Raw genomic sequence first — 57671 nt, 5'->3', positions numbered from 1 at the left:
TCCTGATGCTTTGGTAAATATTTTTGTACAGGACGGATCAGGAAAAACCATTTCAGAAACTCTTCCTCTGAAAAAAGGAGTTCTGGAATATATGGCTGACATTCCTAAAGATAAAAGTGTTTCTGATCTGAACCTTCAGTTTCAGATGGTGGCCTTCAATGATGTGAATACAGAATCAGTCACTTTGAAAATAAAAGATACCGAGAGCCCTTTAAAAATAGAAACCGTTACTTTCAGAGATAAGCTGGAGCCTAATGCAAAAGAGAAATGGACGGTAAAGGTAACCGGAAATGACAAAGAGAAGATCAATGCCGAAGTACTGGCGAATATGTATGATATGTCTCTGGATCAGTTTGCTGTGAACAACTATAAATGGAACAGGCTCTATGCTCCATACAGAAGAATTGCATCCTATGCTGTCAGAAACTACCTGGAGGAAAAAACCTATCAGAAGAAAATGAGATATTTCAATGAGAATTATATCATGCCTCCTGACTTTAACTGGTTTGATGGAGTGGATAATTTTATAGCTTTACAAGGATATGCAGCAGGAGCAGCAGCGGAAAGTGTGATGAATGCAGCATATTCACCGCCGCCACCACCATCTTCGACAGGAAGGAAAGCTAGTGTGGCCATGAAGAGTGCTGCTGTTGAAGATCGAATTGTAGCTATTCAGAATGTTGTTCCTGCTCCTGTAAATGCACCTAAAGTAGATGCATTCCCACAAGAACAGCAAAACCAGGAAAGTCTGGAAAAAGTGGCCGTTCGTATGAACCTGAATGAGACTGCTTTCTTCTATCCGGATCTGAAAACCGATGCCGAAGGGAATGTCAACTTTGAATTCACTTCTCCGGAAGCCCTCACCAAATGGAAACTGATGTTCCTGGCCCACACCAGAGATGCCAGGGCTGCTACCCTTCAAAAAGAGGTGGTAACCCAGAAAGAATTCTCTGTAACGCCAAACTATCCTAGATTTTTAAGAGAAGGTGACGAACTGAACCTGCAATCCAAATTATCAAACCTTACCGATAAGAAGTTAAGCGGTTCAGCAGAATTACAAATTCTGGATGCTTTCACCAATGAAAATATCTCTTCAGAATTTGGAGTGAATTCAGGTGTACAAAACTTCAGTTTAAATGAAAATGGAAACGGGGAACTTACATGGAAACTGAAAGTTCCGGATAATGTGTCATCCATCATTCTGAAAGTGGTTGCAAAAGCAGGGGCATATTCTGACGGTGAGCAACAGGCTGTAGCGGTACTGCCAAACAGAATGCTGGTAACGGATGCCGTTCCGGTATTTGTGAAGGAAGGAGAGACCAAAACATTTGTTCTGGATAACCTTAAAAATAATACTTCTGCAACGGCTTCTAACGTTTCCAATACCCTGGAACTGACAACTAATCCGATCTGGGAAATTATGTTTGCACTTCCAAGCCTGAAAAACGATCAGAATAATTCTGCCGATGTAATCTTCAATAAATGGTTTGCCGATGTGCTGGCTTCTGAAATCTTTAAAGCCAATCCGAAGATGAAAACTGTTTTTGAAGAATATCAGAACAAAGGATTATTGAATTCAAACCTTGAGAAAAATCAGGAGCTGAAACAGCTGCTACTGGAAGAAACCCCTTGGGTGCTTGAAAGCAAAAATGAAGGCGAGCAGATGCAGAAACTGGCACTATTGTTTGATGCCAATACGATGAGAAATTCTATCAGCCAGGATTGGGATGATTTCAGAAAACTGCAGAATCCGGACGGAGGTTTCTCATGGTATGCAGGCTATCCGAGCTCTTACGGAACATCATTATATATCCTTAAAAACTTAGGAAAGATCAATACCTGGTTAAAAGATAATGTGAAAGATTATCAGAGTGCAGACCAAAAAGAACTGGTTACAAAACTGATTCAGTATCTGGATAACGAAATCAACAAATATGCTGATGTGAAAAGCAAAAACATCTGGACCAACTGGACGCTTGATTATCTGGATACCCGCAACTACTGGGAAAAACAATATCCTTTGAAAGGAAAAGGTGCTGCGCTGAAAGTTTTGGTAAAACAAAAGGCAAAAACAGCTAAAATCACAGACTTTACTTTCTTCGGATTGCACCGTGCAGCACTGCTGATGAATGATTACGGATTGAAAGACGTTTCCGGTAAACTGATGACCTATCTTAAAGAAACTTCTACAGATACCCAAACACAGGGAGTATACTGGAAGCAGAATTTAAATGACTGGGGATGGTTTGGTTCCAAAGTGGTGAATCACGCAGGAGCATTGGAAGCATTCAATACACTGAGACCTGCCGATCAGAAGTTTATAGAAGACATGAAGATCTGGCTGGTTACCCAGAAAGAAGTGAATGCATGGGGAAGCTCAAGAGGAACAGCCGAAGTGATCTTTACCATTCTGAATTCAGGGAAGTCCTGGACAGGAGCTGAAAGCGACAAAGCAACAATTGTATGGGGCGGAAAAGAACTGGCTCATCAGACTCAGGCTACAGGTTACGTAAAATCTGCCGTGAAAACAGAAACTATAGACAAAAACCTGGCAACAGTTACTGTTACCAAACCAGGTCCGGGAATTGTTCAGGGTGGTTTATTCTGGCAGTATTATGAGGATCTGGATAAGATAAAATCTTCTGAAAATTATATTTCCGTAACCAAAGAACTTTACAAAAAAGTAAAAACAGTAAACGGGGAAGAACTTCAGAAAATTTCATCAGAAACTCCGTTGAAAGTAGGAGATAAGGTCACTGTAAGAATGATCCTGAATACAGACAGAGCGATGGAATTTATCCATATTAAAGATATGCGTGCTGCAGGGTTTGAACCTACAGACGCCCTGTCAGGTTATCAGTGGAAAAATAATTTAGGGTATTATCAGTCGACAAAAGATGCCTCTACCAATTTCTATATTCAGTATATGCCGAAAGGAAAATATGTTTTTGAATACGATGTGGTAGCTAATGCATCAGGAAAATTCTCCAACGGAATTACGACGATGCAAAATTATTATGCACCACAGATGAATGCTCACACCAAAGGAACTAATGTGACCATTTCAGAATAATGTATAAGAACTGCAGTAATTTTACTGCAGTTTTTTTTAGATTTCAAATAAAAATAGAATTAAATCGATAAATCAAACAATTGTTTAATTTTGGAATGGTTTTTGGAATTTGGGTAGTATAAATTAAAAAAATTATTAAAAGATGAAATTTTCTAAAACTTTAATCGCAGGATTGATATTGATGGCAGGAGTAAACGCTTTCGCACAAAAGAAAGCTGAAAAGTTTGAAAAACTGCAGATTGAAATGTTCCCAAAAGCTAAAGAAGGATATAAGCAGGTATATATTCAGCTTCCCGTTGCAAAAAATGAAGCCGACCTTAAAGTAGAGGTTTTCGTTGGAACTGAAAAAATGTTAGACTGCAACAAGTACTTCCTGATGGGAGAAATGAAAAGCCAGGATCTTCAGGGATGGGGATATAACTATTATGAAGTAGAATCCAAAGGAGAAACAGGAGGTACACTGATGGCTTGCCCGGGACAGAAACTGACGAAAAAGTTTGTAACCCTGAAGCCGGAAATCGTAAACTACAACAGTAAGTTGCCATTGGTGTTTTATGTACCGAAAGATATTGAAGTACGTTACAGAGTACTACGCCCTGACAACACGATGAAAAAAGCAGTTCAAAGATAGAATCAGCTTATTATAACTCTATAACGAAGGCTCCCCACATCACTGTGGGGAGCCTTTTTTTGATTTTAATAATCACTAAAAATAATTCGTTAATACTGCGGATTTTTCAATGAAAAATAAGTCTACAGTTTTTCATTCGGCAGGAATTTTTAGCATAACAGACTTTAGTCGTTCCTATTGAATACAGATAACGAACTCATTCTAATTAAAGCTTTATTAATCTTATTGTTTCCATTGCCATTGCTGAACGAAGTGCCCTTGCGAACTTCAAGATGGGGTATGATTAAACTTTGCAAACGTTGCGTTTAAATTTTGGCTAAAGCCGTTCGAATGATTATTTTTAGCATAACGGACTAAAGTCCGTTCCTATTGAATGCGGATAACGAACTCATTCTAATTAAGACTTTGTTAATCTAATTATTTTCATTGCCATTGTTGAACGAAGTGCCCTTGCGAACTAAAAGATGGAGTATGATTAAACTTTGCGAAGGTTGCGTTTAAATTTTGGCTAAAGCCTTTCGAATGATTATTTTTAGCATAACGGACTAAAGTTCGCTCTTATTGAATACGGATAACAAACTCATTCTAATTGAGACTTTATTAATCTGATTGTTTTCATTGCCCTTGCTGAACGAAGTGCCCTTGCGAACTAAAAGATGGAGTATGATTAAACTTTGCGAACGTTGCGTTATTAAAAATTAGAAACATTTTATTTTTGAAATATTCAGACAGATTAAGACATCCAATGGTTAATAATATCAACTTTCCATCCCTCAGCAGTTCTTTTGATAAGATAGGTCAGGCCTGTCGTAGTGCCTTCAATCATAAAAATATAGGTGTCTTTCTTATCATCACAACGGAAAATTTTGCTGTAATACGTTTTGAAGCGGTTCATATAGTTAAACTTACTGTATTCCGCATATTCTTTTGAGGTCAAAAAAATAATTTTTTCATCAATGGGCTCCATGCCTTTCAGATTTTCATCATCAGTCACGATGATCCTGTAATCCAATGAATAGACAAAATCCTTTTTTCTTTCGGGAAGTTCTTCCCTCTGCTTCTTCAGGTCCTCTTTAAATGTTGCCAGTGGGATGAAAAATTCTTCATGGAAGGGATTCTGATGAACAGTAATGTTATAGTTGCCATACATAATACCCTGGAGGAGTTTTGTGAAATCATTTTCAGGTGTTTTATATTTGGGGTTGTTATCTTCCGCATCACTGATGCCGTCACCGTCTGTATCCTTTGAATAAGGATTGGTAAAAAGCTTTCTGTTTTCTTCAATATCATTGATGCCGTCTCCGTCAGAATCTTTTAAAATTTCAGAAAGGTCAAAAGTCAGTAAAGCATTGTCTTTTACAATGGCATATTCAGGGGAAGCTCCATAAACATGATGTTGGGTCATCCGGGTGATATCTGCTTCAATCTGAAGATGATTTTCATCCTTCCACAACGGATATCCGGAATTGCTTTTTAAAAAATAATGCTGATTGGCAACAAGTCCGGTAAAATAATTTTTCCACGTTTTCCCGTTGTCTTTCGAAATCCTCAGATAATAGTCATTGGATAAAAATGAATCTGTGGTATAGAGTATAGCGACTGTTCCGTTAAGCTGGCCGGTTTTTACAATAAGCGGAATAGGAATATCACTTACTTTTTTATCAAATTCCTCTTGTCTGATGGCATATATTGCATCAAAATTATCATAAGGCAGATCTTTCGTTCTTTGCTTCACCGGATCAATGATGTTTTTTGAATGAGCATTTTGTTTGATATACTTTACCGATATATATTGAAAGGGTGGAGTGAGGGCCTCTTGTTCCGTGACAGGTCTGAAAGGGAAATGGGAACTGGAAAGGCTGTCCTTCAGTTTTTCGAACTGAATGCACTTGCAGCCTAGTGTTTGCTGAGAAAAAATCAGGCAAAAAGGAAACTGTAAAAGTAGAGTTATCAGTTTTTTCAAAGTTTTTTAGTTTTTAATTAAGATTTAAACGGATCGGGCAAAACTTTATTTTAAAGAGCGTTATATTTAAACAGATTTTAAACTTGTTTTAAATTCACTGTTTTGTGGGATTATGATTAAGGATTTAAACATTTTTTGCATTATATTTGTTATAAACATAAACCATGAAAAACAATTTATTGATTTTTACGTTTAGTTTTTTGGCTTTCCCTGCTTTGGGATGGGCACAGTCTGCTCCCGATTTTAAGGAACTTTTAGACAGTGCCATGGTTCGGGATTCGAACCTCAAAATGCAGATGACCCAAAATAAACTTACCGATCTCGACGAGCATAAGCTGAAAGATATTTTCCTTCCTACTTTGGAACTGAGCGGAAAAGCCGGGTATCTTAACGGTACTGCAAGACTTACCTCACCGGAAATTAATCTCGCTCCTTTTATTAATATCCCTGAAGGCGCATTCAACAACAATTTCAATGTATCAGGATTCTCAGGCGTAGCTAAAGCTGATGCCAAAATGCTTCTGTATTCCGGAGGTAAGGTAAAATACATGAAGAAAGCTGTTGAAGAAAAAAAGAAATCTGAAGATATCCTGCTGGAGAAGACAAAGGATGAGGTGGTAGCTGCCATTTCCAAAGCTTATGATCAGCTGGCATTGATTCACCAGTCCAGAAAAGTACTGGATGAAAGTACAAAAAGGCTTGATATCAATAAAAAAACAGCAGATAAAGCATTAGGTTACGGACTGATCACTCCTTATGATCATAAGAAAATTGAACTTGCCCAGGCCACTTTAAATGCGAAGGTTATAGAATATGAAGGGAAGAAAGAACTGCTTCTTACCCAGCTGTATATTTTAACAGGAATTGACAGGGAACGTCTCAGAATGATTGATCCTGTACTGTCACCGGTAGAATTGCTTTCTCCTGAAAAAGGAATAGAGCAGAGAGCGGAAATCCGGGCTCTTGAGCATGGGATTGCAGCAGCAGATTACAAAATAAAAGCTGAAAAAACATGGATGATTCCAAAAGTGCAGTTAATGGCCTCAGCATACTACATCGGGCTTTACGGTAACCATATCAAAAGTTCTGAAAACATTATTCCGGCTGTACCGATACTGGGCTATGAAGGTAAAAAACTGGACTGGAGACCTAATAATATCAATGTATTCCCTCTGATTACAGCTGGAGTAGGGTTCAAGTGGGAGATTTTTGATGGTAAAGAAGGAAAACATGCAGAAGAAACTGCCAAAGTTGGGAAAGAAATGCTGCAGAACCAGAAAGAAGATGCTTTAAAAAAACTGACACTGAACCAGGCCAACAACCAGACCAACTATAATATTGCCTCTGCACAGATCACCCTGAAAGCTAAAGAAAAGGAACTGGCAAAGAATGCACTGGTACAGGCTGAAAAAGAGTTCAGGTACGGGATGAGCAAGTCTTCACAGCTTATTGATGCCGAAAATGATCTGGAAGCCGCTGAACTGGAATATCAGAATGCAGTTTTTAACCAGAGAAGAGCGGGAATAGAACTGATGAGATCTACCCAGGAGCTGGATATCACCAAACTTTATTTAATCCCTTAAAAATTAAAATGATGCATAAAAATATATCTGTACTCTTTGCTGCTCTGTTGATGCTGGGGAGCTGTGACAAAAAAGATGAAAAGATCAAGGAACCTGAAGGAAAAACTAAAAAAGACGTGATCTCTTTTGCCCCGAAGGTTACCGGAAGAATCTTAAAAATATATGTCTCTGAAGGGCAAACTGTAAAAAAAGGAGATACCCTGGCACAGCTTGATGTCCCGGAAGTTTCTGCCAAAATTGCCCAGGCCCAGGGGGCTGTGAATGCAGCTACAGCTCAGGAGCAGATGGCAAAGAACGGAGCTACCGCAGATCAGATGAGACAGCTGCAGGCCAAATATAAAGGCCTTAAAGAACAGTACGAATTCGCTCAGAAATCTTACAGAAGAGCCAATAATATGTTCCGTGACAGTCTAATGTCTCCACAGGCTCACGATGAGGTCTATGCAAAGCTTCAGGGCGCAAAAGCGCAATATGATGCTGTAGTGGCGGAACTGGACGATGTGCAGAGAGGAACCCGCTTCGAAAAAGTAGAGATGGCGGCCGGGCAGGCTTCCCAGGCGAAAGGGGCGTTGCAGGAGGCCAACGTGGCCTATTCGGAAAGATACATCATCGCTACCAACGATATGGAAATAGAAACCATCAGCCTGAATACCGGAGAATTGGCGACAGCCGGTTTTGCTTTATTCAATGGCTATATCCCGGAAAGCACTTATTTCAGATTTACGATCCCTGAAAGTGCCATTTCCAAATACAAAAAAGGGCAGGAAGTTAATATGCAGGTGGTTTACAATAAAGAAAACCTGACAGGGAATATTGTGTACATCAAGCAGCTTACCAAGTATGCGGATATTACCACTGCTTACCCTGATTATCAGTTGCAGGATGCGATCTATGAGATCAAAGTAAAGCCTAAAGATATGAACAGGGCCAAAGGTATTCTGGTCAATGCAAATGTTATTCTGAAATAATATAAATGGAAGTAATGGGTCTTCAGAAGTGAAGTTTTCATAGCCATTTAAAAATATAAAAATATACAGATGAAAGAATTTTTCCGTCTTTTAAAACGTGAGTTCAAACTTTTTATCGGCAATTCTACCTTACGGACAGTGTTCTTTTTGGCACCGGTCTTTTATGCAACCTTGCTGGGGTTTGTCTACAAAAGCGGAAAAGTTGAAAATACACCGGTACTGGTTATCGACAGGGATAATACCCCTTTGTCTAATCAGCTGACGGAAATGCTGGATGATAATAAAAGCATCAGAATCATCAGGTACCTGCAGGAGCCTCTGAGCATCAAAGATGAGGTGATCAGGCATGAAGCGGCAGCTGTAGTGATCATCCCTTCAAGATTTGAGGGCGATATGCTGCAGAAGAAATATCCCGAACTGAATGTTTATATCAATACCGGAAATGTTTTAACGGCAAATTTTGCCTCCAAGGCACTTCAGCTTACGATAGGTACTTTCTCCGCCGGAGCATCCATCAAAGCCCTTCAGAAAGCAGGGATGCCTGCAGCAAAGGCAGCAACCCAATATGAGCCTTTCAAAGCCAATTATATTACCCTTTTCAATACCACCGGAAACTACCTTATCTTTATGTGGCCTGCCATGCTGGCAGTTGTTCTGCAGCAGGTGATCCTGCTGGCAATGGCTGTAAGTTTTGCCGCCGAATTTGAAAGAGGATCTTTTGTAAAAGAATATGCTAAAATGAAGAAATGGGCATTCCCTACAATGCTGATCAAGGTTATTCCGATCTGGGTATTTTCTATTCTTATCGTAAGTATATATTATTTCATGCATATGATCTTCAGGGTTCCGATGCCGGAAGGAATATTCAATTTTATTCTCCTTACTTCGGTTTTTGTAGGATCCGCATCATTCCTTGGGGTATTTATCAGTATTTTGATTCCGGATGCTCTGAAAGCGACTCAGATCCTTATGGTTATTGCTTCTCCGGCATTCATTATCAGTGGTTTTACTTGGCCATTGAACGCAATGCCTGCTTTTGTTCAGTTCATTGCCAATATTATTCCGCTAACCCCGTTTTTACAGGCCTTTAAAATCTTATTGATCCAGAAAGGTTCTGTAGAACTTACTTTCCCTTACCTTAAACACCTGAGTATTCTTGTTGTGGTATATGCCATTCTGGGCTGGATTGCTCTAAAGATCAAACTTTGGCTGATCTTCAAAAAAGCAGCTCCACAGGCAATAGCAGCGGAAGGAACTAAATCAGTAAAAATGGAAGTAGGGTCATAAAGGCTGCAGTCTTTGTTTAAGGTTGTATACAACCACCCCGGTCAAAATTCAATAACGATTGAAGCAGAATATTGCCAGGTACAGAACAACTTTTACAACTGTAAATACCCTATTTTTTTCCACTGGAACTCCGAAACCTTCAGCGACAACTCGTATCTCGACTCCCTCTGTCAAATCACCGTAATTTTTATTCTACTGTTACAATCAAACAAAAAAACTGATATATTTGTCTGTAGTAAATTAGAAAAAATATGGAAAATGTATTTGATGCCAAAGATGCTCAAAACTATATTGATAGAATCAACAGACTTGTAGAAGATACCCACGGATTATGGGGAAAAATGACAGTGGATCAGATGTTGGCACATTGCTGTATTACTTATGAAATGGTATATGAGCCGGAAAAACATAAAAAACCGGGATCTATTGCCAAATTCATTTTAAAAACTTTCGTAAAACCTAAAGTAGTGGGTGAAAAAGCTTACCCCAGAGATTCACCTACGGCGCCTCAGTTTTTGGTAACCGGCAGAAAAAACTTCCATGAAGAAAAAACAAGACTGATTGGTTTTATCCAAAAAACTCAGCAATTGGGAGCAGAAGCTTTTGATGGCAAAGAGTCATTCTCTTTCGGGAAACTGAATGCTCAGGAGTGGAACAATATGTTTGCCAAGCACCTCAATCATCACCTGTCACAATTTGGAGTTTAGAACAATCATCATATGAAAAAAAATTTATTACTTTTTCTTTTTGCTGCCCATTTTGTATGGGGACAGATGCCGGATATTTCAGCTACCTGGCTCAATAGCAGCAAACCTTATATAGGTACAATCGGAAATAAAGGTCAGGAACTTAAGCTGAAAATCAATATTGCCGAGCAGAATAAAAAGAATGACCAGGAGTATTTTGTTTCGGGATATTCTCTTGTAGATACCAACTATGCAAAATTTGAAGGGAAGATTACCATTTCAAAATATAAAGATGCCAAGAAGCAGGGAACCGTATTTGGTGAATATGAGCTGGCTGAGGAGAATAAAGGCAAACATTCCGGGCTTTTCAAAGGTAAGTTTGTTTACAACTTCAAATGGAACAGAAAAACCGAAAAGGTGGAAGAGGAAAATATAGAGCTCACCGGCGACTGGAAAAGCTATGACGGAACACTGGAATTCAAAACCCATCTGAAAAACCGGTAATCATGTTGAGACGAATAGCAGCCGTACTCATAGGGCTGATTACAGGCTCTGTCTGCATCACAGGCATTGAAAAAATAGGACATTCTCTGTATCCGCCTCCGGTGGGTGCAAAAGACGGAGATATGGAAGCTTTGAAAGCTTATGTATCCGAAGCCCCTTTTATGGCTCTGTTTTTTATTATTCTGGCCTATGCAGTAGCGGCACTGGTGTCCGGATTTACAGCCTCAAAAATTTCCAATGACCGGAAGCCTACTGCAGCTTTGACGTGCGGTATTCTTTTTTTACTGATAACTATTTATATGATGGCTTCTTTACCTACTCCCATCTGGTTCTGGATTTTAGGAACTCTGGTTTGGGGATTGGTTTTTGTAGGACATCAGCTTGCTTTAAAAACTAAAAAAATATGAAATTAGGAGCATTCTCAATCAGTCTGAGTGTAAAAGATCTTCAGAAATCCAAAGATTTTTACGAAAAACTGGGCTTTACAACAATGGGAGGGGCTACAGAACAGAATTACCTGATCATGAAAAACGGATCTACACTTATAGGACTGTTTCAGGCAATGTTTGATGGTAATATGCTTACCTTCAATCCGGGATGGGATGAGAATGCACAGAATCTTGAATCCTTCGATGACGTGCGGACCATTCAGAAACATCTGAAGGAAAACGGAGTGGAAATTGACAGGGAAGCTGATGAAACGACTTCCGGACCTGAGTATATCTACCTGAAAGACCCGGACGGAAATATGATCCTGATCGATCAGCACAGATCATAAACGGTGTAGAATATTATTAAAAAAACTTAACTATAAAAAACAATCATGGCAACAGTAAACGTTTATTTGACATTTAAGGGAAACTGCAGAGAAGCATTCGATTTCTATAAATCAGTTTTCGGAGGAGAATATCCTTATATCGGAACTTTTGGAGAAATGCCTCCAATGGAAGGAAAAGAAATGCCTGAGGAAGATAAAAATAAAATCATGCACGTTACCCTTCCGATCTCTAAAGAAACCGTATTGATGGGAAGTGATACAGGAGGTGAATGGTCTTCAGGTTTCAAAGCAGGAAACAATTTCTCTATTTCGATCAATGCAGAATCTAAAGAGGAAGCGGGAAAATTATTTGACGGGCTTTCTGCAGGCGGGCAGGTTACAATGCCACTGGCAGATACCTTCTGGGGAGCTTATTTCGGAATGTTTACCGATAAGTTCGGGATCAACTGGATGGTCAACTATGATGATCCGGCGAAAATGCAGCAGCATCCATAAGATTATTGTGATTTAAAAATGTATTGATAAAGCCCGGCAGATTTCTTTGCCGGGCTTATTGTATAAATTGAAGGAATGAAACAGCAGATAGAATTATTGCTTCTTAATGATTTTGTAGCTTTGGGATTCTGTACTCATGAGATAGATTCCATCGGGCAGGCCGGTAATATCCATTTTATTCTCACCTTTTACAGTTTCGGCTGATTTCACAAGCTTTCCGGATGGGTCGTATAAACTAACCTTACTGCTTTTCTCCATATTCAGATGAAAAATTCCTGAAGTGGGATTGGGGTACACATTGGCTTTTTGTTGTGAAAGGACTTCGCCGGTTCCCAATGTTGAAAATTTAGTCCATGTAAAAGCATCCAGGCACATATATAAATAGGCTCCGGTTGACTGCAGCTGGATCTCATCAATCACAGTATTGCTGTAGTTCTGATTATTCAGGTTGGCCAGATCAATCAGCGTAAATCCGTTATTGATACCTGTTGTTCCTATTGTAGCATTGAATGTTGTATTGAACCCCGATGTCTTGGTGGTGGTAAACTTGGTGACTCCGCCGAGTTTTCCTGTAATGATCAGCGTTCCGGATGAGGTAGATTGATTTAAGGAGGTATTGCTTAAAAAGACCCAGAATTTTGATACGGTAAAGGCAGAACTGCTTTTGATACCGAAAGAAGGTGAATTGATATTGGTGGTCCCGGTATTGTCGATATAGACATCATCATTGGCTGTTCCGTTCCATCCGGTATTGGCATAATTGGACTGAATTCTGAAAGTTCCGGCATATGAAACAATATTGAAAACATATCCATTGCTGATAAAGGAAGTGCTGCCTCCCGGTGACGTTTCAAAAGTGACTGTGGTTGTCTGTGCCTGCACCGGTGTACTGTTGCTTAGGAAAATAAAGATTATAAAAAAGATAATTGCTTTCATGATATTGATTTTTATAGTTAGTGTTTTTGATAATTAAAGAATATATCTGAACTTCAGGAGTGTTCTTCGCCTGTTCGGTATCATATTAAATAATACTCCAAAGTAACGGGGAAATAATGGGTGAAAACAGCGTACAAAATTCCGAATTGTAAAACACGTAGAAATACGTATTTCTAACTTTCCATATTGCTTTATTTTTGAAGAGAAAAGAGGGAAATGGAAGTAAATGAAAATAAAATAAACTTATTGAGCAAAATAATTGGTTTTTTCATAACTTGGAGAAATACTCTTACCGGATTTAGACTTACTATTATATAACATTTAAAAACAAGTAAACTATGGAATTACCTAAACATGCAGTACCATTGGAAGATGCCCAAAGATGGATTCAGAACTGGCAGACAAGAACAGACATTACAGGCACTGAGATCAAAGCACATATGATTCCGCCAAAAGATGTGTCTGATATCTTCACCAAAGATCCGAACGTGATCAATCTTCGTGGTTACAATGCAATCAATGATGATAAAGAATTTAAATTTCTTTTGGTGGGCGTAGATATTCTTGGCGATGATATGGTAGATTATGAGAAAGGATATTATATCTATGATATGACAACACCCTGCCCAAGCGTATGTTCAAGGGTACAATGGCTGGATCTGTAATCTAAACTGAAGATCATTGGATCATTGGATTGAAATATTGTCATTAATAGGAAAAGGCATTCTGCTGATTAATCTGGCAGTATATTGTATAGGCTTTTCCGGATCTGGAAGAGCTTATACATTTTTTATAGGTTATCTGGCCTGGATACTGATATGCGAGATCGTATTTTATGTATTGAATTATCAGAAGATCAATAATCTGTTTTTTTCCCATTATTATCTGATTGGTCAGTTTTTGTTGCTGGGACTTTTTTTTCATGAGATTTTAACTGAGAAGTATCAAAAAAAAACGGCACGGTTCCTTTTAATAGGTATTCCTTCGGTACTGGTTGTTCAGTATATCATATATCCGGAGAAATATCATGTATTCAACTTATTTGAAATATTTGTCACTTCCTATTCAATTATTATTCTGGCATTGTTTCATTTGTATAATACGCTGGATGCCCAAAAGAAATACAACTACATATGCCTGGGACTCTTACTGTATCTCATAAGCAGTACCGTGATATTCCTGTCCGGAAATCTGTATACGGTGATGAACCGGCAGCTGCACAAAGAAATCTGGGTATTGAATGTGGTCATGTTTATCGTTTACCAGATTTTTATTTTCGCTGAGTATTTCTTTTCCCGAAGAAAAAATGTGTAATTACTGTTATGATCTTATAAAATGAATGAAAATACAATTATCTCCACCATAGTCTATACTTTTTTAGCATTTACATTACTGGCGGTTACCCTGGTCATCTTTTATTATTTTTCCAATAAAAAAATAACGAAAAACCTCCTTCAGAAAAAAGAACTGGAGATCAGATATGAGAAAGACCTTACCCATGCTATCATAAGTTCCCAGGAGAAAGAACGGTTGCGGATTGCCCAGGATCTGCACGATGACATCAGCTCAAAGCTGAGTGTCGTATCCCTGAATATTCACCTGCTGGATACCGATAGCTTAACACGGGAAGAATATACTGAGCTGAAAAATAAAATTATCAACCTGGTTAACACCACAGCAGAAAGTGCCAGACAGATTTCTCACGATCTGCTTCCACCGGTCCTGGAAAAATTTGGTCTGCATGCGGCAATAGATGCACTGTGCTCAGAAATTAATATGTCTAAAACCGTACAGGTTTCTTATTCCAACAGCCTGTATTTTGCCAAAGCGGAAGATGAGAAAAATTTGCATATCTTTAGGATACTTCAGGAACTGATCAATAATTCCGTAAAACACGGGGAAAGTACCCGTATTCAAATTGAATTTAAAGGAAAAGAAGGAAAAAATACATGTATTTATAAAGATAACGGAAAAGGATTTGATCCTGAAAAAAATGCTCTTAAAGAAGGATTGGGACTGCGGAATATAAGAAGCAGGGTAGAGCTGATCAACGGAACACTAAGGATAGAAAGCGAAAACAGGAAAGGAATTACTGTAGAATTCACATTTTAAATCTGATTAAAGATGGAAAAAGATAGCATTCGCCTGATGATCGTAGATGATGAAGCCCTATTTCGTCAGGGAATTTCATTATTGGTCCAAAGAGAGACAGATATCGTGCTGGTCCGTGATTTCAGCAACGGAAAAGAACTGCTCGATACCCTTACCACCCTTGAAGAGCTGCCGCATATCATCCTAATGGATCTCAATATGCCGGAAATAAATGGGGTAGAAGCCACCAAACAGGTTCACATCAGATATCCCCAGATCAAAATTATAGCCCTTACCAGCTACAATACGAAAGCCTTTATCGTTAATATGATTCAGTCGGGAGCGTGTTCTTTTCTCAAAAAGAATTCCAGCCCTTCAGAATTACTCAATGCCATCCGGGAAGTACATCAGAAAGGATTCTTTTATAATCCCGAAGTGATGGAAGCCCTGCATGAGAATCTTACGGAACCTAAAAAGAAAGTCTCCAGTATTTTCGATGCCAACCACATTTCAAAAAGAGAAAAAGAAGTGCTGGAACTCATCTGTAAACAGTACAGTACCCCTGAAATTGCAGACCGCCTTTTTATAAGTTCCAGAACGGTAGAAGGGCATCGCAACAGCCTTCTTCTGAAAACCGGAGCTAAAAATACAGCCGGTTTAGTGGTATACGCCATAGAAAGCAAAATTGTAGATACAAATTATCTGAAAGACCGCTTCAACTAAATTTTATTGATATTTTCTGATTAAATTAGTCTTTGTTTTTGAAATAAACAGAGAAGATACGGCTTGCCTGTGAAAAGCTGTATCTGAAGACAAAGCGTATACAATCAACCGACTGAAAATACACTGAAAAGATGAAATTTACAATTGAAAATATCAAAGCGGAACATCAGAAAGTAAAAACCGGAGCAGATTTCCCACAATACATCCGGGCGATAAAAGACCTTGGAGTTTCCCATTATACAGCCAGTGTTGCTGACGGAAATACAGAATACTACTGTACAGATGAAAGCTCTGTACAGACAGGAAGTAAATATGATACCCTTACCATTTCCCAAACATTTACATCTGGAAAATTTTAAAACAAGACTAAAGCTGCACCAGCAGGGCAGTACAGATTATATGACATTCTGTAATGATTGTGCCGTAAACGGAATTGAAGGCTGGAAGATGGATCTGAATGCCATGACCTGTGCTTATTTTGACAAAAACGGAAAAGAAATTCTCGTTGAACAGATACCTGCATGATATGTAATGGGGTTGGGAATTCTCTGATTCACTTCCAATGCTCCATACAGGCCATATTGAATATTTGTTTGCTATTATTGATTTAAAGTATTAATTTTGTTTAAAACGATAGACAATAGTAATTACAAACATGAGAAAGATTTTTACGAAGCTGGCTGTTACGGTATTAGGATTTGGGTCCATATTGGCGTTTGCACAAAAAAATGATCTGGGAGCCTGGTATATGTACTTTGGAAATAATAAGATCAGTAAGAAGCTAAACTGGCATAATGAAATCCAGTACCGGAACTTTGATGCGATCGGAGATCTGGAACAGCTTTTAATCCGTACGGGGATAGGATATGACCTGACCGAAAACAATAATAACGTTTTATTGGGATATGGTTTCATTCTGAGCCAGCCTTATGTAAACGGAGAAAAAAAAGAGAATATTGAGCACAGAATTTTCCAGCAGTTTATTACCAAACAGAAGTTCGGCCGTTTTAATCTTCAGCATCGTTACCGCCTGGAAGAACGTTTCCTGGAAGATGATTTCAGAATGAGATTCCGTTATATGCTGGGAGTGAATATTCCGATCACTCAGAAAGAAATGCTGCCCAAAACACTCTATGCATCCGTTTATAACGAAATCTTTTTACATTTTAACAGTCCGGTTTTCGACAGAAACAGGGTATACGGAGCTTTAGGCTATGTCATCAACAAGAATATGAGGATAGAAGCCGGATATATGAACCAGCTTCAGGAAAACAAAAACCGGGGACAGATTCAGATCGGGTTTTATAACAATATCCCGTTTACCAAAAACTAATGAAAATGATGCTGAATGCTGATGAAAAAAATATCTGAAAAATAAATGATCATTAACTAATAAAAATAAACACATATGCATTCAGGAAAAAGATTCGGAGCACTTGAATTTGCCACATGGACAAGACGAAGCATTTATGCCCTGACCGTTTTGTCTGCTATTCCTACAGTTTTATACTTCTTAGGATGGACGTTCTTATCCGTTCCGTGGCAGCCCATTGCCATTATGGGAACCGCAGTAGCCTTTATCGTAGGATTTAAAAATAATGCAAGCTACAGCAGATTATGGGAGGCAAGACAAATCTATGGAGCCATCATTAATGACAGCCGGAGTTTCGGTTATATCCTGAGGGATGCCCTGGTTTCAAAAGATCCGGCTAAAGTAAAAGAAATGTTTCTGCGTCATTATGCATGGCTTACCGCTCTTAGATTTCAGCTCAGGGAACCGAGAGCATGGGAAAATATGGGAACTTCCCAGTTTGATGAATATGCAAAAAAATATGACATTCCGGAAAGGCTTTCCAAACTGGATGAAGAACTGAAGCAGTACCTTCCGGCAAGTGAACTTCAGTATATTTTGAGCAAAAAGAACCGGGCAACACAGCTGATGGCCAGCCAGAGTAAAGAATTGTCTGAAGCCTATGAAAAAGGAGAAATCAATGATTTCCAGTGGACGCAGATCAATCAGCAGCTGGTAAAATTTACAGACAGCCAGGGAAAAGCGGAAAGAATTAAAAATTTTCCTTATCCGAGAAACTTTTCGTCGATCACTACTTATCTTTTGCTTTTATTCATTGTTTTTGTCCCTTTTGGATTGTTAAAAGAATTTGCTAAGCTGGGAGACGGTACCATGGTAGAAGGCTGGACGTTATGGTTCAATATTCCCTTTTCTCTGTTGGTGACATGGTGCTTTCATACGCTGGACAGTGTAGGTGAAGCTTCAGTAAATCCGTTTGAAGGGAGTCCCAATGATGTTCCCATCACCCAGATCAGCCGTACCATCGAAATCGATATGAGGGATATGCTGGATGAATCTGATCTTCCTCCGGCGATCGGCCCGAAGAATAATATTGTGCTGTAATGAACTGAGAGGCGAAAAACTTTATGAACCTCAGAGCTGATAAGGTTTTAAAAGATCTTTCAATCTCAATAATAAAAAAATAATACTTAAAAAAACTTAATCAAAATGATTCACAGCTATGTTATAATATCCATTGTAGTATTACTGTCTGTAATGATATTAGTAATGATCGGGCAGAAGCTGAAGGTAGCTTATCCGATCTTTCTTGTGATTGCCGGATTGCTCATCAGCTTTATTCCGGGAATGCCACGGGTGGAAATAGAGCCTGATCTGGTATTTCTTATCTTCCTGCCGCCTATTTTGTTTGAAGCGGCATGGTTTACGTCCTGGCAGGATTTTCATAAATGGAGAAAACAGATTTTTTCTATGGCTTTCGGGCTGGTATTTCTCACCTCAATAGTGGTTGCCTATCTTTCATCTTCCATTATTCCGGGTCTTACTCTGGCGATGGGATTCCTGTTGGGAGGTGTCAATTCCCCGCCTGATGCGGTAGCAGCCACTTCGGTATTGAAGCATATGAAAATTCCTAAAAAGATTACCAATATTTTGGAAGGAGAGAGCCTTATTAACGACGCATCCAGTTTGATTGTCTTTAAATTTGCTCTGGCAGCGGTGATTTCCGGACAGTTTATCTGGAGAGATGCTGTTCAGGACTTCTTCACTATGGCGATTGGAGGAATTGCTGTAGGAGTAGCTGTAGGTTTCCTGTTTGGAGCACTACTGAAAATCATTCCTACAAACTCCAATATCGATACCATTATTACACTTATTGTTCCTTACATCATGTATGTGGGAGCAGAGCATTTCCATTTTTCAGGAGTATTGGCGGTAGTATCGGGCGGATTGCTGATGTCTTATAATTCACACTGTTATCTGAGCCATACATCGAGGATTCAGTCGGGAAATGTCTGGAGCGTATTAATATTCCTGATGAATACCATTATCTTTATCCTTATCGGGCTGGAACTTCCTATCGTTGTTGAAGGGATGCAGGAATACACCATTTCTGACGGGATATTTTATAGTGTAGTGATTGGAGGAGCCATCATTGCGACAAGAATTTTGTACAGCTATGCCCTGATGTATTTCCCAAGGGTTTGCTCCAAAGAACTGAGGTTAAAAGTTCCCAAACCGGATTGGCGGGAACCGTTCATCATCAGTTTTGCTGCGATGAGAGGTGTTGTATCCCTGGCGGCAGCTTTGTCTATACCTGCATTTCTTCCCAATGGAGAAGCATTTCCACACAGAAATATCATTTTATTTGTAACTTTCGTTATTATACTGATCACGTTGGTAGGGCAGGGATTACTGCTGAGTCCAATTCTTAAACTGTTAAAAATACAGGATGCTGGAAGTGAACTGCCGGAAGAAAAACAGGAAGTAATCCTGATGCGTAAGTTGAAAGAGACAGCTTTACACAAACTTGAAAATGATTTTTCTGAGCTGGCTGTAAGCAACAGTCTGGTACGTCATCAGAAACATAAGCTGGAAAATGAAATGATGCTGATGGCAGATAAGGCCCAATGTATGGCTTCTACAGGAGATTATGTGACAGCGATCAATGAAAATAAAGATGTATTGCGTCAGATCATCCAGGCCCAGAGAAACGAGCTGCACAGAATGAAACGGGAGAAAATATTTGATGACCATGTGATGCGGACCATTGAAATGCAGCTGGATTTTGATGAGGCAAAAATCACCGGATTCTCCCACGGATAATAAGAAATTTGACATAAAGTAAAAGTCAGCGACAAAAGTCATAAAAGAATTTAGGCTAAGTTTAAGATTAAAGCTAACTTGCATTCAGCAGGATTTAAACTTGAATAACGAAAATGCTTAAAAACTTTTGTGGCTTTTTTGCTTATAAAAATAATCCGGTATCCTGGTAAAATTGTAACAATATGAATACACCAATCACCGTTCAATACAAAATAAATGCTCCGGTTGAAAAGATCTGGAAGGCATTGACTGATAAAACTGAAATGAAACTCTGGTATTTCGATATTCCGGATTTTGAACCTGAAGTCGGAAAACAGTTTAATTTCTATGAGCCTGGCGGAGAAAATAAATTCCACCATCAGTGCGTGATCATAGAAATTGTTCCTCTTCAGAAATTGAAACATACCTGGTCTTATCCTGACTTTTCAGATCAGAAAACAATGGTAACATGGGAACTTTTACCGCAGGATGATGCTACAGTAGTAAAATTTACCCATGAAGGAATCGAAAACTTCAGTGGTCTCGGTGACAGTTTCTCCAGAGAAAGTTTTACCGGAGGCTGGAATGCCATTATTGGGCAAAGTTTAAAGGAATACTCAGAAAAAAACAGCTTATGATCAAATTACAGCCTTTTACCCTTGATGATGCTGAGGTACTGATCTCAAAAATAACAGATGAAAGAATGCTGCTGCAGTTTGCCGGTCCCATGTATCAGTTTCCTCTTACCGCTGACCAGCTGGAAGAAGATTTACATGATCCAAACAGAACATTGTTCAGAATAGTGGAGCAGACTGATCATACTGTAATAGGACACGCTCAGATCTTTTTGAAAGAAGAGACATTTCTGCTGGGAAGAATTCTGATCTGGGATGAAAACAACAGGGGAAAAGGATATGGAAAAAAAGTAATGAAAGAACTCCTGAAATACGGCTTCAGTCATTTTGACAGAAAAACAGCGGAGCTGAATGTATACGACTGGAATACCGGAGCTATTGAATGCTATAAAAAAGCAGGTTTTGCCATTGATCCGGACATAAGGAAAGAAGCGGTGATTGATCAGGAAACATGGGTTTCCCTTAATATGAAAATCGATAAAAAAACTTTTGAACTACAGGAATCATGATACAGTTTACAGGACTCCGGCCGATTCTCTGGACTGAGAATCTTGATGATACGATAGGCTTTTATATGCGTGTCCTCGGTTTTACCCTGATGGGCAGAAACGATGACTGGCAGTGGGCTTCCCTCCGCAAAGATGAGATCTATATCATGCTTTCCCAGCCAAACGAACACGAAAAAACTGCCGGTATTGGCTTTAGCGGATCATTTTATTTTAATGTCAATAAAGTGGATGAACTTTGGGAAGACCTTAAAACAAAGGCCAGAATCTGTTATGAAATTGAAACTTTTGAATGGGGAATGAGGGAGTTTGGAATCTATGATAACAACGGTTATATCCTTCAATTTGGTGAACCAACCGATAATATTGGCAATACGGAATAAAATTTGCTATTTTTGGGGAAATATTTAGAAAGTCAATGAAAAAAAATATAATAGCGGGTTTCGCAGCGATTTTATTACTGGCATCTTGTAACAAGAATAAAGAAATTCTTGATACATTAAATACGTATAATACGTCAATGGAAGCAAAAGGATACCACTTCGGTGATAAGCTGGAGCTTCCGAAAGAAGTGACGGAAAATGCAGAAAGCGTAACCATTAGCTTCGGAGATAAAGAAACAAAAGATTTAACGGTTGATCCCAAGTTTTTTACATTAGGGGATAATGCCGTTACTTTTAATATCAAAACAAAAGGTGGAGAAGTATTGAATCAGGATGCTACCATCAATGTATTTGCAAAAAATCCTGAAAAAAATATTGCTTACCAGATCGTGGCAGAATATCCTCATGATCCTAAAAACTTTGTACAGGGGTTCCAGATCGAAGGAAATACCATTTATGAAAGTGATGGCCAGAACGGTTCTTCCCAGATCCTGAAATATACCCTGGGAACTACAACACCGTTAGCTTCTACCAAACAGGCCCCGGAAGATTTCTCAGAAGGAAGTACAATTATTGGGGATAAAGTATACCAGCTGACATGGCAGAGCAAAAAAGGATATATCTATGATAAAAATTCTTTAAAGCTCATTTCTGAATTTGCTTACCCTAATGTTTTGGGGGAAGGATGGGGATTGACGTATGACGGAAAGAACCTGATCGCTTCTGATGGAAGTAAACTTTTGTATTTCCTTGATCCTAACGAGCCTTCAAAAGTGATCAAATACATTGCCGTTGCAGGAAGTACACAGGCTTATGATCAGTTGAACGAGCTGGAGTATCACAATGGCTTTATCTATGCCAATGTATGGCAGAAACCAATCATTTTAAAGATAAATCCTGCTAACGGAGAAGTCGTAGGAACATTTGATTTCACAGAAATTGCCAGACAAAATACCAAAGGAAGTGATGATGTACTGAACGGAATTGCCTTCAAAGGAGAAAATATGCTGGTAACCGGTAAAAACTGGCCGAAGATCTATGAAGTTCAGATCAAATAAAGTAAAAAAATGACTTACAGATAAATGATAGCGTTCCTTAGGAGCGCTATTTTTATAAGGATATAAATGGTACCTTTTTGGGAAATGAGTGTATTTCTAAAAAATACTGTTGGCTGAGGAGCGTCTGGTAGGTTCTGTACTGATTGATAGTATAGATAATTGCATTAACTTTGACGGTCTTTTGGATGAAATTATTTTTCAGTATATTGACCACATTAAAAAAGCAGAGTGAAGTTTTTAAACATAATATTTCTTTTCCTTTTCTGTACCGCCTTCGGACAGAATATGCTCCCTTTGGATACCTTGAAGCTCAAAGAGGCTAAAGATATGCTTGCCGATGATTACGGGAATCTGTATATCTATAAAAATAAAGATTTCAGTCTCACCAAATACGACTCTCTGGGAAAACAGATCGGGAAAATGATGCTTACGGTTCCCTTTAAAGTACAGACCGTACAAAATCCACTGAATGTTCCTTTGTTTTCAGAAAATGCACAGGAAATGAAATTTGTAGACCAGAATATGAATGAAATCCAGCGGATTGATTTTAAACAGAAATTCGGTTTTATCAGAATGGCTTATGCTGAAGACCTGCAGCAGCTGTGGCTGTTGGATGACAGTACAAAACGCCTGATCCAGTACAATTTCAGGAATGATACTACCATCAACTCTTATCCGTTTGATATCAGTTTTGAAGATCTTATGGATTTGCTTGTGTATGAAGGTAAAGTCTATATTCTCACGAGAAAGCATATCAGAATCTACAGTCTGAAGTTTGAAAAGCTGTTTGAAGCCCCCATTGATAACGGGAAAAGATTCAGAAGAGAAAATGACAATATCCTGGTGGTTACCAATAATACCATTTCCCAATATGTTCCCGAAAAAGGATTAGTGACCATTTTTGATGATCAGGATGCGCAAATTGTGGATAAAAACATCCTCTCTTATTTTGAAATCAAGGGGAACAAACTCTATCTTTACAGCCTTGAAAAAGTAAAAAAAGCCAGATAGCAAAAACAACTGGAAACTCAGCCTGAATCTGCAAAACCATCTTCGGAAAAACCTGAAGAAAAGACAAGTGGAGAAGAGGCAGGAGAAAAATCTTCAGACAATACTTTAGAAAAATTGATCGGAGATGTTTCAGCAGTGGAAGCTGCCGGTATAGAAAAGCTTATCAACTAATCAGTAAATACAAGGAAAAAGAATATGCACATTGCAGTTACAGGAAACATTGGAGCCGGAAAAACAACTTTGACTACCATGCTTTCCAAGCATTACGGATGGGATGCACAATTTGAGGATGTAGATCATAATCCTTATCTCGAGGATTTTTATTCTGATATGAGCAAATGGAGTTTTGCACTGCAGGTGTACTTCCTGGGAAGCAGATTCCGCCAGGTGAAAGAGATCAGGGAAAGCGGGAAAAATATTATTCAGGACCGTACTATTTATGAAGATGCACACATTTTTGCCGAAAACCTGAATGATATGAATCTTCTTTCTGACAGGGATTTCAATAACTATTCATCACTTTTTGACCTGATGAAGTCTTTTGTTTCCGCTCCGGATCTGTTGATTTATTTAAAATCTGACGTTCCCAATCTGGTAAAGAAAATCTACAAAAGAGGACGTGAGTATGAAGCTTCCATCAGTATTGAATACCTTTCAAAGCTGAATCAGAAATATGAAAAATGGATTTCCAATTATACAGAAGGGAAGCTTTTGGTGATTGAAGTTGATGATCTTGACTTTGTAGAAAAGCCTGAAGATTTCGGATTGATCCTTGAGAAGATTGAAGCAGAACTGCACGGACTGTTTTAACAAATATTTATCAGAATATTAAGACAGCCTCCACCCAATTCTTATTAAATTTGTGTAGACGAGTTTAATTTTTTTTAAAACGATTAAAGATGTTAGTAAAAGTTTTACATAACGGAAACTGTTCAAAATCAAACGCCGTTCTTGAATATCTGGATGAAAACGGTGTTCCTTTTGAGATTATCAATATCATAGAAGATCCGTTGAGTATTCTTGAGATCAAAACAGTTTTGAAGAAACTTAACCAGAGTGTCTTCCATATCATCCGTAAAACGGATAAGCTGTATATTGATAACTATGCAGATAAGAATTATACTGAAGAAGAATGGATTAAAATTCTGGCTGAAAATCCTTCCCTGATTCAAAGGCCTATTCTGGTAAAAGGATCAGTGGCAATGTTGGGAAGACCCATTGAAAACGTAAAATTCTTTATTGAGAAATAGTATTTAAATATAAATAAAAGAGCCTGTTTTAATTGATAAAACAGGCTCTTTTATTTTACAATCCATAAGGATTAACTCGTATTAAGGTTACTTTTTCCGATTGCCTTTAGATCCAACGATAGCGTTGTATAATGCTTCCAGTTCTTTTGGAGGACGGCCGGCATCAAAAGTCGCAGAAGTGTAGCTTGTGCCTCCGGAAGTGATTATAAAAGTAGAGGATAAAGCCTGATCTGAAAATCTGCCGGTAGTAGGAGACTGGAGATCTGATATCTTGGAAAGATCAAGAGCTTCTGCCTGTCTGGCGATATTATTCCATTCGGAAGGAAGCATTGCAGATTTTGTGGAATCTCCATTATAAACTGCTATTTTTGATATAGGTGTTAAAATGGAATTTCGGTTAATACCTCTTGTTATTTCTGTTAGTTGAATTTTTTCGATTTTATTTTGTTGGTTTGTTTTAGTTAAATTTTTTTCATTATTTTCTGTTTTGTTTTGATGAAAACAACTGATGTTTAATGTTATCAGAATTGCATTGATTATTATAAAAAGAATCCTCATTGTATTATTTTTACTTTATTTTAAATTTTGATGAATTGTATTCTTGTATGATGGGTTAATTTTTTATATTTGCTAAATTATAAAAAATATGGTAATGACAAAATCTATTATTTTAAAATCCTCTTTAGCCGCATTGTTTTTTATGGGCGTGGGAGTTTCAAACGCACAGGTCAGAGACGGTGCAAAACCTACAAAAAAAGTATGGGAAAACAGAAAGCTGGATCCTAATGGAGTAGAAAAGTGCGGAACTGTTGAATATGAAGCAAACTTACAGAAGAAGTTTCCAGAAAGGCTGTCTGATGAACAGTTTGAAAAATGGCTTGCTCCTTTGATTGAAAAAGCTCAGGCCAACAAATCTCAGAATGGAACAGTAATTACAATTCCGGTAGTAGTACACGTTATTCACAGTGGTCAGAATGTAGGTGTTGCACCTAATATTTCAGACACTCAGGTAATGTCTCAGCTTACCGTAATGACCAATGACTTCAGAAAAAAAATTAATACTCCGGGCTATAATACCAATGCCGTAGGTGCTGATACTGAAATAGAATTCGTACTTGCAAAAGTAGATCCTAACGGAAATCCTACCAACGGAATTGACAGAGTAAACCTTTGCAGGGATTATTGGGGAAGAGGTGATGAAAGCCAGGGATATACAGATTATATTAACGGAACTGTAAAGCCTAAGACGATCTGGGATCCTACCAAATATATGAATATGTGGAGTGTGGACTTTGCAGATAACGGTCTGTTAGGGTATGCTCAGTTCCCTTCTGCTTCAGGTCTTCCGGGACTTGGCGCAAATGGAGGTCTGGCTACTACAGATGGGGTAGTTGCAGGATATGCTACTTTTGGAAGTATGGATTATAATGATGGTACGTTCCTGATGCAGCCTGGTTATGACAGGGGAAGAACAATGACCCACGAGGTAGGCCACTTTCTTGGGTTAAGACATATTTGGGGAGATGCAGCATGTGGAAATGACTATTGTGCAGATACACCTACGGCACATACTGCAAATTATACATGTAATGCTTCTATAGTAAGCTGTAACGATCCGAACGTTTTTGAAATGGTTCAGAACTATATGGACTATACCAATGATACTTGTATGAACATTTATACCAATGATCAGAAAACAAGAATCAGAACAGTAATGGATAATTCTCCGAGAAGATTGGAGCTTAAAGCATCTACTGCTGATCAGCCTATTCCTTTGTTCCCTAATGATGCTGAAATAAAATACGATGGCGGATGTTCATTAGGTATTCTTAACTGTGGAGCAGGCGTATTGCGTCTTCTTATTACAAACAGAGGAACCAGTAATTTAACTTCAGCTGTTGTTTCATATTCAATCAACGGCGGAGCTGCTCAGACGTATAGCTGGTCAGGTAATCTGACTCAGGATAAATCTGATGTTATCAACATCCCTGTAGATGGATCTGTAGCATCTTCACCTGTTACTTTCTCCATTACATCTGTAAACGGAGGAGCAGACCAGAGAAGTACCAATAATACGACAAGCGGTAACTATGTAAAACCTGTAGCACCTGCATACTTTGGAACAACTACGGTTACCTTTAAGTTAAAGAGAGACAGATTTGGACAGGAAACAAGATGGAATCTTAAAAACAGTGCAGGTCAGATCGTAAAAGAGGGAAGATATAGTAATTCTCAACCAGGGCAGGCTGATCCGGCTCTTATCACTCAGACATGGAACTTGCCTCAAGATTGCTATGTATTCACAATATCTGATGATTATGGAGATGGTTTAACGGCAGTGAGTCAAGGATCTGCGCAAGGATATGTAGATTTGCTTACAAGTTCAGGACAGACTATATTCCATTTGGATGGTGAATTCTCTTATGAAACGAAAGCATTCACTACAAGAGAATCTTTATCAACTTCAGAAGTGAATAAGAAAAATACCTTCGGAGTGTATCCTAACCCGGTTAACGATATTCTTAATATTACAGGACTTTCAGGAGAAACTCAGTTTGAAATTCATAATGCTGTAGGACAGCTTGTTAAGAACGGTAAAACCGGCAATAATCAGATTCATGTATCTGAACTTGCAAAAGGTGTTTATGTAATTACCCTTAACAATGCTAAAGTTTCAGAAAGCATTAAGTTTGTTAAGAAATAATACAACAACAACTATCAGATTGATAAAACCACCTCTTAACAGGGGTGGTTTGTTGTTTATTAAAGGAATGTAATAATTAAAGGATAAATAAAGATTGGAAGCAGTAGGAACAGAAGAATACCTTTATGAATGGCAGTAAGGCTAATAAAAACCGGATCATGGTAATATGATCCGGTTTCTGCTTTTACAATAGAATAACGCCTTCTATCTTGGCTACTTCTTTATAGATATTCACCACCTGATTGGCATCCAGTACAAATGCATTGATGTTGCAGGCTGTGTATTTTCCATTTTTGCTTTCGCGGTTTCCCAGTGTAAATTTAATACCGTCAAAAACTTTGTAAATTTCAGTAAGTTTTGCCTGGTCTGTGGGAATGATAAATTTAAATAAATAATCTTCCGGAAAATCATGATGATCCTCCAGTTTTTCCTTCAGAGATTTGTAAAAATCCTCAGGACTTGCGTGTTGATTTCCTTGTAATATATCCATCTGCAATTGTTAATATAATATAAATATAGCGAAAATTTTCCTATTTTCCAAACGGCCCCAGCAGGGATTTGGAGTTCTGATGTTCATAATCTTCGATAATATTGAATAGGCCGTTGACGAGCTGTTCTGAAGCAAGTTGGCTCAATCCGCCGGAGTTGACTGTGTTTTTATTTCCTCCCAGAAGATTTCCGAGGAAGTTATTTCCGGCTAATGCGGTATTGATTGTTTTCACAATTCCATATTCATTGAGCTTTTCATCCACTTTAGGGGAAATGGCTGCAATAAGCTGTTGGGAGGTTTTTTCTTTCAGGATCTGTGTTGCAGTTGTTCCCTGGATGATCCTTGTTACATCCTGTGCATTAAGGCTGTTGACAGCACCCTGTAAAATAGGTTTTGAAATATTGACAGTGTACACTGCTGCCTGTGCAATATAATCCCTTTCTTTGGCAACCAGAGAGGGTGAAATTTTTTCCAGCATAGAATTGATGTCTCTGAGCTCTTTCGGAAGGGCTTTGTCAACCATATTATTCTGCAGGAAGGCTTCTTTGTTTCCATAGATACCTGCTCCTTTATCAATGCCGTTAAGAAGCATTCTTTTGATAATAGAAAGCCCCATATCGCTTGTGGCAATGCTTGTGCAGGACTGTACGGTAGTAGTGATGGCTGCACCGGTTCCAATGATCAGGGCCGTTGCAATGATATATTTTTTCATTGATATTTTTTATTACATTTTTCTTAAAGCTTTTTGTCAAAAACCGCACCAAAGGTAAATACTATTCTCTATTTAACAAAATATTAAATCCATACCCGTTATTGGGTGGTTTTTTAAAGAAAAAATGCTGTTTTCCTATTAATGATATGATTGTTTATTTGTGGTTATTTTGTGTATAAATTCATAAATAATAATTGTTTTTTATTTTATGTTTATTAAATGTTAATTGTTTTTAAATTTTTAAGATATTTTAACATGATTCAATATTTTTCCTATTTTTGACTAATGTCTTTTTTTGAGATTTTAAGATAACTCCAATAAAGATATGCGGAAATTTGATTGATTGAATAAAATTGAAACTATATGAAACAAAGTAATTTAAAGTATTCATGTCTCATTGCTGTTCTGTACTTCGGGATGAACGTCAATGCGCAGACAGCCCCAAAAGATACTGCTGCAAAAGAGCAGAAGATCGAGGAGGTAGTTCTGATAGGATATGGATCTCAGAAGAAAGAGAACGTGACCGGAAGTATCGGGATTGTTTCTGCTAAAGATTTGGCCAATAAGCCCAATGCAAATCCTATCAGTTCTATACAGGGAAGATTGTCTGGTGTTCAGGTTCTGAACTCAGGTGCACCGGGTGCTTCGCCTAGAGTAGATATCAGGGGAATCAGCTCTTTGACGGGTAAAACCGTTTTTATTGTTGACGGAATGATTACAGATGATATTTCTTTCTTAAGCCCTCAGGATATAGAATCAATGAGTGTTCTGAAAGACCCTTCGAGTTTGGCAATCTACGGGGCAAGAGCATCCAATGGTGCTGTAATCATTAAAACCAAAACAGGAAGAGGTAAAAAACCGGTTTTTAATTTTAATTCATACTTAGGAATTAAGACAGTGACCAATATCCCTAAGATGGTCAATACAGATCAGTATATACAGCTGTATAACGAGAAACTGATCAATGATAAAGCAAAAGATCCTGTATTCTTAGATAGAGCATCCTATCCTACAGATACGGATTGGTTTAAAGAGATTTTCAGAACAGCTATCATTAATTCTAATGATATTTCAGCTTCAGGAACTCTTGGTAAACTGAATTATTATTTAAGTGCAGGAAATCTTCAGGATGAAGGAAATCTTGCGGCAGGTCAGGGAATTAATTCCGGCAGTGGATTTAACAGATTTACCACGAAAGTGAATTTGAGTTATAAAATTACCGATAATCTTACGATCGGGAATAATTTCACTTTTTCAAAAATGCGTACAGACCATGTGCATAATACTTTACTTGATGCTTATTCGTCACCGCCTTTGTATGCACCCATTAATCCCGCTACAGGAGATTACCAATATTTTACATTGGCTAAAATTCCTAATTCAAGAGCAAAAATGGATTTGTTCAGATCTCAGACCAGAGAAGAAAGGCTGTTGAACAATATCTGGGGAGAATATAAATTCCTCAATGATTTTACATTGCGAATTAGCTATAGCACTGACAATATTAATTCGAATAAGTATGAATATACGCCAACATTTGGCTATGTCCCTGTTGCTGATCAAAAACCCAATAAGTTAATCACAAGAGATTCCAGGACCAGAAATTATATCTGGGATAATACCTTAAGCTGGAAAAAAGAATTGGGAAAACATAATATAGAATTGCTGGCAGGCTTTTCCAGAACGAGAAATTCATATTCTCAGGCCTATGCAGAAGCATTGAATGTGAATTATAACGGTAGTAATGCTTCTCTGGACATTTCTAATGGAACGGATATTTATCGAACCAGTTTTGAAGAAGGAGATAGAAATGTAATTCCGTATCAGGATAGGATTGAATCCTTTTTTGGAAGGGTTAATTATGATTATGATGGGAAATATTTAGTAAATGCTTCTGTTCGTAGGGACGGAACTTCTAAATATTCTTCGAATGACAGAACTCGTGTATTTCCGGCTGTAAGTGCAGGATGGGTAATTTCCAGAGAAAACTTTATGAGTGAACAGAATGTTTTCAATCTTTTAAAATTAAGAGCAAGCTGGGGTAAGTTGGGAAATCCTGATGTACAAAGAGCATTTACACTGAATACGACTATTCTTCCCGAAGGAGCTTATTATGGAAATGCGGGATATCCTTCACAAACAATCAACAAGGTTATAGATCCAAATATTGGCTGGGAGACAACAACGGGTAAAGACTTCGGAATAGAAATGGCAATGTTCAGTAATAAACTGAAAATCGATGCTACTTATTTTGATAAAGATACTAAAGATGTAGTATACGGTATCGTTCAGGGAACAGTTTCCGGTGCTGCAAACTGGAATAATTATATTACCAATGCCTATTCCTTTAATAATAAAGGATTAGAGTTTTCTGTCAGCTATGATACTAAGATCAATGATCATGTGAAAATTGGAGTATATGGAAATATGACCACTTTGAAGAATGAGATTACTTCTGTTGCTAACAATTCCTATTTGAATGCAGGAGCTAGTCTGTATGGTAACTCAATCATAAGATTACAGGCGGGTGAAGCTGTAGGTTCATATTATGGTTATCAGGTAGAAGGTATTTTCCAGAATCAGGCGGAAGTAGATGCGTGGGCTACTCAGAATGGAGCCCAAGCCGGAGGGTTTAAATTTGCAGATTTGGATGGAAACGGTGTGATTGACGTCAGAGATAAAAAATTCCTGGGGAGTCCTATTCCTAAGGGATCTTATGGATTTGGTGTTAATTTGAATGTGTATGATTTTGATTTTGCTATTGATTTTCAAGGTGTTTTCGGGAATAAAATTTATAATTTTAACAGAGAGCAGCGTTACGGAAATGAAAGTTGGGATCTTGATTTCTATAACAACAGATGGCATGGTGCAGGAACATCTAATGCTTATCCGATGGCAACCAATAACCAAGCTATCATTTTACCAAACAGTTTTTACGTAGAAGACGGAAGTTATATAAGAATCAGAAATATTCAGGTTGGTTATAATTTACCTCAAACATTTGCAAAATCATTGTCTATTACCAAATTAAGATTATATGTAAGTGCTCAGAACCCTTGGACAAGCTTCAAATATAATGGGTTCTCACCTGAAATCTTGAATACTGATAGAGTACAAATGGGAGTTGATAACAATATTTATCCAATTTCAGCCATTTATACTGTTGGTCTTAATTTAACATTTTAATAAGAAAGAGTTATGAAAAAGATATTTTTATCAATCGCATTATTTTCATTGGCAGTAAGTTGCAATGATTATTTAGATATAAAGCAGGAAGGTTATACAGATGCTTCAACATTTTTCAAAACCCAAGAGGATGCTATGCAGGCAACGAATGCTATCTATACTTTTCTGAGGAGTTGGGAAAATTCTGCTTTCCCATACCAGTTTGTATTTGGAGTACCTGCAGATGATGTTGTCAAAGGATCTAATCCCGGTGATGCTTCCTTTATCAATGTATATGATAATTTTACTTATACCGTTAGTGATGAGGGTATAAGAGGGTATTGGATCGGACAATGGCAGGCGATAAACAGTTGTAATCAGGTAATTACGAATGTTCCGAAGATTGATATGGATGCTAATTTAAAAATAAGGTTGGTGGCAGAAGCAAAAATGCTGAGAGCGTATCTTTACTTTAATTTAGTGAGAATATATGGTGGTGTACCTATTTTTGACGGACTTCAGACTAATTATAAAGTTCCAAGAAATACTGCAGCGGAAGTGTATGATTTTATTATTTCCGACCTTACCACTGCTGCAGGAATTCTTCCTCAGACTTATCCCGCTTCAGATTTGGGGAGAGTAACGAAGGGAGCAGCATTGGGATTACTTTCAAAAGTATACCTTTATAAAAAAGATTGGCAGAAAGCATATGAAACGTCCAATCAGGTAATGAGTATGGGGTATGACTTAGATCCTGATTTCAATCATTTATTCAGACCGGCAGGAGAATTTGGAAGAGAATCTGTATTTGAAGTAAATTGTGACTGTATACCTCCATTCAAAGGAAGCCAGTATGCTGAAGTACAGGGAGTAAGAGATCAGTTTGGCTGGGGCTTCTTTACCCCTTCTAATGCTCTTGAAAATGCATTTGAGGCTGGTGATATCAGAAAAGAACTTACCATTCTTAGAAACGGAGAGACGACTCCGGAAGGAGATTTAATTGCAATGGGTGATGCTCAGTCAGTAACTACTTATAACCAAAAAGTATACGTGCCAAAAGCTTTGAACAAAAGTGCTTGCGGTTATGGGTCTATTCAGAATATCAGAATTTTAAGATTTGCTGAAATCCTTCTGATTAATGCAGAAGCCGCCAATGAATTAGGAAATACTTCTGCAGCTATTGCCAATCTTAATAGGGTGAGATCAAGAGCTCAGTTAGGAGGTACTACAGCATCAACACAGGCTGCATTGAGAACTGCAATCTGGCATGAACGTAGAGTAGAGCTTGCTATGGAAGGTGACCGTTTCGTAGACTTGGTAAGAACCGGACAAGCTGCTACAGTATTGGCTCCTTATGGATTCAAAGCCGGAAAAAACGAACTGTTCCCAATTCCGTTTGATGCAATGACTGAAAGTGCGGGTGCATTTACACAAAACCCCGGATATTAAAACATAAAATAAACTTTAGAGGAGAATGAAAGTTCTCCTCTTCTTTTAGTAGAATTACGTAAAAAAGAAATCATGAAAAGGATCGTATTATCAATGGCTGTTACCTCTTTGTTTTTTGTATATTCATGCAAAAACGCCAATATTCAGAAACAGGAAACCCAGGCCGGTAAAGGGGTGAAATCTGATATTACAGACGAACAGCTGATGGACAGAGTGCAGAAAGATGCTCTGAAATATTTCTGGGACTATGCAGAACCGAAGTCAATGCTGGGAAGAGAGCGGTATCATGAAGATAATATTTATCCTGATAAAGATAAACACGTGATCACTACCGGCGGTTCAGGATTTGGACTCGCAACAATTCTGGTTGGTGTGGAAAGAGGATTTGTCCCAAGGAAGGAAGCTGTAAAAAGACTTTCCCATATGATGGATTTCCTTGCAAAAGCCGACCGACATAAAGGAGCATGGTCTCATTGGATCAATGGAGAGACAGGTAAGACTGTTCCTTTCGGTAAAAAAGATAATGGAGGAGATCTCGTGGAAACCGCATTCCTTACTTCAGGAATACTGATGGTTCGTGAATATTTTAAAAACGGAAATGAAGAAGAAAAAGCACTGGCTGCAAAATGTGATGAGCTATGGAAAGGAATTCAGTGGAACTGGTATACCAAAGGAGGTGAAAAAGTCCTTTACTGGCATTGGTCACCGGAATATCAGTGGGAAATGAACTTTCCTCTCGAAGGTTATAATGAATGTCTGATCACTTATATTTTAGCAGCATCTTCACCTACTTATTCTATTGATGCTGAAACCTACTATAAAGGATGGACCAGAAACGGAACCTACCTTACAGACAAAACAAAATACGGATTACCTCTGTATGTAAAACATAATTATGCCGAAGAATACGGCGGCCCATTGTTCTGGGCACAATATTCATATATCGGGCTGGATCCTACAGGACTATCCGATAAGCTGGTGAAAAACTATTTCGATGTAAATAAAAACCAGACACTTATCGATTACCAATATTGTGTAGAAAATCCGAAGCAATGGAAAGGCTATGGGCCGAACTATTGGGGATTAACAGCCGGTTATACAAGAAATGAAAATGGAAGCACAGGATATACAGCCCATATGCCGGGTAATGATAATGGAGTAATAACACCCACAGCAGCATTGAGCAGTTTTCCATATACTCCAAAAGAATCCATGAATTTCCTGAGGTTTATTTATACTCAAAAACCTGAATTCATAGGATCTGCCGGGCCTTATGATGCAACATCCATTCATTACGGCAATTGGTTTACACCAAGATACCTGGCTATTGACCAGGGAACAATAGCTCCAATGATTGAAAACTACAGAACAGGATTCCTGTGGAAACTGTTTATGAATGCTCCCGAAATTCAGCAGGGATTAAAAAAACTGAGTTTCCAGTCCTCAAAATATGGAATAAAATAATTTTAAATAAGCCTCTTTGGATTTCAGATGTTAATAAAGAGTTCAGCCGATCATTTAAATACAATAATCTGCTCAATCTGAAAGATATGTTAGAGAAAAAACAATATGCAGCAGCTATATACATTCAATAGAAACGGGCTTTAGCCCGTTTAAAATAAATAAAACCAAATCCAGGGCTTTAGCCAAAACCTATAGAATTATGAAATTAAAACATATTCCCCTTTTATTATTACCGTTTTCATTGCAGTTGAATGCCCAGGAAATAAAAGGCGAGCTTAACAAAGAAATTAAAAGAACGGAAAAAATCTCCTATATCCTGGATTATCCCCAGAATACAAAAGGAAACGTTCCGTTGATTGTCTTTCTTCACGGTTCCGGAGAAAGAGGAAATAACCTTGAACTGGTAAAAGCACACAGTCCGTTCACCTATAAAAATCTGATCAAAGAACCGGTAGCTATTCTTGCACCCCAGTGTCCGGAAGGAATGTGGTGGGATACCGTTACAGTGTATAATTTAATAAAAGAAATTCAGAAAAAATATAAGATTGATCCTTCAAGAATCTATCTGACAGGGCTTTCTATGGGCGGATGGGGTACTTTGAAACTGGCGATGGAGCATCCCGAAATGTTTGCGGCAGTAGTTTCAGTCTGCGCTCCTACGGATCAGGTAATGACCGCAAATATTGATAGATTTAAAGATTTGAATATGAAAATATTCCACGGAGGTATGGATGATATTGTACTGCCGGAAAATGCTTTCAAATTTTATCAGAAACTTCATCCTGTAAATCCATCAGCAGAACTGGTCATATTCCCGAATGATAATCATAACTCATGGGATTCTGCCTATTCAAATCCACAGCTGTATGAATGGATGCTGTCTAAAAAGAAAGAAAAAAATAAATAATGATTGACCTTGACGAGATATTTATAGAAAGCTTTAGCGGAAATAAAAAGAATATCCGTGAGGTTCATCGTTTTCAGAATGGAGACCTGGTAACTTCTGCCTTTTTTGAAAATTTAAAAAAAATCAGAGATCTGAACTTTAAAGATCCTGAAAGATTTGAAACAATATATGAGCATCATGAACATTATTATTTGCAACAGACTTATGATCGTTCCAAAAATATTACAGGATGTAGCATTTCCATTAAAAACCCATTTGAAGGACCGGATCAATTTGAAACTTATGCTTTGATATCTAAAGAATGGCTGGAAAAGAATATCGAAGAAGAAAACGCCCTGACAAAGTTTATCATTTTGAAAGCAGATAACGACGAAATCAGTTATACATTCAAGGGAGAAAGGCTTACAGAAGTGATTTTTGATATCAAAGGATATGAAGACTCTTATCATATCACTACGGTTTACAGTGAAGATCAAAAAACATGTCACGTCTGGAAAAAATATATCAATGCTGAGTATCCTACAGTCATGAAAACTTATGAATTTACGGATAATATGGTTATTGAAAGAGAAGGTGACCGGATTAAATATATCGTCTCTGATGAAACAGATCGGGTGATAAGAATTGGTGATTTCCTATATAATGAAGAAAAACTGCATTTGTTTAAACATTATATGCAAACCGAAGATCAAGACACATTCAGTAAAATAATGAAACATATTCATCTTGAAATTTTCAATTATGATGAATTTGACAACCTTACATTACATGAGACATCATTTTACCGTCCGGATTTTTCTAAAGACCGCCTTACCCCTCAACTTGAAGAAATTGAATATTTTGACCAATACAATATTCATTACGGAAGTGTGTACTGCAAAACAAAAGACGATTATGATGATTACTCGGGGGGAGAAAACAGATTGGAATACCTTGAAGGAAGGGTGAATGAGTATAATAAAAAAGATGAGCTTATTGCCATACACTATATCGAAAATGAAAAGAAAACCCATGCAGAATTTTTTTCACCCACCAATTTTTCTACCGAAAAATATGATGAATACGGAAATACTATAGAATGGTATACGGAGAATAAAGTCACGAATACTATTGAAAGCATCAAGCAGGAGATCATTTATCAGTGAAAGCTGCTTACCGGTCACAATGAAATTGAAGAAGACTAACTTGTAACTAAGCAAAAAAATATAAAACAATAATAATAAGAAGATCGATTTATGAAAAAGTTAATTGTACTTGCAACCTTAGCACTTTCACCTGTGTTTTCCGCTCAGGAAATGGTGGATAAGCCGGTTCAGGCCTATCAGACCGCTCAGTATCAGGCTAAAAAGAAAGCCTTTGTAGACAATCTTTTATCTAAAATGACTTTGGATGAGAAGATTGGCCAGCTGAACCTGCCGACTTCAGGAGATTTTACCACAGGCCAGGCCCAGAGTTCAGATATCGGAAAAAAAGTGGAACAGGGACTCGTAGGAGGACTGTTCAATATAAAAGGAGCAGATAAAATAAAGGCCGTTCAGAAAGTGGCTATTGAAAAAAGCCGTCTTAAGATCCCTTTGATCTTTGGTATGGATGTGATTCATGGCTATGAAACCACCTTCCCGATTCCTTTAGGACTTGCCGCGTCATGGGATATGAACCTTGTACAGCAGTCTGCGAGGGTAGCAGCAAGAGAAGCCGCATCTGACGGTATCAACTGGACATTTTCGCCAATGGTGGATATTTCCCGTGAACCGAGATGGGGAAGAGTTTCTGAAGGTTCCGGAGAAGACCCTTACCTGGGAAGCGAAATCTCCAAGAACATGGTATACGGCTACCAGGGCAAAGATCTGGCAAACGGTACCAATATACTGGCTTGTGTAAAGCACTTTGCACTGTATGGAGCCGGAGAGGCTGGCCGTGATTATAATACAGTTGATATGAGCCATGTGAGAATGTTCAACGAATATTTTCCACCCTATAAAGCCGCTGTAGATGCAGGGGTAGCTTCTGTAATGGCTTCTTTCAATGAAGTAGATGGAGTTCCGGCAACAGGTAGCAGATGGCTGCAGACTGAAGTACTGAGGAACCAATGGAAATTCAAAGGTTTTGTAGTGACTGATTATACCGGGATCAACGAAATGGTGGAACATGGAATGGGGGATCTGCAGCAGGTTTCTGCCTTGGCGTTGAAAGCCGGAGTGGATATGGATATGGTAGGAGAGGGATTTTTAACAACCCTTAAAAAATCTCTTTCTGAAGGTAAGGTGACCCAGGCTGAAATTGATGCAGCAGCGAAAAGAATTCTTGAAGCAAAATATGATCTGGGATTATTTGACAATCCTTACAAGCATGGAGACGCAAAGCTGGCTGCAAAAGAAGTTTACAACATGGAAAACCGTAACATTGCGAGAAATGTTGCAGCCCAGTCTATGGTTTTACTGAAAAATGAAAATCAGGTACTCCCTTTGAAAAAGTCAGGAACAGTCGCTGTGATAGGCCCATTGGTCAACAACTCTTTGAATATGGCCGGAACCTGGAGTGTCGCTACCAAACATGCAGTCTCAGTCAATTTAATGCAGGGGTTACAGGCAAACTACGGTAAAGAAGTGAAATTCCTTTCTGCTAAAGGGGCAAACATTGATTACGATGCCAGGCTGGAAGATATCTATGCTGCTCACGGAAAGAAAACAGACCGTGATAACCGCTCAAAAGAACAACTATTAAAAGAAGCGGTTGATGTAGCCAATAAAGCAGATGTAATTGTTCTGGCTATCGGGGAATCTGCAGAGATGAGCGGAGAATCCTCTTCCAGAACAGAAATTACAATTCCTCAGTCTCAGGTAGACTTATTAAACGAGCTGAAGAAAACCGGAAAACCTATTGCGATGGTCCTTTTCACGGGACGTCCATTGGCTCTTACCAATGTAAAAGATACTCCGGATGCAATTTTGAATGCCTGGTTTGCAGGATCTGAAGCAGGAAATGCAATTGCTGATGTACTGTTCGGAAAAGTAAACCCTTCAGGAAAACTGCCGATGACCTTCCCGAGAAGCCTGGGGCAGGTTCCTATCTATTATAATGCTAAAAATACAGGCCGTCCGCTGAGCCAGGATAAAGTAGATAAATGTACCTACGAAAGATTCCGTTCCAATTATATGGATGAATGTAATACGCCGTTATATTCTTTCGGGTACGGATTAAGCTATACGAAATTTAATTATTCTGATATTACGGTTTCCAATGCCAATCCGAAAGGAAATCAAACCGTTCAGGCATCTGTTACCGTAACCAACAGCGGAAACTATGATGGCGCCGAGGTGGTTCAGCTATACATCAGAGATATGGTGGGAAGTATTACAAGACCGGTAAAAGAGCTGAAAGGTTTCCAGAAGGTATTTTTGAAAAAAGGAGAATCAAGAAAAGTAACCTTTGATATTACCCCTGAAAATCTGAAATTCTATAACGGAGATCTGAAATATGATTGGGAAGCGGGAGAATTCGATATCATGATTGGTACGAACTCTCAGGATGTAAAACATTCAAAAATCAACTGGACAAAATAACTCCGGGATAAACTTTTAATATATTTTAAAAACAAAAGCCTTGTCAGATGATCATGACAAGGCTTTGTTATATGAATACGTTTTTTATCTCTTAATGATCTTCTCAGTAAACGTCTGACGGTCTGTCCTGATCTGAATAATATACGTTCCTTTAATCAGATTCTTTAGATCTATAGATTGTTCTCCTTTCCTGAAAACGCCTGATTGTATCTTCTGGCCCGAAACTGAAAAAACAGAATACTCCAGCAGGTCTTCCGGACTCTCTATAAATACTTTATCATCTGCCGGGTTGGGGAATAATGTAAAACGGTTGCTCTGCAATGGATTTTCCCGGGTCGAAAGCAGGGAACAGTCAGAAGTAACTAATACTGTATTATTAAGCGTCTGTTTTACCTTGATACCGTAAGGTGAATTTACATCATCCACGCAGAAACCTCTTAATTGAGGCATGAACTGATAGTCCATGTTCGTAAGCCACGTCATATTATGATTATTACCATTTTTCATGTTAATGTACTGTACCTGCTGATTAGACATAAAATCCGCATAGGTAAGATTATGATTATTGCTTAGGTCTATAGCGGTAAAGAGATTATTGGCACTGTGAAAGTTTTTCAGTTTCACCAGAGGAGCGAGGTTTAAACTGGTAATATAGTTATTGCTGAAACTTAAAGTATGTAAATTGGCATTATTCGTAAAATCTAAATGCGTTAATGAAGAATCGTTGGCATTCAGCTCTTCTAAAAGTGTGAGATTGGACAGATCTATGCCACCTGAAAAATCGCAGTGATCTATGGCCAGATATTTTAATAAAGGATTGTTGCTGAGGTTCAGGGAAGTTATTGCGGTGGCCCCGATATTCAGCATACTTAATACCGGATTCATGCTTACATCTATGGAAGGAAGGTTTTTGTTTCCACCTAAAGTCAGTATTTTAAGCATTGGATTTTGGGTAACATTCAAAGAAGTTAAGCTGTTGGGTGAATTGGGATTTTGCTGGATAACCAGGGTTTCCAATAAAGGATTCTGGGTCACATTAATGGTATTGGGGCTGCTGTCATTAAGCCATAATGTTTTTAATACAGGATTTTGCGTCACATCCAAAGTGCTGACCCCTCCAATACCAAATTCACCGGCTATAAACAGTTCTTCGAGCAGAGGTTTATTGGTGAGGTCTATTGCAGCACCCTGGGATAACGTTACTGTTATCTTTTTTAACTGTGTTAAGCCTGTAAGGTTGATTGATGGTATGGCTGCACCGTAAAGCACAAGGTTGGTTAGTTGGGGACTCTGACTGAGGTTCACCGGCGAGGAAAGAGGGTTGTTCCTTATAAAGAGCATATTCAGATTGGTAAATGCCTCTATTCCGTCAATATTAGTGATACCGTAATTGGTGTCGATCATGATCAGCGTAGCGTTCTTAGCCTCCGTATTGGAGATTTCTCCATCCCCGTTGGCATCGTGGTAGGGAAGTAAGGCATTTTTAAAATTGGCATCCGTGAAACTCACATTTTGTGAAAAAAACAGAGCTGATGTCAGCAGGAAAAATGCAGAGTAGATTTTTAATTTCATGAAATATTAGTTTTGTGGTTATTTTCTCTCTAAATGTAGAAATATTGTTTTAAATGACAAATGATAGTTTTATTTTTATCATATTTATTTCTTTTAGCGAAAAATATTTCGAATTATGATAAACATGGAGTATTATGATAACATCCTGTAAAATCACTGTCAGTAGAAGTTATTCTAAAAGACATTTTTTTCCAATCTTTTGGCATGGTTTTTATTAATACCACCCGCAATTATCATAATAGACAGACAACATGAAAAAAACGATTGTATTCAGCGCAATGTTCCTTGGTTCCTTAGCTTTCGCACAGACAACACCGGTTTTAGGTGGCGATAAAGATGCCCATGGGTGTATTGGTTCAGCGGGATATACCTATTCACAAGTTAAGAAAGATTGTGTACGTACTTTTGAGCAGAAAATAAAATTAAAAGAGGTCGCTTCAAAAGGTGATTATATTTCAGCTGTTATTTTCAGTAAAGACATGAAGAAAGCTGAGGTTTTTGTTAAGGATGCAGAAGGAGGTAGCATTGTTCTTACCAGAACAGGAAAAGCAAAAGCCTGGAAAAAAGACGGATACGTATTAGCGCCTTTCAAAAAAAGCGGTTATCAGCTTAAAAAGGACAATATTGTTATCTATCAATAAAGTCAAAATATAAAAAGATTAAAGTCACTCGTTAGGGTGGCTTTTTTTATGAAGATATAAAAATAAAATTTCTCAAAATGTCAGAAAAGGCTACTGTCATTCGCAGTTTATCGTAGGATATTTAAGATTCATCACGAGACTTCAGAACCATATTCAAAGAACTTCTGTATACGGATAATGTTCATCCGGATAAAAAGCTATTGAGAAATAATGATTTTTGCAGCTAAAAATGAAATTAATATCTTTATTTTGTGAAATACTTTTACCAATTGAAAACATTAATAATTTAAATATGAAAAAACCAATTTTATTTACTTCGATGTTCCTTGCCTCTTTAGCTTTTGCTCAACAAAAAACTCCGGTTTTGGGCGGGGACAGGGATGTTCACGGATGTATCAACTCTGCAGGTTATACCTATTCTCAACTCAGAAATAACTGTGTAAGAGTTTTCGAACAGAAAATCAAATTAAAGGAAGTGACCTCGGATAAAAGCTCTGCTACAATGACAGCTGTTATTTTCAGTAAAGACATGAAAAAGGCTGAAATCTTTATCCCTGATGGAATGGCAAAGAGCATTATTCTTGAAAGAGAAGGAAAAGCTAAAATATGGAAAAGCGGAAGCTACATTAAAGAAACCTATGTTTTGATTCCCTATAAAAAAAGCTATCAGATTAAGAAAGACGATGTAACCATCTATCAATAAGACCTGATATCAGAAGATCATAGCCACCTGAAAGGGTGGTTTTTTTATGACTCAACGTTATCAGCAGAATATTCCTGCAAGCAACATTCAAAAAAAAATAATACGGTAGTTTTAGGTACAAGTAATATAAAATGAATAGGTTATGTTTTTTTGGCTGAAAAATATGTATATTGGTAATACCAAATTAAAGCAGAATCCGAAAAGCATATAGAGTAGGAAAAAATCAAAAAAATGTTATTATGAAAAACTTAAGAAAACTTTCAAAAAAAGAATTGAAAACAGTTCAGGGAGGTATCCCGATGTGCCTTTCAGGGTACTTCTGGTGTTCGTTTGTAAGAAAATGTATTCCTGTAGGATCACCTTGCGGACTTATTGATTAATTCTGATTCCGGAATAATAATGAAGAACAGGCCATCTTTTGAGATGGCCTGTTTTAATATAAAGCATTGTATATCCATAGCAACATAATCGCTCGCGGATTAAGCAGATTACGCTGATTTTCATTCTTTGAGTATGTTGAGGACAGAAAAACAATTCTTACAAATAAACAGCATTCAATTTTATCGGAGATAAGATCTTAGCGCCTTAAAAACAGAATAAAATAAACAATAGCGCCTTGGCGTTTTTCCAACAACATTCTTCCATCATTGGCAATAGAATCCGCTCGCAGATTAAGCTGATTACGCAGATTTTTCATTATTTCATGCGTTCTATATCATCTGTAACAACTTCAATAATATAATATATTCAAAGGCAACAGCAATACATCATAAAGATTAAAAATCATAAAAACTGTATTTTCATCTCTCACTGAAAAACCGTATTTTTGTACATCTAAAAAGTAAAAGAACGAATGAATTCCTACAAAAATCCATTGGAAGAGCGCTATTCCAGTGAAGAAATGTTGTTTAATTTCTCACACAATAACAAATTCCGTACCTGGAGAAAGCTTTGGATCGCTTTAGCTGAGATCGAAAAAGATTTAGGTCTTGAGATTACAGACGAGCAGATTGCTGAATTAAAAGCTAATGCTGAAAATATCGATTTTGATAAAGCAGCAGAATACGAAAAGAAATTCCGTCATGATGTAATGGCTCACGTTCACACCTATGGTGATGTGGCGCCTTCAGCAAAAGGAATTATTCACTTGGGAGCTACTTCAGCTTTTGTAGGAGATAATACAGACTTGATTCAGATCCGTGACGGACTTTTAATCCTGAAGAAAAAGTTGGTGAATGTAATGAAAAACTTAGCAGACTTTGCGATTCAGTACAAAGACCTTCCTACCTTAGGATTTACACACTTTCAGCCTGCACAGCTGACAACTGTAGGAAAAAGAGCAACGCTTTGGTTACAGAGTCTGGTTCTTGATATTGAAGAATTGGACTTCTTCCTTGAAACCCTTCGTTTCAGAGGAGTAAAAGGTACTACAGGAACCGCTGCAAGTTTCCTTGAACTGTTCAATGGAGATTATTCCAAAGTAAAACACTTAGACAAAGAACTTTCCAAAAGATTCGGTTTCGAAAAAGTGTTCGGAGTTTCAGGCCAGACTTATGATAGAAAGATTGATGCTAAAGTAGTGGCTTTATTAGGAAATATCGCTCAGTCTGCCCATAAATTCACCAACGATTTACGTTTACTTCAGAACCTTAAGGAAATTGAAGAGCCGTTCGAGAAAAACCAGATCGGTTCATCAGCAATGGCTTATAAGCGTAATCCAATGAGAAGTGAAAGAATCGGTGCATTGGCAAAATATGTAATGTCTTTGACGACAAGTTCTGCAATGGTTGCTTCTACACAATGGTTTGAAAGAACATTGGATGACTCTGCCAACAAGAGACTGACAATTCCTCAGGCGTTCCTTGCTGTAGATGCCATCTTATTGATCTGGAACAACATCATGAACGGAATTGTAGTATATCCGAACAGAATCAATAAGCATATTGAAGAAGAGCTTCCTTTCATGGCAACAGAATATATCATCATGGAAGAAGTGAAAGCCGGTGGTGACCGTCAGGAAATTCACGAAGTGATCAGAGTTCATTCTATGGAAGCTTCCAAAAAAGTGAAGGAAGAAGGAAAAGAAAATGACCTGATCGAAAGAATCTTAAACGATGATTCTTTAAAACTGGATAAATCAAAATTAAAAGAAGTTTTAGATCCGAAGAACTTTATCGGGTTTGCGCCGATTCAGACAGAAGAATTTGTCAAGAACGAAGTGCAACCGATTATAGACCAGAACAAAGATTTGATAGGATTAGAAGCTGATCTTAAAGTATAAAACAATATGCAGCCTTTTTGGGCTGCATTTTTTTTGATCGAATATGAAAAATTTCACATTCCTTATTGTGTTGTTATTTCCTGTGATTGTTATTTCTCAGGATTTGAAACCGAATAAAAAAATTAAATCAGCTGCAGATTTTGATCATGCTGTTTCCGGAGTTTCGGCTCCGATAAGTCTGGGCGATTTTTCCAGGACGGCATTATTTACAAATTCTAAAAACGATAGTGTTTTTGCGGCTGAATATGAAGATAACAGCAGAAATGAATGGTATAAATTTAAAATCATTCCAGCTTCTCTTGATGAAGAAAGACTTTTAAATCATTATTATAAAGAGTTAAAAGAAAGAAGATATGCTCTTAAAGAAAGTGAAAAAATAAATAAAGGGGTCAATATAAAAGAAGGAAAATTTAAACTTCATGGCATCAGTTCTTATTTTAGTCATCTTGATAGATTAATTAATGTAAGAGTTTACGATGCAGGATATTGGGTCCTTATTTCAGAAGCAGGTCAAAAAGGCAATGATACTTTAGCATTGGATAAAATTCAGGACCGGTTTTTAAACAAATTACAACCTGCCAAAATAGTTGAAAAAAATCCATTAACAAGATATGCTGATATTTTATATGCGCCCGTTGCTGCCCAGGATACATTATTATTAAGAATAACAATGAGTGGTGCAACCAATAAAATGAAGTGGATCTATGAGAATATTAATAAATATGAAAGAGCTTCCGGCGTTCCGGGAATTCTTTTAGAATATCAGATGGCAGGGATCAACGGTTTTATAGATTATAAAACACAAAAAAATCCCAGACCAATTAACGGAAATAACCCGGCGACAAGATTGATTTCTTTCTTTACAAAGCTTAGAAATGACGGTTTCACAGACGAATATTTAATGGAGCAGTACAATTATTTGTTAACTCCTCCTGAAAATCATCAGTTTGATTATGCTGGATATCAAAAATGGAAATTGGAAAATCCAATAGCCTATGATACTTCTCACAAGCTTTATCTTATTGTAAATTCACGTAGGAAAACTGATCTTAGCAAAGATGAATAATTTACTGCATCAATGTAATATAAGCACTTTCTGAATTGTTTTGTAATTGAATTGCGTAATCTCAAAATGGTAATATCTTCACACTGGATTATGATGAAAAAACTTCTTTTAATCATGGTATGGATCCCGATGATTTCTTTTTCTCAGCAGAAAGAAATTTTACGGTATTTTATTTCCAAAGACAGTTTAGTAGGCGTAAAAAACCAAAAAGGGAAGATCATCATTCCGGCAGAATTTAAAGATTATACAGGAATCAAAGACGGAGAATCAGTACCGGAAGGAATCGGAAATGAAACCATTCTCTTTACTGGTGGGAAAAGAAATGACAGATTTGAAAAAAATACCTTTGGATACGTGTATGACAGAAAAGGTAATTTTTTATACAAGCCTTATTTATTCGATAACGGAGCAGACTACTTCTCAGAAGGGCTCAGAAGGTTTGTGAAAAATGGAAAAATAGGATTTGCAGACCGCAGCGGGAAGACCGTTATTCAGCCCAGGCATGACTTTGCTTCCTCTTTTAATTACGGATATGCCGTATTCTGTAATGGCTGTGACTGGGAAAAAACAGATGATGAACATCCTGCAATAGTAGGCGGAATATGGGGAGTGATGAACATCAAAGGAGAAACTGTTCAGCCCCTTACACAACATTCCGGGAAAGATATTGATATTGATGGGAAATATTACCCCTATTCATTTCAATACAGTGAAAAGGAAAAGAATATCCTTCAATTCTTTGAAAAATATAATACAGTCATCTCAGCAATTCATTATGTGAATGTCTATAATGAAATGTCTGAAGAAGAAAAAAAACTGCTTTTTGAAATTGTAGAAAGGCCACAGGAGAACTTTCCGTATTATCAGATCAACACCTATGATAATAACAAAAGAAACTTAGCCGCATTTGATGATCTGAAGTTCTTTGTATCAGAAGATGGGAAAAAAGTTTATATCTTGAATTATGAAAATAAAATGATCCCTTTTGAAAAATGGCTGAAAGAGGAAATCAGACAGGCAGAAGAATACCAGAAAAAACATTCTAATAACCCCAATAAATTCAAAAATAACCAGAATTAAACCTAATGAGAAAAAATATACTTGTATGTATCTTTGCACTGGCATTTGCAAAGAACCATGCACAAAGTGAGAAAAAAGTATACTCAATCATAGATGCAGCTGCTCAGAAAGTAGCCGAAGAATCTAAAGCATATTCTGTTTCTGTTGGAATACTCAAAGACGGAAAAGTTTATACCAGGCACTTTGGTGAATTAGACAAAGGAAAAGGAAATAAAGCCAACGATGATACTTATTTTGCCATCGCTTCCGTTACCAAGCTTTTTACAGGCCAGCTGCTGGCCCAGGCAGTTCTGGAAGGGAAAGTAAATCTTGATGATGACGTACGTAAATACCTGAAAGGGTCTTACCCTAATTTAGAATACAATGGGGTCCCTATAAAAATAAGAAACTTAATCTCTTACGAAACGGCACTTCCTAGAAACCTTCCCAATGATGATGAATTAAGGAAAAATATGACGGATGAGACCCCTTTTCTTTATGAAAAGCTCAACAAAGGATATACAAAAGAAGACTTTAAAAAAGATCTTGCCACAGTTACATTAAAAATGGAACCAGGTAAAGAATATCAGTACAGTAATTTAAGCCTTGAGTTGGCAGGTCTTATGCTGGAAAATATTTACGGAAAAAGCTATGAAACCCTTTTGAAAGAAAATATCTTTTCAAAAGCTGGAATGAACCATACCAAACTGGAACTTGGTAAAAATGAAGCTCAGGCCAACGGATATCATGAAAATTTTCGTCTGATGCCCGTTCCGCAAAGCCTTTTATGGGGAGCAGGCGGCTCGAAAACCCAATCTACAATGGGAGATATGATGAAGTTCTTAAAAGAAGAGCTGAATCCGCAGGATAAGATCGTTCAGGAGTCCCAAAGAAATATTGACAATAGTAAAGAAGACTGGTATGGATATTTCTGGGATAAATATTTTATTACCGAATATGGTAAAACAGGTTTTAAACACGGCGGATCTTATGGGATAAATACCTTGTTTATCATATATCCTGAGCTGAATTTAGGGGTTTGTATGATTGTCAATATCAATGGACCCGAAACATTTTCCTCAATTTATAACGGCACCATGCGTTTGGTAGGTGACCTTATTGCAACCTCAGATAAAAAGGAGGTATATGGATATACGGTAAAAGGAGACAAGATCGTTTTTTCTTACACACATCCTGCCAATTTAAATCCGGAGCTTCTTCATACGGTCTCTTTGGTAGGAGATTTCAATAATTGGGATGCCGGGAAGAAAGAGTATCAGATGGTGAAAAAAGATAAAAACCATTACGAATTAGAGATTCCTGTATCCGGATTTGAAAAAGGGAAAACTTATCCTTTTAGATTTGTACTGAATAAAGAGGCATGGATGGAAGCTCCTAAAAATGCATCCAATAGTGTGGGGACCAAAGATATTAATCTGACCTTGGCATTATAAGAAAAAGAATGAGGTTAAAGAAAGTAAAAAGAGTAAATTTGTATTCCGGAATGAGGCCAATGCAGACAGAACAGAAAGTGTTCATCAGACAAAGGTTCTCTGAACTCAGAAAAGTAAAAGAAAAATAAATCTAATATTAAATAAAATCTGACATCTAATGTCTAATAACAAAAGAATTTTCGTAGAAAAAAGAGGAATTTTCGATGTTGAAAGTCCAAAAATTTTTGATGAAGTAAAAGCAGTTGTTCCGGCAATTCAAAGTGTGAAAGTCTACAATGTGTATGATATTTTTAATTTGAATGACGGGGAATTCGAAAAAGTAGTAAACAATACTTTCGTAGATCCTGTCACTGATATTTTACATACAGAAAACCCTGCAAAAAGCATCCATTTCGCAATGGAGTTTCTGCCCGGTCAGTATGATCAGAGAGCAGACTCTGCACAGCAGTGTATCGCTTTATTGACGGAGAATGAAAAATCAAAAGTAAGAAGTGGAAAGCTGATCGAATTTGAAGGCGTTTCAGAAGCTGATTTGGTAAAAATCAAAGACCTTTTGATCAATAAAGTAGAATCTCAGGAAAAAGACCTGTCTATACTGGATATTCCTGCTGATGAAACACCGTCTAAAGTTCTGATCCACGAAAACTTCATCAGTTTTAATGAGGCTGAACTTGAAAATTTCTATAACAGTCACGGTTTTGCATTAGGATTAGATGACCTGAAGTTCATTCAGGAGTATTTTAAAACTGAGGAAAGAAACCCTACAGAAACAGAACTGAAAGTATTAGACACCTACTGGAGCGACCACTGCCGTCACACTACTTTTGAAACAGAATTGTCAGACATTCAGTTTGAAGGGAAATTCAAACATACATTGGAAACCATTTTCAATGATTATATCGAAAAAAGAAAATTCCTGGGCCGTGAGCTGAAACCGATCTCCCTGATGGATTTGGCAACTGTTTGCGGGAAATATTTCCATAAAACAGGAAACCTTGACAACCTTGTCATCTCTGACGAGATCAATGCATGTACCATCCAGATCGAAGCAGAATACGACGGTAAAAAAGAACCATGGTATCTGTTATTCAAAAACGAAACCCACAACCACCCGACAGAAATTGAACCTTTCGGAGGAGCATCTACCTGTTTGGGAGGTGCCATCAGAGACCCTTTATCCGGAAGATCCTTTGTATTCCAGGCGATGAGGTTAACCGGTGCGGCAGACGTTCTGGAACCTGTAGACAAAACATTACCGGGTAAATTACCTCAGAAAACCATTACAAAACAGGCTGCCAACGGATATTCATCTTATGGTAACCAGATCGGATTGGCCACTACAATGGTCTCCGAAATTTACGACGAAGGCTACAAAGCCAAAAGAATGGAAGTAGGTTTCGTTACCGGAGCTGTTCCTGTAGATTGGGTAAGACGTGAAAAACCGGCTAACGGAGATTCTATCATTATCTTAGGAGGCGCAACAGGCCGTGATGGAGTAGGAGGAGCAAGCGGAAGTTCAAAAGAGCAGGACGAGACTTCCATCCACACCATGAGCTCTGAAGTTCAGAAAGGAAACGCCGTAGAAGAACGTAAGATCCAGAGATTATTCAGAAACCCTGAGCTGACAAGACTAATCAAAAAATCCAATGACTTTGGAGCAGGAGGTGTTTCTGTAGCCATCGGTGAAATTGCTGACTCTCTGGAAGTAAATCTTGATGTATTGCCATTAAAATACGAAGGATTAAACGGAACAGAGCTGGCCATTTCCGAATCTCAGGAAAGAATGGCGGTTGTGGTAGACCCGAAAGATAAAGAAAAGTTCATCAAATTCTGCGAAGCTGAAAATATCGTAGCAGTAGAAGTGGCGAAAGTTACAGATTCCGGAAGAATGCAGATGTTCTGGAAAGGAGATAAGATCGTTGACCTTTCAAGAGCATTCCTGGATACCAACGGGTGTTCAAAATCTCAGGAGGTGAAAATCAATCACCTCGAAGAAGTAAAACAAGAAACTAAGGAATTCAACGGAGAAAACTTCCTGAATACTTTAAAAGATAAAAACGTAGCTTCCCAAAAAGGACTGTTGGAAATGTTTGACTCTTCCGTAGGAGGAACAACCGTTGCCATGCCTTTAGGTGGAAAATACCAGCAGACCTTAATGGAAGGAAGTGTACAGACACTGCCAGTTTTAGGGGCAAAAGACATCAAAACCGTTTCTCTGGCAAGCTGGGGCTTCGATGCTGAAATCTCAAAACAAAACTCATTATTGGGGGCATCTTACGCTGTAGTAGAAAGTGTGGCGAAGATTGTTGCCATGGGAGGTGATTATAAAAATATCAGATTAAGCTTCCAGGAATATTTCGAAAAGCTTGGTCAGGCACCTGAAAAATGGGGTAAACCTTTAGCTTCCCTTTTGGGAGCTTATGACGCCCAGATCAACCTTGGGTTAGCAGCTATCGGAGGGAAAGACTCCATGAGTGGAACTTATCAGGATCTGAATGTACCTCCAACATTGATTTCTTTTGCCTGTGCTAACGGAGAAAAACAGAATATCATTTCCCCTGAATTTAAAACAGCGGGCAATAAAGTGTATTTCTTCAATCATGTAGCTCAGGAAAATGGCCTTCCGGACTATGATGCTTTGAAAAATGTGTACGAATTCATCTTTGAAAACATCAAATCAGGAAAAATTGTTTCTGTGAAAACCGTGAAAGACGGTGGGGTGGCAGTAGCATTGGCAAAAATGAGCTTCGGAAACAGATTGGGAGCTGAAATCAATGCGGATGAAAATACATTATTAGCTAAAAGCATCGGTAGCCTGATCATCGAAGCTAAAGAAGAATTAAGCAGCACATCCCTTCAGTTAATCGGAGAAGTAAAAGACTCGGGAATCCTGAAAATAAACAACCTCGAATCCCGTATTCAGGATCTCGAATCCGCTTACACAGGGACATTCGAAAACCTTTTCCCAACAGCAGAAAAAGAAAAGATTACGGTTGAAATTGATGAAAAATCAAATTCAATTAACCCTAGAAATATCATCATCAAAAAACACGGGATTGCACAGCCTAAAGTATTTGCACCGGTATTCCCGGGAACAAACTGCGAGTATGATACGCTGAATGCATTCCAGAAAGAAGGAGCTGTCGTAAGCAGTCTGCCTCTGATCAATATCAATCACCAATTGCTGGATGAAAGTATTGATGCCTGGGTAGAAGAGATCAGAACCTCTCAGATTTTAGCATTCTCAGGAGGTTTCTCGGCAGGAGACGAGCCGGATGGTTCTGCAAAATTCATTGTCAACGTTTTAAAGAATGAAAAGATGAAAAATGCAGTTCATGAATTATTAGACAGAGACGGTATGATCATTGGAATCTGTAACGGATTCCAGGCTTTGGTTAAATCCGGACTGTTACCTTACGGAAGAATCAAGGATCTGGATGAAAACGCTCCTACTTTAGCTCACAATGCCATCAGAAGACATATTTCCCAGATGGTGACTGTAAAAGTAGTGAACGATGAAAGCCCATGGTTAAAAGGAATGAAAGGTCAGACCTTCACCATTCCGATTTCTCACGGAGAAGGCCGCTTCATGGCTTCAGAAGAAGAGATCAAAAAGCTGTATGAAAACGGGCAGATTGCAACCCAGTACATTGATTTTGATGGAAATATTGCCCACGGAATGCCATTTAACCCAAACAATTCATTATTCGGAATCGAAGGAGTTACCAGCCCATGTGGAAAGATCTACGGAAGAATGGGACACCCGGAACGTTTCACGGATGGTCTTATGAAAAACATACCCACTGCGAATTACCACAATATATTCAAAAACGGTGTTGAATACTTCAAATAACAATACAGAAAAAATGATCGTCATCCATGGCGGTCATTTTTCGTCTTTAGAAGGTTTCTATGAAGAAGCTTCCAATGTTTTGATGAAAAATACAGATTGGAAAATAGGAACTTTGGACGGTTTTGATGATATCCTTTACGGAGGTTTCGGAGTCTTTGAAAATAATGAGCCAATTGAGATCGTATGGAAAGAATCTCAGAAATCAGCTGAAGACCTGGGAATAAAAGCTACCCGGGAATTTTACGGAAACAAGATCAGGCAGGGAAAACCTTTCAACATAAAGCTGTTACAGCAGAAACTGGATGATTTAATGGAAGGGAAAGGGCAGACGCTGTTTGAAATCCTGGTAGAGATTATTCAATCCCACGCAAATATTCAACTGGTGTTAGCATAGCGAATAGAAATAATACAACTTTTGTGTCAGGAAGTGATGTGAAATTTTAAACCATTAAGAAAAATGAAGGCTTTAAGGAAAGTTAAGCTTCATCCAGGATGAAAATTTAAGGTGTTGCTTAAAAAAATAGCTTCAGCTGTTTCCTTATCTTCTCTTAATCCCTTAAAAAAGCTTAATGGTTCAAGAAATATTTTTAATATGATTCTATCCAAAAAAAATTCCCGCAGATTACACAGATTTACCAGATTTTATCTTACTTTGAATAATATTTAAATGCTTTGTATAAGCACAGAACAAAAAGAATTAACTGAATGAAGAAAATAATATATGGTCTGTTCTTTGGAGACAGTATAACCTATGGAGAGTATGACGGTGTCTTTGGGGGCTGGGTAGATATTCTGAAAAGATATGCCCTTCAGAAATTTCATGAAGGAAATGGTGATGAATTGATTTTATTCAATTTAGGCATCGGTGGAGAAACTACGGATGGACTCCTGAAAAGAATGCCTGTGGAGCTTGAAGCAAGAAATTCTGCTGATGGAAATTTGATTTTTATAAGCTATGGTGCCAATGATCTTGCTAAAAAAGAAGGTGTACAGGTTGTAGAGGCAGAAAAATTTAAAAACAATATCATCACGGCTGTTCATCATGCCCAACGGTTTTCCAAAGATATTTATCTGGTAAGCATCCTTCCCGTTTCTAAGAATATTGATGGAGTAGTGGTAGGTTCAGGGAAGCTGAGAACCAATGAAGAAGTGATTGTGTATAATGATATTCTTAAGAGTATTGCCGCAGATTATGCTCTGGGTTATATTGATTTTCATGCGGCATTGCTGGAAGATAAAGAGGTCCTGCTTTCTGCGGACGGTGTTCATCCCAATGAAAAAGGTTATGGAATGATGGCTGAAACAGCAATACCAATCATTGAAAAATATCTGTAATGGCATTGTTATTTTCTTACGGAACCCTGCAGAAAGAGCAGGTGCAGCTTGAAACATTTGGAAGGATCTTGCACGGTGAAAAAGACATACTGTCCGGATATCAGCTTACTATGCTTGAAATTACTGATCCGGAAGTGCTTCGTAAAAGCGGGCAGAAATACCATCCTGTGCTGAGGTTTTCTGGAAATGAAGAAGATCAGGTGGAAGGAGTGCTTTTTGAAGTGACTGATGCAGAAATTCTTCAGGCCGATGCATATGAAGTAGACGACTATAAAAGGATAGAAACAACTTTTAAATCAGGAAAAAGAGGATTTATTTATGTAGGAAAATGATCGCTTTTCCTGCATTTAATTCCCCCATTCATAAAAGTAAAGCCTGTCAGATCTGTTACCGACAGGCTTTTTAAAAAATCTATGATCTATATGACAAAGTTGCTTTCACTATTACCAGACGTGAACCCACAGATCACCTCCTACAGTAAAGGCTTCGGCCTTAAACGCATAACCGACGCCATTCTGTGTGGCGGTACCGTTTATACTGGAAGGTACACCGCTGCAGCTGGGATAAAATCCTACTGAACCTCCTAATGTCGGAGTCATTGTTCCCGGTACATACGGAGCTTCTGTAAGCTGAAACTTGATATAGCCCCATCCATGAGTATTGGAAATAGCCGGCGGAATCTGGTCACCAGGACCACCGGACCACATATCAATAGGAAAAGGATGTGGCGGATTGGCTGTAGACATACTGGCAGCAAACGTAGTATACATAGTTTTGGCTCCCGGCGGAAGTTTTACTACATCCATCGCCTGCATTCCATTGCCGCATGCGGATGGGTTTTCTGTGAAAACAGTAAATTCAAGATTCAGTTTGTGGTAACTGTCATCGTTGAATACATGCATGTTTCCATAATTATTTTGAGCAAAAGAAACAGTGGCAATGCATACACCAAAAATAGCGGTAAATATCTTTTTCATGATTAATTGTTTTGAATGACGTGGTTGACTTGATTGATTTTGTTGATCTTTTCATTGTAGATCTTTACAGCCCAGGTAAGGATCTTGTCCCGGTCTCCCTGTGTATTTTTGGTAATTTCTTTATTCGAAACTCCTGTAGATTTGATCAGTTCCAAAGCGGAGGGTATAAGAATATCCTTGCGGCGGTCACTGAGCTCAAGAGACTTCTGATTTCTCATTTCCTCAGGAGTGGCACGGTTTTCGGGAAGCGAAAGACTTTTTATTGATTTTTCAAAATTTAAAACCTCTTCACTCTTTTTTTGCTCACTCATGTTGAGTGCTGTACCTTCAGTATTACACGAAATGAACAGAGCCAGCATGAGCACATACAATAGTTTGCTTTTCATATATAAAAATTATTATTGGATTTCAACAAATATATTGATTTTTTATATATCATTTAGATGTGATAAATAAAATTTTCTAAAAAATTAAATTAATATTGTAAAATATTATCAATTTATAATTAAATTAAGGAAAAAAATAATTTCGCTCTCCGGCAGAATTAAAAAACGGCTGCTGACATACACTTGTCACAACAGGAGCCTATATTTGCCGGACAACAAAAGATCAGACAATGAATAACATGAAAGTGGAACCTTTTAAGGTCATTGGAATTGCAGTAAGAACAACCAATGAAAATAACCAGGCAGCAAAAGATATCCCGGTACTTTGGGAAAAATTTATGAGCGAAGACATTCTGAATGCCATTCCCAATAAGATTGATACTGTGGTCTATTCCATTTATACGGATTACGAGAAAGATCATACGAAGCCCTATACTACAGTGCTCGGCTGTAAAGTGGAAAATCTTGATCATATTCCTGAAGGAATGGTGGGGAAATCTTTTGAAGGAGGAAATTATATCAGGTTTACTCCAAAAGGAAATCTAGCTGAAGGTTTGGTCATCAATGAATGGAATAAGATCTGGAATATGGATCTGGGGCGGGTATTTACAGCGGATTTTGAAATTTACGGAGAGAAAGCCCGGAATCCGTCAGAGGCGGAGGTAGATATTTTAATTGCTGTAGAGTAAAAGGTCAGTTAACCTTAACTATTAAAGTCAGAGTTGTAATGAACTGCTTCTGCGTCTATATTTTTCTTACATTCTTCAATAAAAAAGCCTGCTGTCAGAAAATGATAAGCAGGCTTTGTGTATTTTTAATAAAAGTATTTACTTGAAATAAACATATTTGATGTAGTCATTCACCCCATCAGCATTGAAATCCTGATTGACAGGAGCTAAATATGTAAGTTTACTGGAAGAAAGCTCTAAAACTGAATTTTCAATGTTGTTGATCGTAAGCTTCATCGTCACCGGATCATATTGATAAGATGAGGTCATTTCTGTTTTCTCACAATTAGAGTTCACCGTATTGTAATCGATCATTGCATACTTACCGTCATTCTTGAATTCATAAGTACTTTTTTTCTTACAGTCATCAGGAAGAGTCTCACTGATCACAGTCGTCTTGTCTTTCCCTGAAATCTGATACTGAGTTTGTATTTTCCACGTTCCAACTATAATGGAGTTGCTGTAGTCCGGAATATCGTTATAGTCAGGCAAATTATCATCTCCCGTACTGCATGATGAAAGAGCCCCTGCTGCTAAGATTCCTACTAAAAACTTTTTCATAAAATTAATTTTTGGCGAACTTAATGAAAATTATCAAATTATCCGGTTTATTTGTTAAGTTTTATAAAAAAATTAAGAAAAAATAAGACTTCGTATTGCTGTCATAATCAGCTGAAAATATACTTCGGATAAATGATAACTCCAATAATAACGGCAGCAATAGCCATCAGAATTACAGCTCCGGCAGAAATATCTTTAATGAACCCGATTCTCGGATCAAAATCAGGCTGAATGAGGTCACAGATTCTTTCAATGGCGGTATTGAAAATCTCAGCACTTAAAACAGCAGCTGAAACCAGAAGAATCAGCGCAGCATCAGTTCCGGAAAGATTAAAATAAAAAATAAGAAAGAGGTTGATAAAGAAGGCTGCAAGCTCAATCTGAAAATTCCTTTCCGTTTTTATCATGGCCAAAACACCCCGGAATGCATTCAGAAAACTTTTATGGAGCGGAGGTTTTTGCATTATTGTTAAACTTTTATCACAAAGATAGGTTTTGTATTTTGATTATAATTTTTTATCTGCTATATTTGAAATATAAGATTAAGAAGAGAGAGTAATTTATAGACGTATTTTTTTAAACAAAATAAAAGGCTGAGAAATCTGACCATAACTTCCACTCTGAAAACAGGTTGATGATGTTTGTTAAAAACTCCTCCGGATTATTCTTTTCTTTATTGTATGTATTTATTATATTTGTAGAAACTTATTTTATAAATCTATGAAATTTATTATTTCAAGTGGTGAACTGCAGAAGGCTTTGCAAACTGTAAGTGGCGTAATATCAAGCTCTCAATCGAGACCTATTTTAGAAAACTATCTTTTTGAACTAGACGGAAATAATGTTACCATTACAGCATCTGACGGCGAGACGACTCTTGTTACTTCTTTGGAAGTGAAGTCTGATGACTCAGGTAAATTTGCGGTTCCTGCTAAAATTTTTCAGGATTTTATCAAGACCTATGGTGAACAGCCTCTGACATTTGTTGTAAAAGACAATGCAGAAGGAACCGGAAGCCAGCTTGAGATTTTAGATGAAAAAGACAATTTCGCAGTAGCATTAGATAATGCGGACGACTATCCGGAACTGCCTGAGTTCGATGCTTCACAAAGCGTGACCATGCCGGCAGGAGTATTGTCAGAAGCACTTACCAACACTCTTTTTGCAACGAGTAACGACTCTCTTCGCCCGGTAATGACAGGTGTTCTGTTCCAGTTTGGAGAAAATGAAACCAATTTCGTTTCTACAGACTCCCACAGACTCGTGGTATACAAAAGAGCAGATCTTATGAATGCTGAGCCAATGGAATTTATCATGCCAAAAAAACCTTTGAATATTTTCAAAAATATCCTGGCAAGCTCTAATGAAGACGTGAAAATCGACTTCAATGAGAATATGGCTAAATTTACTTTCGGTAAACATATCTGGATCTGTAGATTAATCGATGGGAAATATCCGAACTATACTGCGGTAATTCCTAAAGAAAATCCAAATGTACTGACCATCAACAGAAACCTTCTGTTGGGAGCGATCAAAAGAGCATCTATCATGTCAAATAAATCTACCAATCAGGTGAGATTCAAGCTTTCAGGAAATATTCTTCACCTTCATGCAGAAGATACTGAATATGCAAACAAAGCAGACATGCAGATTCCTTGTGACTATAACGGAGAAGATATCAATATCGGGTTCAGTTCAAAATTCTTAACTGAAATGCTGACGATCCTGGGTTCTGATGATATCACCATGAAAATGTCTCAGCCTAACAGACCGGGGATCATTGAGCCTCTTGACGGTCTTGAAGAAAATGAAAATATCTTAATGTTATCAATGCCGGTAATCGGGTTGTAATACAAAAAAAGAATATCATATAAAGAGGTTTTGAAATTCAAAGCCTCTTTTTTATGTTGATAGTATGAAAAAAATATT

General features: G+C 37.8%; 57 protein-coding genes (2 of these 57 running past the window's edge). 47 read left to right on the top strand and 10 right to left on the bottom strand.

Features of this window, described 5'->3' with window-relative positions; genetic code table 11:
• Both BBI00_RS08765 and eco read left to right on the top strand, forming a co-directional pair.
• A protein-coding gene (locus BBI00_RS08765; RefSeq protein ID WP_065398402.1) for an alpha-2-macroglobulin family protein crosses the window boundary here: on the top strand, positions 1–3073 show its 3' portion. Its footprint begins 2828 nt before the window's first position; only the last 3073 of its 5901 coding nucleotides appear in the window; its start codon lies off the left edge, out of view; it ends in the stop codon at positions 3071–3073.
• Positions 3074–3215: 142 nt separating this feature from the next.
• Positions 3216–3704 (top strand): serine protease inhibitor ecotin, encoded by a 489-nt coding sequence (eco, locus tag BBI00_RS08760; protein ID WP_065398401.1) that lies wholly within the window; start codon positions 3216–3218, stop codon positions 3702–3704.
• Positions 3705–4437: 733 nt separating this feature from the next.
• On the opposite strand, the gene BBI00_RS08755 is transcribed toward eco, so the two are convergent.
• Positions 4438–5667, bottom strand: a complete 1230-nt coding sequence (locus BBI00_RS08755; protein ID WP_065398400.1) for a thrombospondin type 3 repeat-containing protein — start codon at positions 5665–5667, stop codon at positions 4438–4440.
• Positions 5668–5831: 164 nt separating this feature from the next.
• On the opposite strand from BBI00_RS08755, the gene BBI00_RS08750 reads away from it, so the two are divergent.
• The 8 genes from BBI00_RS08750 (at position 5832) to BBI00_RS08715 (ending at position 11968) form a co-directional block, all read left to right on the top strand.
• The gene (locus BBI00_RS08750) at positions 5832–7250 is read left to right on the top strand and encodes a TolC family protein (RefSeq protein ID WP_065398399.1); all 1419 of its coding nucleotides are present in this window, start codon (positions 5832–5834) and stop codon (positions 7248–7250) included.
• An 11-nt stretch (positions 7251–7261) separates the two neighbouring features.
• Positions 7262–8218 carry an HlyD family secretion protein gene (locus BBI00_RS08745; protein WP_065399681.1) on the top strand — a complete coding sequence of 319 codons (957 nt, stop codon included), beginning with the start codon at positions 7262–7264 and terminating at the stop codon, positions 8216–8218.
• A 69-nt stretch (positions 8219–8287) separates the two neighbouring features.
• Positions 8288–9505 carry an ABC transporter permease gene (locus BBI00_RS08740; protein WP_065398398.1) on the top strand — a complete coding sequence of 406 codons (1218 nt, stop codon included), beginning with the start codon at positions 8288–8290 and terminating at the stop codon, positions 9503–9505.
• A 251-nt stretch (positions 9506–9756) separates the two neighbouring features.
• Positions 9757–10212, top strand: a complete 456-nt coding sequence (locus tag BBI00_RS08735; protein ID WP_065398397.1) for a DUF1569 domain-containing protein — start codon at positions 9757–9759, stop codon at positions 10210–10212.
• Positions 10213–10224: 12 nt separating this feature from the next.
• The gene (locus BBI00_RS08730) at positions 10225–10695 is read left to right on the top strand and encodes a hypothetical protein (RefSeq protein ID WP_065398396.1); all 471 of its coding nucleotides are present in this window, start codon (positions 10225–10227) and stop codon (positions 10693–10695) included.
• A 2-nt stretch (positions 10696–10697) separates the two neighbouring features.
• Positions 10698–11102 (top strand): hypothetical protein, encoded by a 405-nt coding sequence (locus BBI00_RS08725; RefSeq protein ID WP_065398395.1) that lies wholly within the window; start codon positions 10698–10700, stop codon positions 11100–11102.
• The gene (locus BBI00_RS08720; RefSeq protein WP_065398394.1) at positions 11099–11473 is read left to right on the top strand and encodes a VOC family protein; all 375 of its coding nucleotides are present in this window, start codon (positions 11099–11101) and stop codon (positions 11471–11473) included. Before BBI00_RS08725 ends, BBI00_RS08720 begins: the two co-directional genes overlap by 4 nt.
• Positions 11474–11518: 45 nt before the next feature.
• Positions 11519–11968: a VOC family protein gene (locus tag BBI00_RS08715; RefSeq protein ID WP_065398393.1), complete on the top strand. Its 450-nt coding sequence runs from the start codon at positions 11519–11521 to the stop codon at positions 11966–11968.
• Positions 11969–12061: 93 nt separating this feature from the next.
• Here BBI00_RS08715 and BBI00_RS08710 read toward each other — a convergent pair whose 3' ends face one another.
• Entirely contained in the window at positions 12062–12904 is an 843-nt protein-coding gene (locus BBI00_RS08710) for a T9SS type A sorting domain-containing protein (protein WP_065398392.1), read from the bottom strand.
• 338 nt (positions 12905–13242) lie between these two features.
• On the opposite strand from BBI00_RS08710, the gene BBI00_RS08705 reads away from it, so the two are divergent.
• The 16 genes from BBI00_RS08705 (at position 13243) to BBI00_RS08635 (ending at position 24672) form a co-directional block, all read left to right on the top strand.
• A complete protein-coding gene (locus BBI00_RS08705) occupies positions 13243–13569 on the top strand; it encodes a hypothetical protein (RefSeq protein WP_065398391.1) in 327 nt (108 codons plus the stop codon).
• A gap of 16 nt (positions 13570–13585) precedes the next feature.
• A complete protein-coding gene (locus tag BBI00_RS08700; protein ID WP_083988462.1) occupies positions 13586–14218 on the top strand; it encodes a hypothetical protein in 633 nt (210 codons plus the stop codon).
• 21 nt (positions 14219–14239) lie between these two features.
• Positions 14240–15016: a sensor histidine kinase gene (locus BBI00_RS08695; protein WP_065398390.1), complete on the top strand. Its 777-nt coding sequence runs from the start codon at positions 14240–14242 to the stop codon at positions 15014–15016.
• Positions 15017–15028: 12 nt separating this feature from the next.
• The gene (locus BBI00_RS08690; RefSeq protein WP_065398389.1) at positions 15029–15718 is read left to right on the top strand and encodes a response regulator transcription factor; all 690 of its coding nucleotides are present in this window, start codon (positions 15029–15031) and stop codon (positions 15716–15718) included.
• A 131-nt stretch (positions 15719–15849) separates the two neighbouring features.
• A complete protein-coding gene (locus tag BBI00_RS23660) occupies positions 15850–16077 on the top strand; it encodes a DUF1398 domain-containing protein (RefSeq protein WP_262487246.1) in 228 nt (75 codons plus the stop codon).
• A gap of 40 nt (positions 16078–16117) precedes the next feature.
• Entirely contained in the window at positions 16118–16243 is a 126-nt protein-coding gene (locus BBI00_RS23765; protein WP_394363633.1) for a DUF1398 family protein, read from the top strand.
• A gap of 130 nt (positions 16244–16373) precedes the next feature.
• Positions 16374–17051, top strand: a complete 678-nt coding sequence (locus BBI00_RS08680; protein WP_065398388.1) for a DUF2490 domain-containing protein — start codon at positions 16374–16376, stop codon at positions 17049–17051.
• Positions 17052–17126: 75 nt separating this feature from the next.
• On the top strand, positions 17127–18131 hold the full coding sequence (locus tag BBI00_RS08675; RefSeq protein ID WP_065398387.1) for a bestrophin family protein: 1005 nt from the start codon (positions 17127–17129) through the stop codon (positions 18129–18131).
• A 105-nt stretch (positions 18132–18236) separates the two neighbouring features.
• Positions 18237–19850 (top strand): Na+/H+ antiporter, encoded by a 1614-nt coding sequence (locus tag BBI00_RS08670; protein WP_065398386.1) that lies wholly within the window; start codon positions 18237–18239, stop codon positions 19848–19850.
• Between the two features lie 182 nt (positions 19851–20032).
• Positions 20033–20467, top strand: coding sequence for an SRPBCC family protein (locus BBI00_RS08665; RefSeq protein ID WP_065398385.1), 435 nt, complete (start codon positions 20033–20035; stop codon positions 20465–20467).
• Complete coding sequence (locus tag BBI00_RS08660; RefSeq protein ID WP_065398384.1) at positions 20464–20973, top strand: GNAT family N-acetyltransferase; 510 nt, start codon at positions 20464–20466, stop codon at positions 20971–20973. Before BBI00_RS08665 ends, BBI00_RS08660 begins: the two co-directional genes overlap by 4 nt.
• Positions 20970–21353 carry a VOC family protein gene (locus BBI00_RS08655; RefSeq protein WP_065398383.1) on the top strand — a complete coding sequence of 128 codons (384 nt, stop codon included), beginning with the start codon at positions 20970–20972 and terminating at the stop codon, positions 21351–21353. Before BBI00_RS08660 ends, BBI00_RS08655 begins: the two co-directional genes overlap by 4 nt.
• A 35-nt stretch (positions 21354–21388) precedes the next feature.
• Positions 21389–22411 carry a glutaminyl-peptide cyclotransferase gene (locus tag BBI00_RS08650; protein WP_065398382.1) on the top strand — a complete coding sequence of 341 codons (1023 nt, stop codon included), beginning with the start codon at positions 21389–21391 and terminating at the stop codon, positions 22409–22411.
• A gap of 228 nt (positions 22412–22639) precedes the next feature.
• Positions 22640–23422 (top strand): hypothetical protein, encoded by a 783-nt coding sequence (locus BBI00_RS08645; protein ID WP_228394741.1) that lies wholly within the window; start codon positions 22640–22642, stop codon positions 23420–23422.
• A gap of 195 nt (positions 23423–23617) precedes the next feature.
• A complete protein-coding gene (locus BBI00_RS08640; RefSeq protein ID WP_065398380.1) occupies positions 23618–24232 on the top strand; it encodes a deoxynucleoside kinase in 615 nt (204 codons plus the stop codon).
• 89 nt (positions 24233–24321) lie between these two features.
• The gene (locus BBI00_RS08635) at positions 24322–24672 is read left to right on the top strand and encodes an ArsC/Spx/MgsR family protein (RefSeq protein WP_065398379.1); all 351 of its coding nucleotides are present in this window, start codon (positions 24322–24324) and stop codon (positions 24670–24672) included.
• Between the two features lie 87 nt (positions 24673–24759).
• On the opposite strand, the gene BBI00_RS23070 is transcribed toward BBI00_RS08635, so the two are convergent.
• The gene (locus BBI00_RS23070; RefSeq protein WP_123902244.1) at positions 24760–25002 is read right to left on the bottom strand and encodes a hypothetical protein; all 243 of its coding nucleotides are present in this window, start codon (positions 25000–25002) and stop codon (positions 24760–24762) included.
• Positions 25003–25324: 322 nt separating this feature from the next.
• Between BBI00_RS23070 and BBI00_RS08625 the strand changes: the two genes are divergently transcribed.
• A complete protein-coding gene (locus BBI00_RS08625) occupies positions 25325–27376 on the top strand; it encodes a M43 family zinc metalloprotease (RefSeq protein WP_065398377.1) in 2052 nt (683 codons plus the stop codon).
• Positions 27377–27560: 184 nt separating this feature from the next.
• On the opposite strand, the gene BBI00_RS08620 is transcribed toward BBI00_RS08625, so the two are convergent.
• On the bottom strand, positions 27561–27866 hold the full coding sequence (locus BBI00_RS08620) for a DUF493 family protein (RefSeq protein WP_065398376.1): 306 nt from the start codon (positions 27864–27866) through the stop codon (positions 27561–27563).
• 40 nt (positions 27867–27906) lie between these two features.
• Entirely contained in the window at positions 27907–28578 is a 672-nt protein-coding gene (locus tag BBI00_RS08615) for a DUF4197 family protein (protein WP_065398375.1), read from the bottom strand.
• Between the two features lie 363 nt (positions 28579–28941).
• On the opposite strand from BBI00_RS08615, the gene BBI00_RS08610 reads away from it, so the two are divergent.
• The 6 genes from BBI00_RS08610 to bglX all read left to right on the top strand — a co-directional run bounded on the left by BBI00_RS08610 (position 28942) and on the right by bglX (position 39126).
• Entirely contained in the window at positions 28942–31764 is a 2823-nt protein-coding gene (locus tag BBI00_RS08610; RefSeq protein ID WP_065398374.1) for a SusC/RagA family TonB-linked outer membrane protein, read from the top strand.
• 12 nt (positions 31765–31776) lie between these two features.
• Complete coding sequence (locus BBI00_RS08605; protein WP_065398373.1) at positions 31777–33192, top strand: RagB/SusD family nutrient uptake outer membrane protein; 1416 nt, start codon at positions 31777–31779, stop codon at positions 33190–33192.
• A 72-nt stretch (positions 33193–33264) separates the two neighbouring features.
• Complete coding sequence (locus BBI00_RS08600) at positions 33265–34656, top strand: glucoamylase family protein (protein ID WP_065398372.1); 1392 nt, start codon at positions 33265–33267, stop codon at positions 34654–34656.
• A 199-nt stretch (positions 34657–34855) separates the two neighbouring features.
• The gene (locus BBI00_RS08595) at positions 34856–35563 is read left to right on the top strand and encodes a carboxylesterase family protein (protein WP_065398371.1); all 708 of its coding nucleotides are present in this window, start codon (positions 34856–34858) and stop codon (positions 35561–35563) included.
• On the top strand, positions 35563–36708 hold the full coding sequence (locus BBI00_RS08590) for a hypothetical protein (RefSeq protein ID WP_065398370.1): 1146 nt from the start codon (positions 35563–35565) through the stop codon (positions 36706–36708). Before BBI00_RS08595 ends, BBI00_RS08590 begins: the two co-directional genes overlap by 1 nt.
• 90 nt (positions 36709–36798) lie before the next feature.
• Complete coding sequence (bglX, locus tag BBI00_RS08585; protein ID WP_065398369.1) at positions 36799–39126, top strand: beta-glucosidase BglX; 2328 nt, start codon at positions 36799–36801, stop codon at positions 39124–39126.
• 84 nt (positions 39127–39210) lie between these two features.
• On the opposite strand, the gene BBI00_RS08580 is transcribed toward bglX, so the two are convergent.
• Positions 39211–40698, bottom strand: coding sequence for a T9SS type A sorting domain-containing protein (locus BBI00_RS08580; protein ID WP_065398368.1), 1488 nt, complete (start codon positions 40696–40698; stop codon positions 39211–39213).
• A gap of 251 nt (positions 40699–40949) precedes the next feature.
• Between BBI00_RS08580 and BBI00_RS08575 the strand changes: the two genes are divergently transcribed.
• From BBI00_RS08575 to BBI00_RS08530, 11 genes are all read left to right on the top strand, one after another.
• Positions 40950–41339, top strand: coding sequence for a hypothetical protein (locus BBI00_RS08575; protein WP_065398367.1), 390 nt, complete (start codon positions 40950–40952; stop codon positions 41337–41339).
• A 292-nt stretch (positions 41340–41631) separates the two neighbouring features.
• Positions 41632–42042 carry a hypothetical protein gene (locus tag BBI00_RS08570; RefSeq protein ID WP_065398366.1) on the top strand — a complete coding sequence of 137 codons (411 nt, stop codon included), beginning with the start codon at positions 41632–41634 and terminating at the stop codon, positions 42040–42042.
• A 239-nt stretch (positions 42043–42281) separates the two neighbouring features.
• Positions 42282–42422, top strand: coding sequence for a bacteriocin-like protein (locus tag BBI00_RS23065; RefSeq protein ID WP_123842611.1), 141 nt, complete (start codon positions 42282–42284; stop codon positions 42420–42422).
• A gap of 473 nt (positions 42423–42895) precedes the next feature.
• Entirely contained in the window at positions 42896–44323 is a 1428-nt protein-coding gene (gene purB / locus BBI00_RS08565) for an adenylosuccinate lyase (RefSeq protein ID WP_047096071.1), read from the top strand.
• Positions 44324–44366: 43 nt separating this feature from the next.
• On the top strand, positions 44367–45389 hold the full coding sequence (locus tag BBI00_RS08560) for a hypothetical protein (protein WP_065398365.1): 1023 nt from the start codon (positions 44367–44369) through the stop codon (positions 45387–45389).
• A gap of 90 nt (positions 45390–45479) precedes the next feature.
• On the top strand, positions 45480–46469 hold the full coding sequence (locus BBI00_RS08555; protein ID WP_228394740.1) for a WG repeat-containing protein: 990 nt from the start codon (positions 45480–45482) through the stop codon (positions 46467–46469).
• Between the two features lie 5 nt (positions 46470–46474).
• Complete coding sequence (locus tag BBI00_RS08550; protein WP_065398364.1) at positions 46475–47902, top strand: serine hydrolase; 1428 nt, start codon at positions 46475–46477, stop codon at positions 47900–47902.
• 157 nt (positions 47903–48059) lie between these two features.
• On the top strand, positions 48060–51755 hold the full coding sequence (locus BBI00_RS08545) for a phosphoribosylformylglycinamidine synthase (RefSeq protein WP_065398363.1): 3696 nt from the start codon (positions 48060–48062) through the stop codon (positions 51753–51755).
• Positions 51736–52149: a ribonuclease inhibitor gene (locus BBI00_RS08540; RefSeq protein ID WP_083988460.1), complete on the top strand. Its 414-nt coding sequence runs from the start codon at positions 51736–51738 to the stop codon at positions 52147–52149. The genes BBI00_RS08545 and BBI00_RS08540 overlap by 20 nt, the downstream gene beginning before the upstream one ends.
• A gap of 311 nt (positions 52150–52460) precedes the next feature.
• On the top strand, positions 52461–53090 hold the full coding sequence (locus BBI00_RS08535) for an SGNH/GDSL hydrolase family protein (RefSeq protein ID WP_083988459.1): 630 nt from the start codon (positions 52461–52463) through the stop codon (positions 53088–53090).
• On the top strand, positions 53090–53422 hold the full coding sequence (locus BBI00_RS08530) for a gamma-glutamylcyclotransferase family protein (protein ID WP_065398362.1): 333 nt from the start codon (positions 53090–53092) through the stop codon (positions 53420–53422). Before BBI00_RS08535 ends, BBI00_RS08530 begins: the two co-directional genes overlap by 1 nt.
• A 111-nt stretch (positions 53423–53533) precedes the next feature.
• Here the strand turns inward: BBI00_RS08530 and BBI00_RS08525 are convergent, their stop codons facing one another.
• A complete protein-coding gene (locus tag BBI00_RS08525) occupies positions 53534–54067 on the bottom strand; it encodes a hypothetical protein (protein ID WP_123902243.1) in 534 nt (177 codons plus the stop codon).
• Between the two features lie 2 nt (positions 54068–54069).
• Positions 54070–54453, bottom strand: a complete 384-nt coding sequence (locus BBI00_RS08520; RefSeq protein ID WP_123902242.1) for a hypothetical protein — start codon at positions 54451–54453, stop codon at positions 54070–54072.
• A 230-nt stretch (positions 54454–54683) separates the two neighbouring features.
• Here BBI00_RS08520 and BBI00_RS08515 point away from each other — a divergent pair, with 230 nt between their 5' ends.
• Entirely contained in the window at positions 54684–55142 is a 459-nt protein-coding gene (locus BBI00_RS08515) for a GyrI-like domain-containing protein (protein WP_065398359.1), read from the top strand.
• Positions 55143–55280: 138 nt separating this feature from the next.
• Here the strand turns inward: BBI00_RS08515 and BBI00_RS08510 are convergent, their stop codons facing one another.
• Positions 55281–55742: a lipocalin family protein gene (locus BBI00_RS08510; protein WP_065398358.1), complete on the bottom strand. Its 462-nt coding sequence runs from the start codon at positions 55740–55742 to the stop codon at positions 55281–55283.
• 107 nt (positions 55743–55849) lie between these two features.
• The gene (locus tag BBI00_RS08505) at positions 55850–56206 is read right to left on the bottom strand and encodes a diacylglycerol kinase family protein (protein ID WP_065398357.1); all 357 of its coding nucleotides are present in this window, start codon (positions 56204–56206) and stop codon (positions 55850–55852) included.
• Positions 56207–56462: 256 nt separating this feature from the next.
• On the opposite strand from BBI00_RS08505, the gene dnaN reads away from it, so the two are divergent.
• Entirely contained in the window at positions 56463–57593 is a 1131-nt protein-coding gene (gene dnaN, locus BBI00_RS08500; RefSeq protein ID WP_065398356.1) for a DNA polymerase III subunit beta, read from the top strand.
• A gap of 64 nt (positions 57594–57657) precedes the next feature.
• Positions 57658–57671 carry the start of a M23 family metallopeptidase gene (locus tag BBI00_RS23720; RefSeq protein ID WP_065398355.1) on the top strand. Its footprint extends 820 nt past the window's final position, so only the first 14 of its 834 coding nucleotides appear in the window; the start codon lies at positions 57658–57660; the stop codon falls past the right edge of the window.

It is taken from the genome of Chryseobacterium arthrosphaerae, assembly GCF_001684965.1.
GTDB lineage: Bacteria > Bacteroidota > Bacteroidia > Flavobacteriales > Weeksellaceae > Chryseobacterium > Chryseobacterium arthrosphaerae.
The sequence above is the reverse complement of the archived record's forward strand: the minus strand, read 5'-3'. Positions and strand labels throughout refer to the sequence as shown.

What these genes read in the sequence shown, in the direction of transcription:
- BBI00_RS08550 (WP_065398364.1), top strand. Translation starts at nt 46,475, where the DNA reads ATGAGAAAAAATATACTTGTATGTATCTTTGCACTGGCATTTGCAAAG.
- BBI00_RS08580 (WP_065398368.1), bottom strand. Translation starts at nt 40,698, where the DNA reads ATGAAATTAAAAATCTACTCTGCATTTTTCCTGCTGACATCAGCTCTG.
- BBI00_RS08640 (WP_065398380.1), top strand. Translation starts at nt 23,618, where the DNA reads ATGCACATTGCAGTTACAGGAAACATTGGAGCCGGAAAAACAACTTTG.
- BBI00_RS08560 (WP_065398365.1), top strand. Translation starts at nt 44,367, where the DNA reads ATGAAAAATTTCACATTCCTTATTGTGTTGTTATTTCCTGTGATTGTT.
- BBI00_RS08625 (WP_065398377.1), top strand. Translation starts at nt 25,325, where the DNA reads ATGACAAAATCTATTATTTTAAAATCCTCTTTAGCCGCATTGTTTTTT.
- BBI00_RS08695 (WP_065398390.1), top strand. Translation starts at nt 14,240, where the DNA reads ATGAATGAAAATACAATTATCTCCACCATAGTCTATACTTTTTTAGCA.
- purB (WP_047096071.1), top strand. Translation starts at nt 42,896, where the DNA reads ATGAATTCCTACAAAAATCCATTGGAAGAGCGCTATTCCAGTGAAGAA.
- dnaN (WP_065398356.1), top strand. Translation starts at nt 56,463, where the DNA reads ATGAAATTTATTATTTCAAGTGGTGAACTGCAGAAGGCTTTGCAAACT.
- BBI00_RS23070 (WP_123902244.1), bottom strand. Translation starts at nt 25,002, where the DNA reads ATGCTTCCTTCCGAATGGAATAATATCGCCAGACAGGCAGAAGCTCTT.
- BBI00_RS08655 (WP_065398383.1), top strand. Translation starts at nt 20,970, where the DNA reads ATGATACAGTTTACAGGACTCCGGCCGATTCTCTGGACTGAGAATCTT.
- BBI00_RS08730 (WP_065398396.1), top strand. Translation starts at nt 10,225, where the DNA reads ATGAAAAAAAATTTATTACTTTTTCTTTTTGCTGCCCATTTTGTATGG.
- BBI00_RS08605 (WP_065398373.1), top strand. Translation starts at nt 31,777, where the DNA reads ATGAAAAAGATATTTTTATCAATCGCATTATTTTCATTGGCAGTAAGT.
- BBI00_RS08650 (WP_065398382.1), top strand. Translation starts at nt 21,389, where the DNA reads ATGAAAAAAAATATAATAGCGGGTTTCGCAGCGATTTTATTACTGGCA.
- BBI00_RS08705 (WP_065398391.1), top strand. Translation starts at nt 13,243, where the DNA reads ATGGAATTACCTAAACATGCAGTACCATTGGAAGATGCCCAAAGATGG.
- BBI00_RS08520 (WP_123902242.1), bottom strand. Translation starts at nt 54,453, where the DNA reads ATGAAAAGCAAACTATTGTATGTGCTCATGCTGGCTCTGTTCATTTCG.
- eco (WP_065398401.1), top strand. Translation starts at nt 3,216, where the DNA reads ATGAAATTTTCTAAAACTTTAATCGCAGGATTGATATTGATGGCAGGA.
- BBI00_RS08660 (WP_065398384.1), top strand. Translation starts at nt 20,464, where the DNA reads ATGATCAAATTACAGCCTTTTACCCTTGATGATGCTGAGGTACTGATC.
- BBI00_RS08575 (WP_065398367.1), top strand. Translation starts at nt 40,950, where the DNA reads ATGAAAAAAACGATTGTATTCAGCGCAATGTTCCTTGGTTCCTTAGCT.
- BBI00_RS08515 (WP_065398359.1), top strand. Translation starts at nt 54,684, where the DNA reads ATGAATAACATGAAAGTGGAACCTTTTAAGGTCATTGGAATTGCAGTA.
- BBI00_RS08735 (WP_065398397.1), top strand. Translation starts at nt 9,757, where the DNA reads ATGGAAAATGTATTTGATGCCAAAGATGCTCAAAACTATATTGATAGA.
- BBI00_RS08635 (WP_065398379.1), top strand. Translation starts at nt 24,322, where the DNA reads ATGTTAGTAAAAGTTTTACATAACGGAAACTGTTCAAAATCAAACGCC.
- BBI00_RS08715 (WP_065398393.1), top strand. Translation starts at nt 11,519, where the DNA reads ATGGCAACAGTAAACGTTTATTTGACATTTAAGGGAAACTGCAGAGAA.
- BBI00_RS08535 (WP_083988459.1), top strand. Translation starts at nt 52,461, where the DNA reads ATGAAGAAAATAATATATGGTCTGTTCTTTGGAGACAGTATAACCTAT.
- BBI00_RS08595 (WP_065398371.1), top strand. Translation starts at nt 34,856, where the DNA reads ATGAAATTAAAACATATTCCCCTTTTATTATTACCGTTTTCATTGCAG.
- BBI00_RS08750 (WP_065398399.1), top strand. Translation starts at nt 5,832, where the DNA reads ATGAAAAACAATTTATTGATTTTTACGTTTAGTTTTTTGGCTTTCCCT.
- BBI00_RS08590 (WP_065398370.1), top strand. Translation starts at nt 35,563, where the DNA reads ATGATTGACCTTGACGAGATATTTATAGAAAGCTTTAGCGGAAATAAA.
- BBI00_RS08710 (WP_065398392.1), bottom strand. Translation starts at nt 12,904, where the DNA reads ATGAAAGCAATTATCTTTTTTATAATCTTTATTTTCCTAAGCAACAGT.
- BBI00_RS08505 (WP_065398357.1), bottom strand. Translation starts at nt 56,206, where the DNA reads ATGCAAAAACCTCCGCTCCATAAAAGTTTTCTGAATGCATTCCGGGGT.
- BBI00_RS08610 (WP_065398374.1), top strand. Translation starts at nt 28,942, where the DNA reads ATGAAACAAAGTAATTTAAAGTATTCATGTCTCATTGCTGTTCTGTAC.
- bglX (WP_065398369.1), top strand. Translation starts at nt 36,799, where the DNA reads ATGAAAAAGTTAATTGTACTTGCAACCTTAGCACTTTCACCTGTGTTT.
- BBI00_RS08690 (WP_065398389.1), top strand. Translation starts at nt 15,029, where the DNA reads ATGGAAAAAGATAGCATTCGCCTGATGATCGTAGATGATGAAGCCCTA.
- BBI00_RS08725 (WP_065398395.1), top strand. Translation starts at nt 10,698, where the DNA reads ATGTTGAGACGAATAGCAGCCGTACTCATAGGGCTGATTACAGGCTCT.
- BBI00_RS08530 (WP_065398362.1), top strand. Translation starts at nt 53,090, where the DNA reads ATGGCATTGTTATTTTCTTACGGAACCCTGCAGAAAGAGCAGGTGCAG.
- BBI00_RS23765 (WP_394363633.1), top strand. Translation starts at nt 16,118, where the DNA reads ATGACATTCTGTAATGATTGTGCCGTAAACGGAATTGAAGGCTGGAAG.
- BBI00_RS08675 (WP_065398387.1), top strand. Translation starts at nt 17,127, where the DNA reads ATGCATTCAGGAAAAAGATTCGGAGCACTTGAATTTGCCACATGGACA.
- BBI00_RS08510 (WP_065398358.1), bottom strand. Translation starts at nt 55,742, where the DNA reads ATGAAAAAGTTTTTAGTAGGAATCTTAGCAGCAGGGGCTCTTTCATCA.
- BBI00_RS08620 (WP_065398376.1), bottom strand. Translation starts at nt 27,866, where the DNA reads ATGGATATATTACAAGGAAATCAACACGCAAGTCCTGAGGATTTTTAC.
- BBI00_RS08745 (WP_065399681.1), top strand. Translation starts at nt 7,262, where the DNA reads ATGCATAAAAATATATCTGTACTCTTTGCTGCTCTGTTGATGCTGGGG.
- BBI00_RS08525 (WP_123902243.1), bottom strand. Translation starts at nt 54,067, where the DNA reads ATGAAAAAGATATTTACCGCTATTTTTGGTGTATGCATTGCCACTGTT.
- BBI00_RS08680 (WP_065398388.1), top strand. Translation starts at nt 16,374, where the DNA reads ATGAGAAAGATTTTTACGAAGCTGGCTGTTACGGTATTAGGATTTGGG.
- BBI00_RS08555 (WP_228394740.1), top strand. Translation starts at nt 45,480, where the DNA reads ATGATGAAAAAACTTCTTTTAATCATGGTATGGATCCCGATGATTTCT.
- BBI00_RS08665 (WP_065398385.1), top strand. Translation starts at nt 20,033, where the DNA reads ATGAATACACCAATCACCGTTCAATACAAAATAAATGCTCCGGTTGAA.
- BBI00_RS23065 (WP_123842611.1), top strand. Translation starts at nt 42,282, where the DNA reads ATGAAAAACTTAAGAAAACTTTCAAAAAAAGAATTGAAAACAGTTCAG.
- BBI00_RS23660 (WP_262487246.1), top strand. Translation starts at nt 15,850, where the DNA reads ATGAAATTTACAATTGAAAATATCAAAGCGGAACATCAGAAAGTAAAA.
- BBI00_RS08600 (WP_065398372.1), top strand. Translation starts at nt 33,265, where the DNA reads ATGAAAAGGATCGTATTATCAATGGCTGTTACCTCTTTGTTTTTTGTA.
- BBI00_RS08740 (WP_065398398.1), top strand. Translation starts at nt 8,288, where the DNA reads ATGAAAGAATTTTTCCGTCTTTTAAAACGTGAGTTCAAACTTTTTATC.
- BBI00_RS08570 (WP_065398366.1), top strand. Translation starts at nt 41,632, where the DNA reads ATGAAAAAACCAATTTTATTTACTTCGATGTTCCTTGCCTCTTTAGCT.
- BBI00_RS08615 (WP_065398375.1), bottom strand. Translation starts at nt 28,578, where the DNA reads ATGAAAAAATATATCATTGCAACGGCCCTGATCATTGGAACCGGTGCA.
- BBI00_RS08545 (WP_065398363.1), top strand. Translation starts at nt 48,060, where the DNA reads ATGTCTAATAACAAAAGAATTTTCGTAGAAAAAAGAGGAATTTTCGAT.
- BBI00_RS08670 (WP_065398386.1), top strand. Translation starts at nt 18,237, where the DNA reads ATGATTCACAGCTATGTTATAATATCCATTGTAGTATTACTGTCTGTA.
- BBI00_RS08720 (WP_065398394.1), top strand. Translation starts at nt 11,099, where the DNA reads ATGAAATTAGGAGCATTCTCAATCAGTCTGAGTGTAAAAGATCTTCAG.